The following is a 56583-nucleotide window of genomic DNA, read 5'->3' on the forward strand; positions in this document are numbered from 1 at the left end:
AGGAGAAAAAACGAGCGGTAATCACTCGATCCCTCGGCCCCGTATTGCCGCCAAGCGCAATTAGCTGCGCAGCGAGCGTTTCAGGGCCGTGAGGTTCTTTGCCCTTGCCCTGCCGCTGTCATCGGCGCTGGCGCCAAGCGCACAGAGGGTGAATTCCAGCAGGGAGACCAGTTGCAGCAGGCCCTGGCCGCCATTCTGCGCCTGCGGCATGGCAAGGCAGAGATCTGCGCTTTCCGGTCCCCATTCATAAAAACGTGTAGTGATCAGCAATGTCCTGTAGCCGCTCTTGCGCGCCATTGCCGACAGGCGTTGCAGCGGCGATAGGGCGCCGCCGCAATCCATGATGACGAGCAGCGCCTGCGCGGGGTCGAAATCCCACAGGGCGACATAGGCCGCGCTGTCGCTGCCGAGATAATGGATATGGCCCCGGCTCTCCAGAAGCCGCCCGTAAAAATGCCGCCCGGCATCGAGACCTTCCGGAGAGGTTGCCAGAAAAACATTGCCCGCCGTGGCGATCTCGTTCATGGCAACCCGCCAGATCGATTGGGTGGTCATGTCGAAAGCGGTCTGGATGGCCTGAATCTGCTGCGACAGAAGCTGTGAAAACGGGTTGGAATGGCGTTCGCCGCCTTCGGTCATGGCGGGTTGGTCCGCGCCGGCCGTTTCTTCGGCATGGCGCAGATCGGCGCGGATATCGCTGAATTGCCGGTATCCCAGCGAGCGCAGGAAACGGCCGACCGTCATCGGACTGAGGCTGAGCTTGGCGGCGAGCGTCTGGGCCGTCTCGAACGGCAATTCGTCCAGATGTTCGATCAGATATTTGGCGATCTTGCGCTCTGAAGGGGTGCCTGCCTTCATGGCGCGCGTAAGGTTCAACAGCAGCTTTTCCACCAACGCCTCATTCTTTTATCTTTATTGAACGATGATGCATGCGCGCGCGCAAACGAGCGTGCGAACCGCAATTTGACGGTGGGGGATAGCTTTTCCGGCCTTGTCCTCCACCGGACCGGAATGCGAAATGTAATAGGTATATTATTATATTTTAGAGATACCTTTTATTCAAGAGAAATTCCATCTGCGGTTTAAATCCAGCCATTTGGCATCTTTCCGTCCGTCTTGCAGAGCGGGCGGGCAGCGCTTATCTCTCGTTTGGTAAGTGTGTTTCAACGCGAAAGGCGTCGAGGAGTTCCGGATGATTTTTGATGCGGCGAGGCTTGCCTTCCACAATCTCTTTGCCGCCGAAACCCGGTCGGTCTTCTGGAAGGTTCTGGGGCTCACGCTTCTCGTGCTTGCGGCGCTGTGGTTCGCCATCCGCTCGATCTTCATTTATTTCGCCCTGCCGTGGGTGGATACGCTTATCCCCGGCGTGCCGGACTGGGCGGGCTGGCTGACCTTCGTTTTCGCCATTTTCGCCGGCATCGGACTTGCACTGGCGCTCGCGCTGCTCATTTCGCCGGTCACCGCCGTCATTGCCGGTCTGTTTCTCGACGATGTCGCCGAAGTGGTTGAGAAAAAGAGCTACCCGAACGATCCGCCGGGCAGGGCGATGCCGGTCGGCGAGGCTGTCCTGTCGTCCATCAAGTTCTTCGGTGTCGTCATTGCCGGCAACCTTGTTGCGCTGTTGCTGCTTCTGGTGCCCGGTATCAATCTCATCGCGTTTTTTTTGGTGAACGGTTATCTGCTCGGCCGGGAATTCTTCGAATTCGCGGCGATGCGTTTCCGCTCGCCCGCCGAAGCGAGGTTGTTTCGCTCAAAACACCGCACCACCGTCTTCATGGCTGGGCTGGTGATAGCGGCCTTCCTGGCGGTGCCGTTCCTCAACCTGCTGACGCCGCTTTTTGCCGCCTCGATGATGGTGCATCTGCACAAGGCCGTCAGCCGGCGTGATCCCTCATTCGGCGCCGGCCACACCGAACAGCTGCGCGGGTAACTCCACCAGCGGCGCTGGAATATCGAAGGTCTTTTCCGGTGATTTGCAGATATCGGCAATCACGCAGCGTTCGCATTCCGGCTTGCGCGCCTTGCAGCAGTAACGCCCGTGCAGGATCAGCCAGTGATGGGCGTGGAACAGATATTGTTCGGGAATGATGCGGATAAGCCGGTCTTCAACCTCGTCAGGGGTTTTGCCCGGCGCAAGACAGAGCCGGTTGGCGATGCGGAACACATGTGTATCCACCGCAAGCGTGGGCACGCCGAAGGCCATGGACATCACCACATTGGCCGTCTTGCGGCCCACACCCGGCAGCGTCACCAGCTCCTCGCGGGTTTTCGGCACCTCGCCGCCGAAATTGTCGATCAGCATCTGGGACAGGGCAATGACGTTTTTCGCCTTGTTGCGGTAAAGCCCGATGGTCTTGATATAACCGATCAGTTCTTCCTCGCCGAGCGCCAGCATCTTTTCCGGCGTATCGGCCACCTTGAACAGCGCGCGTGTGGCCCGGTTCACGCCCACATCGGTCGCCTGCGCGGAAAGCGCCACGGCCACCAGCAGGGTAAAGGGATTGGTATGTTCCAGCTCGCCTTTCGGCTCCGGTCGCTGAATGGAAAAGCGGCGGAAGATCTCGGTGAGCTCGTCCTTGGAATAGGCCGTTTTCACCCGCGCCGGCTTGCGCGCGGATGCCGGATTTGACTTTTTCAATGTTTGGGTGCTGGATCGTTTTTTGGCGACTGTCATGGACTATCTATAGCCAGCCCGCCCTGAGGAAAGCAACGTGGATACGCTCAACGACCAGCCGATTTTCGCGGCGGAACTCGTTCCGCACCGTTCGCTTGGCAGAAGGGGTTTCCGGCTGCTCCTGCTTTTCTCCGGCCTGGCCTGCCTTGTCTATGGCGGCTTTTTCCTCGCCACCGGGGCATGGCCGGTCGGCCTGTTCTTCGGGCTGGATTTCCTGCTGCTTTATGCCGCCTTCCGCGCCAATTACCGGGCGGCGAAGGCGCGGGAAGAGGTCAGCGTCTCGCGCACCAGCCTGTCTATCCGCAAATTTTCTCCCGCCGGGCGGATGGTGGAACATCGCTTCAATCCCTTCTGGGCGCGCTTCAGGGTGAGGCGGCACGACGAGATCGGCATCGTCTCCATGCATGTGACGGGTGAAGGCCGGGCGACCGATATCGGTTCGTTTCTCAATCCGGATGACCGGGAAAGTTTCGCGAAGGCGTTTGGCGGTGCGCTGGCGACTGTGCGGCGGCGGATGTGAACGGATCAGAGGGTTGTCGTGGCGCTGTAGTCTCTTTCCCTCATCCCTGTGCTTGTCACAGGGATCAAGCCAGCCCAAGTCTTTGGGCTGAAAAGAGTCCCTCGCCACGCGGACGCGCGTCGGCTGGATTCCTGTGACAAGCACAGGAATGAGGGTGCGTGGGTGTTCCGGCTAACGAACATTCCTTGCGTATCGTGATGCCGCGCAAGAAACGGGTGGAGACGAAGTCGCTTTAGTGATTTTCTCTTACCCGTTAGGAGATTTGCGATGAACGCCAATATTACGCTGAACGAAGACATCACCCCCATCGGAACGGATTACGACACGGTGCGCGGGGTTATCGAGCTTTTGACGCTGGATTATCGCGAGCAGCCCTCCCTCGAAGCCATTGCCGCAGAGCTTGGCCAGTCGCCGACGCAATTGCAGAAGACCTTCACCCGTTGGGCCGGCCTTTCGCCCAAGGCATTCCTGCAGGCCGTAACGCTCGATCATGCCAAGCGGCTGTTGCGCGAAGAGGATTTGCCGCTGCTGGAAACCTCGATCGAGGTCGGCATGTCTGGCCCCGGACGCCTGCACGATCTGTTCGTTACCCATGAGGCCATGTCGCCCGGCGAATGGAAGGCCAAGGGCGGCGGGCTGACGATCCGTTACGGTTTCCACACCTCGCCCTTCGGTCTTGCGCTGGTCATGGTGACCGATCGTGGCCTTGCCGGCTGCGCCTTTGCCGATCCGGGTGAGGAAAGGGCCTGTTTCGAGGACATGGCCGGCCGCTGGCCGAATGCCGGTTATGTCGAGGATCGCGAAGCGACCGCGCCCTACGCCGCCCGCATCTTCGATCCGTCCATGTGGTCGGCGGACAGGCCGCTGCGTGTCGTGCTGCTTGGCACGGATTTTCAGGTGCGGGTCTGGGAAAGCCTCCTGAAAATCCCGATGGGCCGCGCGGTTACCTATTCGCACATCGCCTGCGATATCGGCCAGCCCACCGCGTCGCGTGCGGTTGGTGCGGCGGTCGGCGCCAACCCGGTGTCCTTCGTCGTTCCCTGCCATCGCGCCGTCGGCAAAAGCGGGGCTCTGACGGGGTATCACTGGGGCCTGACCCGCAAGCGGGCTATGCTCGGCTGGGAAACGGGGAAGGTGTGACGCCGGTTTCCCTCTTCCCTGTGCTTGTCACAGGGATCCAGCCAACCCAAGTCCTTGGGTTGAAAAGACTCTTCCCGTCGCGCCGACGCGCGCCGACTGGATTCCTGTGACAAGCACAGGAATGAGGGCGGGCCTAAATTGACTGACGAAGCCTAAACCAGCTCCATTAACGCCCGCGCCGCCGCCTCATCTGTTATCAGCGTATTGCACCCGATCCGCTTGATCGTGGCGCGGATGGCGATGGCGCGGTGGGCGCCGCCGGAGGCCAGTACGATGTGTTTGGCCTTGCGCAGCGTATCGAGATCGATTGCCATGGCGCGCTGGTTGATCGGGTGATCGACCGAGCGGCCCTCGGCATCGATGAAATTGAACATGGTGTCGCAGACGCAGCCGGCATCGATGAGTTCCTGCAGCGTCGCCTTGGAAATGAAACCCTCCGACAGCGAGGTCGAATGCGGGCCGATATCGCCGCAGGAGACGATGGCGAGATCGAGCGTTTCGGCGAGATCGTAAAGCGTCGCTAGCCCGCATTTTTCGATCAGCGCCCGTTTGGTCTCAACCGAATCCACCAGGAGCGGCGCAAGGAACATGTAACATTCCGCCCCGAGCGCGCTCGCCAGCCGCCAGGTGTAATCGAGCGGGTTGGTCTGGTGCACGGCAACGATACCGCCGAGCAGCGAGACGACCTTGCAATTTTCCCGGCGCGGCGGACGAAAGCTGGAAAGCGAGGCGGTCATGGTGCGGCCCCAGCCGACGCCGATGGTGGCCTCGTTCGGCACCGCTTCGGAGAGGAATTGCCCGAGCGCCAGCCCGACCGCCTTGGCCGTGCCTTCGGCGTTCGCCTTATCCGGGGATGGGCCGGGGGAAGGGATGATCACCGCCTCATCCAGCCCGTAAGCCGCCTCCAGCTGGCCGGCCAGCTCGACGAAATCCTCGATGCCCTCGTTGATCCATATCTGCACTTCGGAGCGCTTCATCGCCTCGTCCAGAAGGCGGATGACGGTGGAGCGGCTGATGCCGAGTTTTTCCGCGACGTCTTTCTGCGTCATGCCCTGATTATAATAGAGCCATGCGGCGCGCAGCCTCAGCGAAGCCGCTTCCGAATAGGCCGTATGGGTTTCTCTTCTCAGTTTCGCCACGGTTTCCGCCATTCTTTATGTTTGGGGAGTATCGCAGGCGTGAAACTTATGTCAATTGCGATGCGCAAATGTCTTGACTTTCGACCGTACCGCTTGCGATAGTCGGAGCCGGACAAACCGCGATTTCGGCCTTGGGCGCACCCATGGTGCGGGAACGAAATGACGGCAGAGCAAGTTTTCAAGAGATCATGAAGGATCATTCGATATGACGTCCAAACTCGAACAACTTCGCGCCATCACTACGGTCGTTGCCGATACCGGCGATATCGAGGCGGTTGCGCGCCTGAAGCCGGTGGATTGCACCACCAACCCGACCATCGTTCTGAAGGCGCTCGGCACACCGGCCTTTGCCGATGCGGTGAAGGAAGCCGTCGCATGGGGCAAGAAGCAGGGCGGCCAGTCCGACGCCGTGGTTGCCGCCGTTGCCGACCGTCTTGCCATTTCCGTGGGCGCAGCCCTTGCCGGCCTCGTTCCCGGCCGTGTGTCGACCGAAGTCGATGCCGACCTTTCCTTCGATACGCAAGCCTCCATCACCAAGGCGCGCCACATCATTGCCGCCTATAAAGAGCGCGGCATCGAGCGTGAACGCATCCTCATCAAGCTCGCCTCCACCTGGGAAGGCATCAAGGCTGCCGAGGTTCTCCAGTCCGAAGGCATCGATTGCAACCTGACCCTGCTCTTCTCGCAGGCCCAGGCGATTGCCTGCGCCGAAGCCAAGGTCTTCCTCATCTCGCCCTTCGTCGGCCGTATTCTCGACTGGTACAAGAAGTCCACCGGTGAGACCTACACCGCCGAAACCGATCCGGGCGTCGTTTCGGTGCGCAGCATCTACAATTACTACAAGGCCAATGGCATCAGCACCGTCGTCATGGGCGCGTCCTTCCGCAATGTCGGCGAAATCGAAGCGCTGGCCGGTTGCGACCGCCTGACGATCAGCCCGGCGCTGCTGGAAGAGCTGGACAAGGACAGCGGCAAGCTGGAGCGCAAGCTTTCGCCCGACAATATCAAGGCAGAGCCGCTGCAGTCGCTCGACGAGAAGGCCTTCCGCTGGGCGCTCAACGAAGATGCGATGGCGACCGAGAAGCTCTCGGAAGGCATCCGCCTCTTCGCCAAGGATCTGGTGACGCTGCGCGAAATGGTCCGCAAGGAACTGACGCTGGCTGCGGCCTGATACAAAAAGGGGGAACCATCCACGTTCCCCCACGTTTAAGAGATATAAATCTCCAGTCACTCAAAACGCGATCGGGTCCCTGCCGGTCGCGTTTTTTTGTGCGTTTCAGGAATTTCCGTTTCCTGTCGCCACTTCGGAAATCCGCTTTGCCGCCTCGCGGATCAGCGCTTCACAGGCCTCGCGTGTCGGGGCCTTGCCGCCAAGCGGCGTGATATAGGGGCAGGTGATGACGGCAAGTGCCGTGCCGTCCAGCGTCAGCACCGGGGCGGAAATATTGCGCACGCCGGCGGTCTGAAGGCTGTCCATGGATTCGAAACCGTTTTTGCGCACCTCCGCCAGCCGTCCCGCAAGGTCCGGCGGCACGGTTTCGCCGCTGCCGCGCACCTGTTCGGTTATCATGATCTGGCGCTGCGCCTCGGTCTGGAAGGCCAGAAGCACATGGCCGGAGCCGGTGTGGAACAGGCTCATCTGCGCGCCGACCCGCATGGACATGGCCCAATAGGTGGACGATTCCTGCTGGGCGATGACGACGACGCTGCCGCGATCATAAATTGCCAGATGGCAAGCCTGCTCGGCACTTGCCGAAAAATCGCGCATGACAGGTGCGGCAAAGGAGACGAGGCGGCGGATCGGCGCATGGAAATGCGCCAGCCCGAACATCTTCAGCGTCAATGAGAAGCGGTCGCCGTCAAGCCGCTGCACATAGCCGCGGCGCACCAGCCGGTCCAGCATGCGATAAAGCTCGTTCGGGCTTTTGCCGATAGACTTGGCGATCTCGATCTGGGTCAGCCCGCCATCGGTGCGGGCCAGAAGTTCGAGAATGTCCAGACCCTTGTCGAGGGCGGGAGCGCGATATCTTTCGCTGTCGTCGTCGGTCATCTGGCCTCGATGGTGTTTTGCGCGGTCGCCGGGTGGGCAGCCTGAAAATATGGTTGCCCGATAGCCGACATCGACGCAAGTTTGCTTGACGCCATATGAATACCGCGTTTACATATGAATTGTCGATCCATATTTGAGATCATCGAAATTCAGCGGTCCGGTGCCTGAAGGGCGGGCGGGCCTTAGCGGGAGGCTATTCATGGTGCAGGATTTTAACGGCCGGACAGTGGTGATCACCGCCGCCGGCCAGGGTATCGGTCGGGCGACGGCGGAGCGGTTCATATCGCTCGGCGCGCGCGTCATCGCCACCGATATCAACGAACAGGCGCTTTCGACGCTTAAAGGTGCGGAAACCCGGGTTCTGAACGTGCTGGATGGCGATGGCGTCAAGGATTTCGCCGCCGATATCGGCCATGCGGATGTGCTGTTCAACTGCGCCGGTTTCGTTCATTCCGGCACCATTCTCGAATGCGAAGAGAAGGACTGGGATTTTTCCTTCGATCTCAACGCCAAGGCCATGTACCGCACCTGCCGCGCCTTCCTGCCCGGCATGCTGGAAAAGGGCAAGGGCGCAATCGTCAACATGTCCTCCGTCGCTTCCAGTGTGAAGGGCGTGCCGAACCGTTTCGCCTATACCGCCTCCAAGGCGGCCGTGGTGGGTCTGACCAAGGCGATTGCGGCCGATTTCGTCACCAGGGGCATTCGCTGCAACGCCATCTGCCCCGGTACGGTCGATAGCCCGTCCCTGCATGACCGCCTGCGCGCCACCGGCAATTACGAACAGGCGCTGGCCGATTTCATCGCCCGCCAGCCGATGGGCCGCATCGCCACGCCGGAAGAAATCGCGGCACTCGTGACGTATCTCGCTTCTGATGAGGCAGGCTTCACCACCGGCCAGATTCACGTCATTGACGGCGGCTGGACGGGCTGAATCTTTTTAAGGGAGAGAGGAGAGGCGACCGGCGTAAAAACCGGTCGCCTTTTTCGTTCAGACGACGGCGCTTCCGGCCATCAGTGCAAGCACGAGGAAGACCAGGAAGATCACCACGGCGATGAAGAACAGGATTCGGGCCACGCCCGCTGCGGCTGCCGAAATGCCGGTAAAGCCGAATACGCCCGCGATCAAAGAGATAACAAAGAAAATAAGAGCCCACTTCAGCATGGCGCTTCCCCTTTTGCATAATTTTCCCGAGCCCGCCGCCCCGCGACAGGCTCGGTAAAATGACGCGCAAAAGGCGAAAATGTTCCATACGCCCGCAAAAATCGTTGTTTTAGAGTGTTTTCGCTTTGCTTCGAATGGCGAAAACACTCTAACTCTTTGTTTTGGCGCATTTCCGGACGGAAAACCGGGCTCCACTTTTCCTGGAAATGCTCTAGAAACCCGTTTCACGCGCCGCGTCGATCCTGCGGGCGTTCCAGGTGGTGCGGATGAAGGTTGCGACGAAAGCAAGGCTCATGAACATGACGATGGTGGGAGCCGGCGCGCTGTCGATGAGGAAGCTCAGCCATATGCCTGCCAGCGATGAGGTTATCGCCACCGCAATGGCCACCAGCAGCATGGCGGAAAAACGCCGGGTCAGCAGGAAGGCGATTGCGCCCGGCGCGACCAGCATGGCGACCGAGAGGATGATACCCACCGCTTTCAGCGCTCCAACCACGGTGAGCGACAGAACCATCAACAGGCCATAATGCAGGACACGCACCGGCAGGCCGATGGCTTTCGCATGCTGCGCGTCGAAGGCGTTGACCAGCAGATCCTTGCGCAGAATGCCGAGAAACAGCGTGGCGAAAAGCGCGATCAGGCCCGTCTCCAGCATGTCGGACGGCGCAATGCCCAGCATGTCGCCGAAGAGAATGTGGTCGAGATGCACATCGCTCTGCACCTTCACATAAAGCACCAGCCCCAGCCCGAACATGCCGGAAAAGACGATGCCGAGCACCGTGTCTTCCTTGATGCGGCTGTTTTCCTTGATGAAACCGGTGCCGAGCGCGCAGATCATGCCGGCGATGAAGGCGCCGATGGAAAGCGGGATGTTGACGATATAGGCCAGCACCACGCCGGGCAGCACGGCGTGCGAAACCGCATCGCCCATCAGCGACCAGCCCTTCAGCACCAGAAGACAGGAGAGCATCGCCATCGGCACCGCGATCATCAGCGTGATCACGAAGGCATATTGCATGAAGGGCAGCTGAAACGGCAGGATGGCGAGTTCGAGATATTCGCTCATGGCGTTTCCCCCAGCGCCTTGCGGGCCTTGGCCCGGGAGGCGAGAAGCCCGTGCTTGGGCGCAAAGACGAAGGCGGCAAGGAAGATCGCGGTCTGCAGCACGACGATGACGCCGCCGGTCGCGCCATCGAGGAAATAGCTGAGATAGGCGCCGACGAAGCTGGTGGCCGCGCCGATGATGAGGCTCATCAGGATCAGCCGCTCGAAACGGTCGGTCAGGAGATAGGCGGTGGCGCCGGGCGTCACCACCATGGCGACGACGAGGAAGGCCCCGACGGTCTGAAGGGCGGCAACCGTGGAAGCAGCAAGCAGGGTGAAGAAGATCACCTTCAGCACTTCCGGCTTCAGCCCCACGGTACGGGCGTGGTTCTCATCGAAGAACACCACCATGAAGTCACGCCATTTCAGTGCCAGCACGATGAGGCTGATGCCGCCGATCAAAGCGAGCTGGATGGTGTCTTCGGCGGTGATCGCCAGAATATTGCCGAGCACGATGGTCTGGATATTCACCGAGGTGGGCGAGAGCGACACCATGAACAGCCCCAGCCCGAAAAACGAGGTGAAGATCAGCCCGATGATCGCGTCTTCCTTCAGCCGCGTCTTCTGGTTCAGGAACAGCATGGAACCGGCCGCAAGCCCGCCGGAAAGGAACGCGCCGAGCGAAAAGGGCAGGCCCAGCATATAGGCGCCCGCCACGCCCGGAACGATGGCATGGGAAAGCGCATCGCCGATCAGCGACCAGCCCTTCAGCATCAGATAGGCCGAGAGAAAGCCGCAGACGCCGCCCACCAGTGCGCTGACCCAGATGGCGTTCAGCATATAACCGTAAGTGAAGGGCTCAAGAAGGCTGTTTATCATCGACTTTTTCTTTCGGAGCCTCAGGATCGCGTCCGTTCTGGCCATTCTTGCCGTAGATCACGAAAGGCCGCTCGTCATCGGTGATGACCTTCACCCGGCGCGGATCGGCGTCGTTATGCAGGTCTGCCCCGCCCAGCACGAAGTGGCGCAGGCTGCCGCCGAAGGCTTTTTGCAGGTTCTCCTCGTTGAAGGTATCCGCCGTCTTGCCCGATGCCAGCACCGTGCCCTTGACGAAGACGGCGCGGTCACAGAATTCCGGCACGCTGCCGAGATTATGGGTGGAGACCAGCATGACGCGGCCCTCGTCGCGCAGCGCCTTCAAAAGTGCGACGATCTGCTCTTCCGTTGTTACGTCGACACCGGTGAAAGGCTCGTCCAGAAGGATCACCTGACCCTCCTGCGCCAGCGCGCGGGCCAGAAACACCCGCTTCTTCTGCCCGCCGGAGAGTTCGCCGATCTGGCGCTTGCGATAATCGAGCATATTGACGCGTTTCAGCGCCTCTTCGACCATGTGATGATCGCGTTTCGAGGGGATGCGCAGGAAATTCATGTGGCCGTAACGACCCATCATCACCACATCCTCCACCAGCACCGGAAAGCTCCAGTCCACCTCCTCGGCCTGCGGCACATAAGCGACGAGGTTTTTCCGGAGCGCTTCCTTCACCGGCAGGTCGAAAATAGAGACTGAACCGGCGGCCAGCGGCACGAAACCCATGATCGCCTTGAAAATCGTGGACTTGCCGGCGCCATTGACGCCGACAAGTGCAGTGATCGTTCCGCGGGGGATGGAAAAGCTGGCATTTCTTAATGCGGTGTGGCCGTTTCGATAGGTCACTGTCGCATTTTGAACCGTCAGGCCGCCGCCTGATTTTTTACTGCCCATTCTCATGAAGACAGCCCCTTGGCGATGGTTTCGCTGGTCACGCGCAAAAGGTCGAGATAGGTCGGAACCGGGCCGTCCGCCTCGCTCAGCGAGTCCACATAGAGGATGCCGCCATAGGCTGCGCCGGTTTCCTTGGCCACCTGCTGGGCGGGATCGGCGGAAACCGTGCTTTCGCTGAAGATGACGTGGATATTGTGCTCGCGCATGGCGTCGATCACGCCGCGCACCTGCTGCGGTGTGCCCTGGCTGTCGGCATTGACCGGCCACAGGAACAGTTCCTTCAGGCCGAAATCGCGGGCGAGATAAGAAAACGCGCCTTCGCTCGTTACCAACCAGCGCTTGTTTTCAGGCAGAACGGAAAGCGTGTCGCGGATCGGCTGCACGGTGGCTCTGATCTTGTCCGAATAGGCCTTGGCATTGGCGGCATAGACATCGCCATGGGCGGGGTCGATCTCGGTCAGGCCCTTGCGGATATTTTCCACGTAGATCAAGGCGTTATCGGGGGACATCCAGGCGTGCGGATTGGGTTTGCCCTGATAGGCGCCGCCGCTGATCGCCATGGGTTCCACGCCTTCGCTCACCGTCACGCTCGGCACGCCGGAAAGGTTGGCCAGGAACTTTTCGAACCACAATTCCAGATTGAGGCCATTGCGAAGCACCAGATCGGCCTTGCGGGCTTTAAGAATATCGCGCGGTGTCGGCTGGTAGTTGTGAATTTCAGCGCCCGGCTTGGTAATGCTTTCCACCTCGGCCGCATCGCCCGCCACATTGCGCGCCATGTCGGCGATGATGGTGAAGGTCGTCACGACGGTCGGTTTTTCCTGAGCGAGGGCAGCGCCGGGGAGAAAAAGCGAAAAAGCGAAAATGGCGTGGCGGATTTTATGGAAGTTCACGGGGCTCACCAGATTTTGTTGCGATTAATTCGCAATACCATCTGTTATAAAATCACGCTTGTCAACGCTATTGCAAATCATTCGCAAATTAGCGCATTTCGCAAATGTCCGAAAATGGTGCGTTTTTGCCGGTGTTGCGCCGGCGGGATTAAACTTTTTTCAATGAGAAAGCGGCACTATCGCAAGGCTCGGACAGCGTGGTCCGGAGCTTGTCCCGCGTGTGTTCCTCATCCTTCGAGCCACGTGTTGGGGTGAGGGCGTAAGACGGGGTACTTGATGTCAGGATGTTGCGGGTGAAAGCTGTATTCGGACGAATGCGGTTTTCGCGCAAGCTCGTTATGATTGGAGGCGGGATCCTGCTTTTGGCGGGTGCGACCGGCTCTGCTGCCGTGTTTATCGGCAGCGAGCGGCTGCTCGGCCCATCCTATGCCTCCACCAACGGGCTTTCCTGCGACGCGGTCCAGACGGTTAATATCCGCAAGAACGGTTCCTTATGGGTCCGCAAATTCATTCGCACCCAGGGCGGTGACGGCACAGAGCGGCTGAAGACTGCGCTTCGTGTCGCAAGGGCGGTTTACGACAAGCAGAAACCCGATCTGGTTCAGGTCTCCGTGCTCGACAAGAACGGTCCGCAGCTGCGCTCGGAAATGCGTGGCCGTGCCATTGCCGCACAGGTGGTTTTCATTCCCGATCCGGCAAAAATTCCCGAAGGCGCGGATGCCCATCGTTATTCGGCCTTTTATTACGATGGCGCCGCCAATGCCAGCGGCCAGTTTTACGGGTTGCGTATCGATCTGCCGCTGGAAGATGCCGAGGCGCTGGCGACAGGCCTCAGCGATTCGGCCGATTGTGCGACCCCGGCTCTGGATGGCGGTTCTGAAGGCCATGAAGCAAAACCCGCGAAAACTGCGACGGGACACGGCGAAACCAAAGATGACGGCGCGGGCGGCCACGGCGGCGCGCCGGCGGAAGCCAAAGACGGCGGGGCCGCCCACGGCGAAACCCCGTCTCCCGAAGCGCATGGCGAACCCGCTGCCGACGAACTTCTGACCTCGACGCCGGAAGCCGATGGCGGCAGCATCTTCAGCCTGTCCTATCTGAAATCGCTGATCTTCGGCAAAGGCTCGACGACCGCACAGGCGGCGGAAGAAAAGCCGGCTGCCGAAAATGCGACGGCGGAAGAACCCGGTGCGGAGAAAAAGGCCGCGAGCCACTAAGCGGGCGAGGGCGGTTTCTCTCCCCGAATCCTTCCGGGGCTCGCATCTGACGTGTCAGATATCCGGCCCGATCCGCAGGCGGCCAGCCGGATTTGGAAATTTCTTCCGTTTGTTGACGATTGCCGGAGAGAAACTCTGCGACAGGGCGGCAAAGGCGGCAATGCGGGCGATCAGCTTTTCCCGATCACCTTTTGTCACGGCTTCGTAGCTCTTTATCTCGTCGATATAGCCCGTCAGCCAGTCTTGATATTTGCCTTCGTTCCACAGCCGCTCAGTCGCAAACACCGTGTCTTCCAGCCGATCATAGGCAACGAGCGTCCGTCGCCAGCGATGCTCGTCGAAATCCAGCGCGCCGTTGGCGAAGAGCGATCCGACCTCGAGGCCGTAGCTCATCAGCTTCGCAGAGCGTTCCGGCGGCATGGTGAGGTTCAGCCCGCCTTCCTCCTCGTTGAGGAAAACGCGGGCGATGCGTTCTCTCTGGCCCGGCATGGTGGCGAGCGACTGATCCTGCCAGTCCTTCGCCGAACTGAGGATGCTGCCGAGAAAGCCGCTCATTTTTTCCATCTTGTGAACGGGCACGCCGATCCCTTCGCCCGCCGCCTGCGGGATCGTGACGCGCTTGCCGCTACTTGCGATGGATTTCGGCAATTCATCGAGGCTAAGCGCGAAAGTGGGGCGCGACGGAAGCAGGGCATCGAAAAGATGAATGGGGAAGTTGCTGCTGATGCCGCCATCGGAGAACCAGATTTTCGCCTTCATGACGGGCCGCGCTTTGCCGCCGAGACGCTGCACGATATCCAGCGTGCCGCGATCGTTGGTATAGGCCGGAATGGCCTTGAACAGCACCGGGAAGCTCAGGCTCATGCGCGTTGCGATGATGACCGGCAACTGGGCGGGCTCCGGAAAAGCCTTGAGTTCGGGAAAGGGGCCGCCCGGTGTTGCGATCTGCTTCAGCCAGTTCATCACGGCCGCGGGAAAGAGCTGGCTCCATTCCGTCGGGTCGTAAGCCACCATGAGACTGGTGGTCGGAAGCGTGTGCGGCCGCCGCATCGACAGGTTCGTCGTGACCATCTTCAGGTTGATGACCGGTTTCTCCGGCTCCGCACCGATGAGGTCGCCGAAGGTCAGCGGTGGCGCGGTTGCGGCATCGCTGCCGAAAGCGATGTCCTGGATCGATGCATGAAGCCATTCCGTCAGGCCCGGAACCTCGGCATCGGAAACCGTTAGTCCCGAGCAGAAACCGAAGCCGTCCCTTGGCAACCGGTAGAAAACCAGCCACAGGATCTGGCCGAGGATGCCGGCCAGCATTCCCACCAATCCGCCGAGAACCGACCCGGCCCAACCGCCGCCCAGAACCCACAAGGCGCCGGCGCCGATGACAATGCCGGCTATGGCTGCCAGCGGAAAAGCCAGGAGCAAGCCCAAAACCTTGCCCGGCCAGCCGCCGGCCTGCGCCCACAGCAGGTAACGCATCAGCGGGCGAAAACGGCGCTGCGGCTGGAAAAGCCTGTCCAGAATGGTGGGTATCGTGTCGCAATGAGCCTGCAGGCGGGTGAAACCATCCGGATCGTTTCTGACCGTGCGGGAATATTCCGCCGCCGCCGCAAAGGCGGCGGCAATCGCCCCGGCCGATGTGCCGCCTATCGAGCGGAAGCGATACCGGCGCGCCAGTTCCAGAACGGCATAGGGATAAACGACACCGGAGGTGATGCCACCTTTCATCACCACGTCGCATTCCTTTTCAGGTGCGGCGAACATATCGGGCTGGTATTTGGGAAGCTCATTCTCGGGCATGCGTATCTCCCCCGGCGGCTCCTGATCGAAAGCCGTCAAACACAATGCGAATGATGGAGAATGGGTATCACAAGTTGAGGCGATATCGCCAGTATATTCTACTGAAAGTTAAATAAACCGACGCGATCCGTTCGCTGAGAGCCGGATAGTTACTTGCGAGCGTCTATCTATGGAGGGGAAAACCGACAGACAAACGGGGCGAAACCTCGCCACACTCTCCGACGTCAAGAAAATATGCCCCTTCGCCACTAACGAGAAAGTTGGGGCGCGGAAGGCGGCCGTGAGGCCGCCCCAGGTTTCGTCCGATCAGTCCGCCTTGTTGCGGCGGGCCGGAAAGAGAATGACGTCGCGGATCGACGGGGCGTTGGTCAGAAGCATGATCAGGCGATCGACGCCGATGCCGAGGCCGCCGGCGGGCGGCATGCCCTGGTCGATGGCGTCGAGGAATTCGTCGTCCAGCTGCTTGTCCTTTTCGCCGCGGGCGTGCGCCTGCTCCAGCTGCTCCACCATGCGGCGGCGCTGTTCTTCCGGATCGTTGAGTTCGGAGAAGGCGTTGCCTACTTCCCAGGCGTTGCAATAGCTTTCGAAACGCTCGACGAGGCGCGGCTCGCCCGGCACTTCCTTGGCGAAGGGCGAGATGTCCTTCGGGAAATGCGTCACGTGGCTCGGTTGGATCAGCGTGCCTTCCACCTTTTCTTCGAAGATGAAGGCAAGGCATTCGCCCCAGGTCCAGTCCTTCTCGACAGCAAAACCGGCAGCCTTGGCGGCGGTGCGGGCTTCTTCGTCGGTCTTGAGGCCAAGGAAATCGATACCGGTCGCTTCCTTCACCGCGTCGGGCATCGGCACGCGCTTGAACGGACCCTTGAAGGAGATCGTCTGGCCCTGGAATTCAACTTCGGTCGTGCCGTGCAGGGCAATCGCCAGCGTCTCGAACAGCCGCTCCACGAGACCCATGATGTCTTCGTAGTCGGCATAGGCCCAATAGCACTCCATCATGGTGAATTCAGGATTGTGCCTTGTGGAAACGCCTTCGTTGCGGAAGTTGCGGTTGATTTCGAAGACCTTGTCGGTGAGGCCCGAAACCAGCGTGCGCTTCAGGAACAGTTCCGGCGCGATGCGCAGATACATGTCCATCTTCAGCGTGTTGTGGAAGGTCTTGAACGGATCGGCCGTCGCGCCGCCATAGATGGTCTGCAGCATCGGCGTTTCCACTTCGAGGAAGCCTTCGGCCTCCATGAAGCGGCGGATGCCGGAGAGGATCTTCGAACGCTGCAGGAAGCGCAGCTTGGATTCCTCGTTGGAGAGGATATCCAGATGGCGCTTGCGGTAACGCAGCTCGATGTCGGAGACGCCATGCCACTTTTCGGGCATCGGCAGCAGCGACTTGGTCAGCATGGTGATTTCTTCGGCGTTGATCGTCAGCTCGCCGCGCTTGGTGCGGCGCACCTTGCCGGTCACGCCGATGATGTCGCCGATATCGATCATCGGCAAAAGGTTGCGCGCTGCTTCCGGCGTCGTATCCTTGTGGGAGAAGATCTGCACCTTGCCCGAGGCGTCATGGATATCCATGAACATGCCGGAATTGCGCGAGGAATAAACGCGGCCGGCCACCGTCACCGTATCGCCGGTTTCGACGTCGGCTTCGATATCGGCGTATTTTTCCGCCAGCTCCGCATTGGTCAGCGTGCGGTGGAAATGCGCCGGATAGACATCGCCGATCTGCTCGCGCAGCAGCGCAAGTTTCTGGCGGCGCACTTCGGTGGCGTCGGAGGAGAGGGCGGTGGTTTCGGTCGTCTTGTCGTTCATCGTATTCGCCTTCAGCGGCCTTGTTCGTTGCGGTTACCCTGTGCGCTCCGGGCTTACCCCCCTCTGTCCTGCCGGACATCTCCCCCTCAAAGGGGGAGATCAGATGCCGCGCCCGCCCGTTCCATGGGCAAGGTGTCAGCCGCTTGTCGATCTCCCCCTTGAGGGGGAGATGCCCGGCAGGGCAGAGGGGGTAAGCCCCAAGCAAAGGGGTATATTCAGTATGCCGGCGTCACCGCCAGCACGTAAACTATCAGCTTCCGCTGCCCACCATCGTGGCCACGACAGCAATCGCCATCTTCAAACGCTGGCGCACCACGGAGCGGCCAAGCAGCGCCATCGAGTCAAACAACGGCAGCGAGCGCGAGGAACCGGACATGGCCACAAACAGCGGCGGCGTCACGACGCGCAGCTTCTTGCCGGTGCGTTCGGCGACATCGCGCAGTTCGGCCTCGATCGCTTCCACATTCCAGTCCGGCATCTTCTCGAGGTCGGCGGCAACCGTGGTGAGGATTTCGTGGATTTCTTCCGGTTTGCTCTTCAGCCCGGCGAAGGAAGCCGGCGTCAGGCCAACATCGCTCGCCAGCAGGAAGCCGGCGAGGTTCGGCAATTCTCCGAGTCTTGAAATGCGGCTCTGGGCAAGCTTCAGGCCTTCGGTGAGGCGGGCATTTTCCATCGCCCATTCCAGCGTGCGGGAAATGAACTCCTCCGGCGAAAGCTTCTCGCGCAGCCAGCGGCCGTTCAGCCAGTCCAGCTTCTGAATGTCGAAGATGGCGCCGGCCTTGGACAGCGCTTCCGGATCGAATTTCGCCGCCAGCTCGTCCATGGTCAGAAGCTCTTCGCCTTCGGCGATCTGGATGAAGAACAGGCCAAGGAAGTTCATCAGCGCTTCCGGCAGGTAGCCGAGCGCGGAATAATAGGAGATCGAGGTCGGGTTCTTGCGCTTGGAAAGCTTCGACTTGTCGGCGTTGCGCATCAGCGAAAGATGCATGAACGTGGGCTGGTCCCAGCCGAAATAACGGTAAAGCAGAATGTGCTTGGGCACGGATGCCAGCCATTCTTCGCCGCGCGCCACATGGGTGATCTTCATCAGATGGTCGTCGATGACGTTGGCCATGTGATAGGTCGGCATGCCGTCGGCCTTGATCAGCACCTGCATATCGACCGAATCCCACGGGATCGAGACATCGCCATAAACGCCGTCATGGAAATCGCACGAGCCTTCTGTCGGGATTTTCATGCGCACGACGTTGGCCTCGCCGGCGGCGACGCGGGCGGTGACTTCCTCGGCCTTCAGGTTAAGGCAGTGGCCGTCATATTTCGGCGGCTTGCCGGCGGCGCGCTGGGCTTCGCGCATTTCTTCCAACCGCTCGGGCGTGCAGAAACAGCGGAAGGCATGGCCTTTTTCCAGCAGCTCTTCGGCATAGGGCCAGTACATGGCCTTGCGCTCGGACTGGCGGTAGGGACCGTAGGGGCCGCCGACATCCGGGCCTTCCGACCAGGTGAGGCCGGTCCAGCGCAGGGCTTCCAGCACTTTCTGCTCATATTCAAGGGTCGAGCGGGTGGCGTCGGTATCCTCGATGCGCAGGATGAACTCGCCGCCGTGTTTCTTGGCGAAGAGATAGTTGAACAGCGCGATATAGGCAGTGCCGACATGCGGCTCGCCGGTGGGGGAAGGTGCGATGCGGACGCGAACGCCGGAAGTGGTCATGAAATTCACTCGTCGTGACGTGGCAGTGACATCGGGGCGGTTTCACCCGTCTGTCACGATGTTTTCGTTTGGATGCGGCAGGAAATCATGTTGGAAGACGCAATGAAAGCGCCTTTTGCACATTCCCGTTCGGCTTCGGCTTAGGCCATATTCTGCCGCAGGCGTCAAGGAAATACGAAGCCCGCGCTGGTTCAGCGTCCCAGCTGAGAGCCCTAGCTCACTGGCCAGACGTAAAGCAGCATGGGAATGCTGGCGATGACGATCATGATCGATAGCGGCAGGCCAAGGCGCGGATAGTCGCTGAAGCGATAACCGCCCGGACCCATGACCAGCGTATTGCACTGGTGGCCGATGGGGGTGAGGAAATCGCAGCCTGCGCCGATCGCCACCGCCATCAGGAAGGCCTCCGGCCGGAACCAGAGCGTGGTGGCGAAACCGGCGGCGATGGGGGCCATGACCAGCACGGTCGCGGCATTGTTGAGAAAGGGCGTTACCGCCATGGCGGTGAGCAGGATCATGCCGAGCGCCGCAAAAGGCGGCAATCCCTGCGCGGCATGACCGAGCCAGGCGGCGATCAGTTCGCTCGCCCCGCTGGTGCGCAGGCTGTCGCTGACGGGAATGAGGGCGGCGAGCATGACGAGGATCGGCCCGTCGATGGATTTATAGACTTCGGTGAGCGGTATTGCGCCGACCACGATCATCATGAAGGCGGCGGCGAAAAAGGCGACCGAGACCGGTACCAACCCGCTGCCGGCGGCGATCATGGCGGCGGCGAGCACGATGACGGGCAGAAGCGCGCGGCGCTGCACGCCCAGCAGGATTTCCCGCTGCGCCAGCGGCAAGAGCGAAAATTCCTGCAATACCTGCGGCAGGTTCTTGCGGCTGCCCTGCAGAAGAATGACGTCGCCCGCCTGCAATGTCAGCTCGGAGAGCCGCTGGCTGACACGCTGGCCGCGCCGGCTGACGGCGATCAGATTGACGCCGCGCGTATAGGACAAAGAAAGCTCACGCGCGGAAATGCCGCTCAGCACCGATTCATTGCTGATGACCGCTTCCATGGAGATGAGATCGGCGGTTTTCTGGCCGTTTTCGGTGAGCGGCTTGCCGGAAAGCAAAAGCTTCGCCTGCGAGACGATGCGGTCCAGCCCCTCCGGGCTGCCTTCAAGAAGAATCGTGTCGCCCGCCTTCAGCGTCACGTCGGGGAAGGGGGAGATGCGCCGGGGGCCGCGCAGGATGGTGCTGGCGATCACATCGCCATCGGCCTGTTTCAGCAATTCGCGCAGCGGCTTCTCCGCATGGGTGCTGTCGGCGGGCAGGGTGGCTTCGGCGGTATAGGCGGACTGGTCGAGAATATCCTCCACCGATGCCTGCTGGCGGTTGCGCACCGGCAGCAGCCGGTAACCGAAAGTCAGGAAGACGATGCCGATGACGGTCAGCCCCGCGCCGACGGGGGTGAAGTCGAACATCGAAAAACTCTGCCCGGTCATTTCCTCGCGCAGCCGCGAGACGACGATGTTGGGCGAGGTGCCGATCTGCGTCATCAGACCGCCGAGCAGGGCGGCAAAAGCCATGGGCATCAGATAATAGGAGACCGGGCTGCCGGATTTGCGGGCGAACTGGAAGGCGACCGGCATCATGATGGCGAGCGCGCCGATATTCTTGATGAAGGCCGACATGACGGCGACGACGATCATCAGGAAGGCGAGCTGCAGGCTCTTGGAGTGCATTTCGGGGAAATATTTCTTGATCGTCATATCGACGATGCCCGACCGCGCTACCGCCGAACTGACCACCAGCGCACTGCCGACGATGATGACGATATCGTCGGAAAAACCGGAAAAAGCTTTTTCGAAAGGCACGACGCCGAGCGCGACGGCCACGAGCAGTGCACTGCAGGCCACGACATCGTACCGCAGCCTGTCCCAGATGAACGCGACCATCATGCCGGCGATGACGGTGAAGGCGAGGATCTGGTCTGTCGTCATGCTGGCTTATGCTTTCGAAGGAGAGGCGGCGGGAATGACTCTATCGATGAGGATATCGAAGAACGCAAGCCGGGGTGAAGCGGTTCCGGGCTGGTGATGTCACTCCTATCTCTTCGTCATACCGGCCGTGAGCGGGCATCCAACCGACGCGGCCTCACGCGGCGAGAAGAGTCTTTTCAGCCCAAGGACTTGGGCTGGCTGGATGCCGGATCAATTCCGGCATGACGGAGCGGAGGCATCGTCAGAGAAGAAAATGGGCAATGTCGTCCCAGGCTGGATTGAGATCTTCAATCAACTTGATCTTCCATGCCCGCGGCCAGTTTTTTATCGTCTTTTCTCTCGCAATTGCGTCCGTGACGAGATCGTATGTTTCGAACCACACAAGCGTCTTAACGCCATAACGGGTTGTGAATCCGGGCGTCCGGTTGTTCTGATGTTCATATAAACGGTGAGAAAGGTCGCTTGTTACGCCAGTATAGAGCGTACCGTTTCTTTTGGATGTAAGAATATAAACGTAACCTTGGCGCATGAGAAAAGCATGCGCAAAGGTCATTGTTTTGGCAAGAGACGAAGTTATTTCCGTCATACCGGACTTGATCCGGTATCCAGCCGCCGCGCGTCTGCGCGGCGAGAAGAGTTTTTTCAGCCAAGGACTTGGGCTGACTGGATGCCGGATCAAGTCCGGCATGACGGAAGTGCGGTCAATGCGCCTCTTCCGCACTCGCCTTCTTCCGACGCCTCGCATTGCGGGCCAGCATGTTGAGCAGTTCCACCAGCGCCGAGAACGCCATGGCGGCATAGACGTAGCCCTTCGGAACATGGAAGCCCATGCCTTCGGCGATCAGCGTCGTGCCGATCATCATCAGGAAGGCGAGCGCCAGCATGACGATGGTGGGGTTGCGCTCGATGAAGTTGGCGAGCGGCGTTGCGGCCAGCAGCATTACGGTGACGGCCACGATGACCGCGACGATCATGATCGGCAGATGCGGCGTCATACCGACGGCAGTGATGATGCTGTCCACCGAGAAGACGAGGTCGAGCAGCAGGATCTGGCCGATGGCGGCGCCGAAATTCATGCCCACGGGGCCGCCCACCATGTCTTCCTTGTGGTCTTCCGGGTCGACATTGTGGTGGATTTCCTTGGTGGCCTTCCACATCAGGAAGAGACCGCCGGCGATCAGGATCATGTCCTTCCAGGAGAAGGCGTGGCCGAAGAGTTCGAAGACCGGCGTGGTGAGCTGCACGATCCATGCGACGGTGCCGAGCAGGCCGAGACGCATGACGAGCGCAAGGCCTATACCGATCTTGCGGGCTTTTTCGCGCTGTTCGGGCGGCAGCTTGTTGGTGAGGATGGAGATGAAGATCAGGTTGTCGATGCCGAGCACGACCTCCATGACGATCAGCGTGACGAGCGCCACCCAGGCGGCGGGGTCAGATAGAAGAGGGAGAATGGACTCCATCAGGTAGGTTTTCCTTTCAGCAACAAGGCCAGCCGAAACATTCGGTGGGTGGAATTTATAGCGCAATACGCGAGAAACAAGGAGTTGATGGCTCCGGGGCGCAAGATTTCATCGAAATTTCGCGCAGACCGCGTATTGGCGTTCATGCCGTTGCGAGTGCATTTCCAGGAAAAGTGGCCCCCGGTTTTCCGTCCGGGAATGCGCCAGAACAAAGAGTTAGAGTGTTTTCGCGATTCGGAGAAAAGCGAAAAAACTCTAAATGATTTCAGGCCTTGTCGGTTCCGTAGGCGGCCATGAATACCTTGATGGCGCTGGCGATCACCCGGTCCAGTTCTTCTTCCGGAACCGGGCCTTCGATCTCTCCGAACAGGCGCAGCTTGAAGAAGGTGCCGGTGGAAAGCTCGATATATTGCCGGGCGGCCAGTTCCACGTCATCGACCTTCAAATGGCCGAGCGCGACATGGTGCTCGATGAAATCCTGAAGCACGGTGCGGACATTGTTGGGTGCGGCGATGAAGAAGCGCTGCGCCAGCTTCGGCATGCGGTCGATGACGCCGATGACCGAGCGCATGGCCGGGATCATCTCCGAGCAGATCATCTTGTTGGCGAAGGCCTTGCCGAATTGTCTCAGCCCGTCGCGCACCTCTTCGGTGCCGGCCAGAATATTGCGCATGGAGGTGGCGAATTCCTGCCGGTGGTGATCGACCAGCGCCGCGAACAGATCCTCCTTGTTGGAGAAATAGACATAGATCGTGCCCTTGGAAACGCCCGCCTCGCGCGTGATGTCGTTCATGCTGGCCGCATCGAAACCCTTGCGCTTGAACACACGCCAGGCGCCCGCCAGAATCTGCTCGCGTTTGGCCGGGTCTTCACCCGCCGCAAAACGCCCGGCGGCATTGCCCGAACAGCCCGTTTCCGTTTCCGTCTCCATATCCCTGTCTTCACCTGCCATCGCTACCGTCTCTTAGCATCGCAATGGCGTAAAAAAAATTAACCGAACGTCGAACCAATCGGTTCGATAACACTTGATATGTGTCAGGAAAGAGATTATGTCAATCGAACCGAACGGTTCAGTTCGAAAAACTTTCTTCAATTTATCACGGTAAGCTCCCATGTCGGCCCAGAAGAATAGCGCGGTTCGCGCCGTCAACGATGCGGAAGAGGCGGATATCTCCGCCAAGGCCGAGACCTCTCCGGCAAAGCCGGCTGAGGCCGCGCCGCCGCAGCAGCCCCAGACCATTGCGGCGCCAAAGCAGAAGAAGCGTTCCAAGCTTCTGCCGGTCATCGCCGTTGCCCTTCTCGCCGGCGCCGGCTGGTACGGTTACAACTGGTGGGTCGACGGCCGCTTCATGGTGTCGACGGACGACGCCTATATAGAAGGCGATATCGCCGTCATCGCACCGAAGGTTTCGGGCTATGTCGCCAAGGTCAACGTGGTCGAGAACCAGGAAGTCAAGGCGGGCGATCCGCTGGTGACGCTGGACGACGGCGATTATCGCATCGCGCTCGATCAGGCCGAAGCCCAGATCCGCACCGAAGAACTGTCGCTGAAGCGCATCGATGCGCAGATCGTCGGCGGCGAAGCTTCGCTGGAACAGGCCGTCGCCCAGAAGGGTGCGCTGGATGCCGCCCTTCGCGGTGCCGAAATCACCCAGAAGCGCGCCAGTGAGCTGCAGGCGAAGGATGTCGGCACGGTTGCCGCTTCCGACAATGCGCAGGTCGCGCTCGATCAGGCCAGGGCGAATGTCGTGGCCGGCGATGCCGCCATCTCCTCGGCCAAGGCCAATGTGGAACTCCTGCGCGCCCAGCGCGAGGAGGCCGAAAGCACGGTGCGTTCGCTGCAGCTTTCCCGCGACAAGGCCGCCCGCGATCTTTCCTTCACGGTTCTGAAGGCGCCCTATGACGGCGTCATCGGCAATCTGGCGGTTCAGAACGGCGATCTGGTTTCGGTCGGCAAGCGTCTGGCTTCGCTGGTGCCGATGAACGAGCTTTATATCGACGCCAATTTCAAGGAAACGCAGCTTGCCCGCGTCGTGCCCGGTTCGAAGGTGCGCGTGCATGTCGACGCCTTTGACGACGCGACCATTGAAGGCACGGTGCAGTCGATTTCGCCCGGCTCGGGCTCGGTCTTCTCCATGCTGCCGCCGGAAAATGCGACCGGCAACTTCACCAAGGTCATCCAGCGCGTGCCGGTGCGCATCGTCTTCTCCAGGGAAGACCTCGCCAGGCACAATCTGCGCGCCGGCCTCAGCGTCGTTGTCGATGTCGATACCCGCACGGCGCCGGAAACCACGAAAACGGCGCAAGTTAACCCGGAAGCCAAGTAAGGCGCATCGCTGATGCGCCGTTGAGGTCAAGATCATGGCGGCTACGGTTGTCGGTACGGGCGGGGCGTCCATCCCCGCCGATCCCCCGATGGACAGGCGCAGGCTCATCGCGTTCTTTGCGATGGTCTTCGGCATGTTCATGTCCATCCTCGACATTCAGATCGTCTCCGCCTCGCTGGCGGAAATCCAGGCGGGTCTCGGCGCGGGTTCCGATGAGATCGCCTGGGTGCAGACCTCCTATCTGATCGCCGAAGTCATCATGATCCCGCTGTCGGGCACGCTGGCGCGCATTCTCTCCACGCGCGTTCTCTTCGCCACCTGCGCGGCCGGTTTCACCATATCGAGCGCGCTCTGCGCCACAGCCACCAATATCGACCAGATGATCGTCTATCGCGCGATCCAGGGCTTTATCGGCGGCGGCATGATCCCCTCCGTCTTCGCCGCCGCCTTCACGATCTTCCCGCCTTCGAAGCGTTCGGTCGTGTCACCGATCATCGGTCTCGTCGCCACGCTTGCGCCCACCATCGGCCCGACGGTCGGCGGTTATCTCTCCAATGCCTTTTCCTGGCACTGGCTGTTCCTCGTCAACATCATCCCCGGCATCATCGTCACCATCCTCACCTGGAGCCTGATCGATTTCGACAAGCCGGAAAAGTCGCTCTGGAAGAAGTTCGACTGGTGGGGGTTGATCTCCATGGCGGTCTTCCTCGGCTCGCTGGAATATGTGCTTGAAGAGGGCAACAACAAGGACTGGTTCAACGACGAGCATATCGTCATGGGAACGGTCGCCATGGTCATCGGCGCGGTCGTGTTCTTCTGGCGCGCCTTCAAGGTGGAATTCCCTGTCGTCGATATCCGCGCCTTCGCCGACCGCAACTTCTCCATCGGCTCGCTGTTTTCCTTCGTCATGGGCATCGGGCTTTACGGGCTGACCTATCTTTACCCGCTCTATCTCGGCCGGGTGCGCGGTTACGATGCGCTGATGATCGGCGAGACCATGTTCGTCTCCGGTCTTGCCATGTTCTTCACCGCGCCGATTGCCGGCAAGGTCTCCACCAAGCTCGACCCGCGGGCGATGATGGCCATCGGCTTCATCAGCTTCGGCTGCGGCACATGGATCATGACGCATGTGACGACCGACTGGGATTTCTACGAGCTGCTGATCCCGCAGATCCTGCGCGGTTTCGGCCTGATGATGTGCATGGTGCCGATCAACAACATCGCGCTCGGCACCCTGCCGCCGGCCCGCATCCGCAATGCGTCCGGCCTGTTCAACCTTACCCGTAACCTCGGCGGCGCGGTCGGTCTTGCCATCATCAACACCATGCTGTCGCAGCGCACGGACGACCATTATGTGCGGCTGGCCGAACATGTGAGCTATTCCAATCCGCAGGCGCTGGAATGGTTGAACAGTGTCGGCGCCAACTACGATTCCTACGGGCTGGACGGCGCGTCCGTCGCCGTCAAGAAACTGGTCGGCATGGTCTCGCAGCAGGCATGGATATTGGCCTTCGCGGATGTGTTCTTCGCGCTGACGCTGTTGTTCTCGAGCCTGATCTTCATGACCGTGCTGATCCAGAAACCCAAGGCAGCGCCGCCGCCAGACGCGGCGCACTAACAAGAATCCCCTCCCATCCACCGCAGAGCTGGGGCCGTCGGAAATGACGGCCCCTTTTTTGTTTTGAATATGGAGCGAGCGAGGGCGGCATATTTCTTCTCCCCGCCGGGGAGAAGTCCGCACCCAATTCATGATCCCGGCTTTCCGTGAAATATGAGGTACGTACATCATTTTTCAGTTTACCTCGACCGCAAAGCTGGATATGCAAAGGGGAGGGAGGAGCCATGAAGCCGACAGTTCACGATATCGCCGAGCGGGCGGGCGTCAGTCTCGCCACCATCGACCGGGTGCTGAACATGCGCCCCGGCGTGCATGCGGCAACGCGGGCACGGGTGGAGGCGGCCATTGCCGAGCTTGGTTACGTGCGCGATATCGCGGCCGCCAATCTGGCCAAGGGCCGCAATTATTCGCTGGTCTTCATCCTGCCGGGCAATGACAATTCCTTCATGGCGACGCTGCGCGCCGAAGTGCGGGCCGCAGCGGCACGGGCGCATCTGGAGCGCACGGCGATCCGCGTCATCGAGGTGCCGCCGTTCAATGCCACGGCGCTGACGGAGGCTCTGGAAGTCGCGCGGCGGGAAAAGCCCTCGGGCGTCGCCTTCGTCGCCACCGATTCCGAGGATGTGGCGGAAGCCGCCGACCGGCTGGCCGAAGACGGCATCGCCACGGTGACGCTGGTGTCCGATCTTTCCGGTTCGCGGCGGGATCATTATGCCGGCGTGGACAACGTCGCGGCCGGGCGCACGGCGGCGAGCCTGATGGGACGTTTTCTCTCCGGGCGCGGCGGCGATGTCGCGGTTGTGGCCGGCTCCATGCTGGTGCGCGACCATCGAGAACGTCTGGAAGGATTTCGCGCCGTCATCGAGACCGAATTTCCGCAATTGCGGCTGCTGCCGGTGCTGGAGGGCAGGGACGATCCGCTCACCGTCGAGACGCTGGTGCGCAAGGCGCTGGGCAATGCCGCGCTGTCAGGCATCTACAGCCTCGGCGCGGGCAATCGCGGCCTCATCCGGGCGCTTGGCGCGGCAGAGGGCGAAAGAGCGCTTTCGGTCATCGCCCATGAGCTGACGGAAAACACCGCCAATGCGCTGCGGGAAGGGCTGCTGGACGCCGTGCTCAACCAGGATGCCGGCCATGAGGTGCGCAGCGCCATCCGCGTGTTGAAGGCGCGGGCCGACGGCCTGCCCGTCATCGCCGCGCAGGAACGTATCCGTATCGACATATTCCTCAGGGACAATCTTCCCTGATGAGAGCATTTCCAGGAAAAGTGGCCGCCGGTTTTCCGTCCGGAAATGCGGTGACACTTAAAACCGCTGAAAGCGGCGCGTGGCGCGCCGGAATGGAGAAATACATGTATCTCGGTCTCGATCTTGGCACATCCGGCGTCAAAGCCCTGCTGATGGACGGCGATCAGAAAATCATCGGCTCGGCCAACGGCTCGCTGGACGTTTCGCGCCCGCATCACGGCTGGTCGGAACAGGATCCGGCCGACTGGATTGCCGCGACGAAAACCGCCGTTGCCGGCCTGAAGCAGAAGTTTCCGAAGGAGCTTGCCGCCGTCAAGGGCATCGGCCTTTCCGGCCAGATGCATGGCGCGACGCTGATCGATGCGGCCGGCAAGGTGCTGCGCCCCTGCATCCTGTGGAACGACACGCGCTCTTATGCCGAGGCCGCCGCGCTGGATGCCGATCCTCGTTTCCGCAAGATCACCGGCAACATCGTCTTCCCCGGCTTCACCGCGCCGAAACTTGCCTGGGTGGCGAAGAACGAACCTGAAATCTTCGCGAAAGTGGCCAAGGTGTTGCTGCCGAAGGATTATCTGCGTCTGTGGCTGACGGGCGAATACATCTCCGAAATGTCGGATTCCGCCGGCACCTCCTGGCTCGATACCGGCGCACGCAAATGGTCTTCCGAACTTCTTGCCGCCACCGGTCTGGATGAAAAACACATGCCCTCGCTGGTGGAAGGCACGGATGAGGCGGGCGTGCTGCGCGCCGAACTTGGCTCCGAATGGGGGATTTCCGGCCGCACCGTCGTTGCCGGCGGCGCGGGCGACAATGCCGCTTCCGCCTGCGGCATGGGAACGGTGAAGGAGGGCCATGCCTTCGTCTCGCTCGGCACATCCGGCGTGCTTTTCGCCGCCAATGTATCTTACCTGCCGAAGCCTGAAAGCGCCGTGCATGCCTTCTGCCATGCGCTGCCCAATACCTGGCACCAGATGGGCGTCATCCTTTCCGCCACCGATGCGCTGAACTGGTATTCGCGCCTCACCGGCCAATCCGCCGCCGATCTGACCGGCGAGTTGGGCGAAACGCTGCTTGCACCGACCGGTGTCACCTTTGCGCCCTATCTCTCTGGCGAGCGCACCCCGCATAACGACGCCGCCATTCGCGGCTCCTTCATCGGCCTTTCGCATGAAAGCGACCGCAAGGCGCTGACCCAGGCGGTGCTGGAAGGCGTGACTTTCGCGATCAGGGACAATCTTGAAGCGCTAAAGTCGGCCGGCACCTCGATTTCCCGCGTCACCGCCATCGGCGGCGGTTCGCGCTCGGCCTATTGGCTGGCCTCCATCGCCACCTCGCTCGGCGTGCCCGTCGATATTCCGGCCGAGGGCGATTTCGGCGCCGCCTTCGGTGCGGCCCGCCTCGGCCTCATTGCCGCGACCGGGGCCGATCCGGTGGCGGTTTGCGCGCAGCCGGAAACGGCGCGGACCATCGAGCCGGTGGCGGCTCTGGCCGGCGCCTATGAGGAGGCTTACTGGCGCTATCATGCGCTATATCCGGCTATTCGGGCGCTTTCGCATTGAGACACGGTGTGTGCGGCTTCACCCCCCTCTGCCCTGCCGGGCATCTCCCCCTCAAGGGGAGAGATCGACAAGCGGCTACATCTCGCTCTCATGCGAGGCTGAGTATGGAGCGATCGATAGCGTCCTGCTGATCTCCCCCCTTGAGGGGGAGATGTCCGGCAGGACAGAGGGGAGAGCGGCAAACGCCGACCCTGAAATTTCAGAACACCATCTAAACCCACCCCAAGAGGAGGATCACCATGAGCACAGGTTTCTTCGGCGATATTGCCAAGATCAAATATGAAGGCCCCGACAGCACCAACCCGCTGGCCTTCCGTCATTACAACCCCGACGAAATCGTCGCCGGCAAGCGCATGGAAGATCACCTGCGTTTTGCGGTGGCCTATTGGCACACCTTCACCTGGCCGGGCGGCGACCCCTTCGGCGGCCAGACCTTCCTGCGCCCATGGTTCGAAGATACGATGCAGGCGGCGAAACTGAAGGCGGATGTGGCTTTCGAATTCTTCTCGCTGCTCGGTTCGCCGTTCTACTGCTTCCACGACGCCGATGTGCGCCCGGAGGGCCGGAACTTCGCGGAGAATACCAAGAACCTCAACGAGATCGTTGATTATTTTGCCCAAAAGCAGGCCGATACCGGCGTGAAGCTTCTGTGGGGCACGGCGAACCTCTTCTCCAACCGCCGCTTCATGTCGGGTGCGGCCACCAATCCGGACCCGGACGTCTTCGCTTTCTCCGCAGCAACCGTGAAGACCTGCATGGACGCCACCAAGAAGCTCGGCGGTGCGAATTATGTTCTGTGGGGCGGCCGCGAAGGTTACGAGACCCTGCTCAACACCGATCTGTCGCGTGAACTCGACCAGCTCGGCCGCTTCCTCAATCTGGTGGTGGAATATAAATACAAGATCGGCTTCGAAGGCACGATCCTGATCGAGCCGAAGCCGCAGGAGCCGACCAAGCACCAGTATGACTACGACGTCGCCACCGTTTACGCCTTCCTGCAGAAGAACGGTCTGGAAAAGGAAGTGAAGGTCAATATCGAGCAGGGCCATGCCATCCTCGCCGGCCATTCCTTCGAGCATGAGCTCGCAATGGCCAATGCCTTCGGCATTTTCGGCTCCATCGACATGAACCGTAACGACTACCAGTCCGGCTGGGATACCGACCAGTTCCCCAACAACGTGCCGGAAATGGCTCTCGCTTATTACCATGTTCTAGCCGGTGGCGGTTTCAAGAATGGCGGCACCAACTTCGATTCCAAGCTGCGTCGTCAGTCGCTCGATCCGCAGGACCTGCTGATCGGCCATATCGGCGGCATGGATTGCTGCGCCCGCGGCCTGAAGGCGGCGGCGAAGATGATCGAGGACGGCGCGCTGTCGAAGCCGCTTGCGGAGCGTTACGCCAGGTGGGATTCGGCTGAAGCCCAGAAGATGCTGCGCGGCGAGTTGAAGCTGGAAGAGATTGCCGCCCTGGTGGAGCGCGAGGATATCAATCCCGAGCCGAAGTCCGGCCGTCAGGAATATCTCGAAAACGTGGTCAATCGTTACGTTTGACGCGGGCAATAGGGGGCAACGGGAGCGTCGCCCCCTCATCGCCTCGCTTCGCTCCGGCACTTCTCCCCGGCGGGGAGAAGAACAAGCGGGGTGCTCTTTGCCCAAAGCGACCTCTCCTGAGAATATGCTGCGGTCACTGCACATTTCTTCTCCCCGCCGGGGAGAAGGTGGCCCGAAGGGCCGGATGAGGGGGCCCGCTCGCCATCTCTTCCCAAAGGCGAGGACAATTCCACACCGCCACTCCTTCCTTTTCAGTCACTTCCCAAAAAATACGTCCCCACTCATCCCCATCAGCTGATTTAGCCGCATCATTCCTCTCGCAACCGGAACGGAAGGGCGATACGCGCGGCGCCCTTCGCGAACCGGAGGCCGGCATCGACAAGCATGGTTCTGGCAGATCGTGTTTCGGAAAGGCATTCCGCCGGGCCAGAGGCGGGAAGGACCGATCCGATAGGTGCCGTGAAAAGGCTGTGACCGATGGGCTGCCGTGGCGGCCCTGATGATGCGGCCCTGATGATACGGCCCGGTGAATGCAACGACTTCCACCACCTCCCATATTCCACCCGCATTCTCCGGGTCGATGCCTTGTGCCGCCGGCAAACCGCTGCGGTGGCACTCCCCCATACAAAGCGCTTTGGACTTGTTAACTGCGCATCCTGAAACGTTGTAGATTCCTGCCGCCCACGACTGTACCTGCCGGCCGACATGGTCTAAACCGCTGCTGATCTTTTCACGCTCGATGGACAGAGAAGGGCCTCGTAGATGACCGATCCCAAAACGCTAGCCGCCCGTTTCCCCGGCGATTTCCTGTTCGGCGTCGCGACCGCCTCTTTCCAGATCGAAGGCTCCACGAAGGCGGATGGCCGCAAGCCCTCCATCTGGGACGCCTTCTGCAACATGCCGGGCCATGTCTTCGAGCGTCACAATGGCGATATTGCCTGCGATCACTACAATCGCTGGGAGCAGGATCTCGATCTCATCAAGGACATGGGTGTCGAGGCCTATCGTTTCTCCATCGCCTGGCCGCGCATCATTCCGGATGGTTTCGGGCCGATCAACGAGAAGGGGCTGGATTTCTACGACCGCCTCGTCGATGGCTGCAAGGCGCGCGGCATCAAGACCTATGCGACGCTTTACCATTGGGACCTGCCGCTGACGCTGATGGGCGATGGCGGCTGGGCCTCGCGCTCCACTGCGCACGCCTTCCAGCGATACGCCAAGACCGTGATGGCTCGCCTGGGCGACCGGCTGGATGCGGTGGCGACCTTCAACGAACCCTGGTGCGCGGTGTGGCTCAGCCATCTCTATGGCATTCATGCGCCGGGCGAGCGCAACATGGAGGCAGCCCTTGCCGCCATGCATCACATCAATCTCGCCCATGGTTTCGGCGTGGAAGCCTCCCGCCATGTCGCGCCGAAGGTGCCGGTGGGGCTGGTGCTGAACGCCCACTCCGTCATCCCGGCTTCCGATAACGAGGCCGATCTCAAGGCCGCCGAACGGGCCTTCCAGTTCCACAACGGCGCGTTTTTCGATCCGGTCTTCAAGGGTGAATATCCGGCCGAGATGATGGAGGCGTTGGGAAGCCGCATGCCGGTGGTGGAGGCGGAAGACCTTTCCATCATCAGCCAGAAACTCGACTGGTGGGGCCTGAATTATTACACGCCGATGCGTGTCGCCGACGATGCGACACCGGGCGCGGAATTCCCCGCCACGACACCGGCCCCGGCCGTCAGCGATGTGAAGACCGATATCGGCTGGGAGGTCTATGCCCCGGCGCTCCAGTCGCTGGTGGAAACGCTCTATAAACGTTACGACCTGCCGGAATGCTACATCACCGAAAACGGCGCCTGCTATAATATGGGCGTGGAAAACGGCGAGGTGGATGACCAGCCGCGTCTCGACTATTACGCCGAACATCTCGGCATCGTCGCCGATCTCATCCGCGACGGCTATCCGATGCGCGGTTATTTCGCCTGGAGCCTGATGGATAATTTCGAATGGGCCGAGGGCTATCGCATGCGTTTCGGTCTCGTGCATGTGGATTACGACACGCAGGTGCGGACGCTGAAGAACAGCGGCAAATGGTATAGTGCGCTGGCTTCGGCTTTCCGAAGGGGAACCATGGTCTGGCGAAGCCGTAACGGTCACCTCCCTCATCCCTGTGCTTGTCACAGGGATCCAGCCAGCCCAAGTCCTTGGGCTGAAAAGAGTCTTTCCGCCACGCAGACGCGTGTCGGCTGGATTCCTGTGACGAGCACAGGAATGAGGGTTGGGGGACGGCCGTGCATGAACTTTACGCGCCGCATCCGGTAGCAGGCGACGTGTCAGCGCCCGCCGCAATAAAGTTCTCTCCCCTTATTATCAGTTTTCCAAACTTTTTTATCGGTTACCCCGCGGTGCCTGCTTGCGCGCGCCGTCCCGCCTCCTATGTCAGACGGGCTACGAAGGCGTAGCACCCGTTCTGGCGTCCAAGGGGCAGGGCGGGTTGGTCCTCCCAGGGAAAACGAAGATGCTTATCGAAAAACTCAACTGGCGTTACGCCACCAAGAAAATGGATCCTTCCAAGGCCGTGTCGGAAGACAAGGTCGAGCGCATTGTCGAGGCGGCGCGGCTCGCTCCCACCTCCAGCGGTCTTCAGCCCTTCGAGGTGATCGTCGTCACCGATCCCGAAGTGCGCGCCAAGATCCGCGAGATCGCCTGGAGCCAGGCGCAGGTCACCGACGGTTCGCATCTGCTGGTCTTTGCGGCATGGGACAATTACACCGAAGAGCGGATCAACCGCATGTTCGATCTGGTCAATGAAGAACGCGGCATCAAGAATGAAGGCTGGGAAGCCTATCGCCAGATGCTGCTTTCCACTTATCCGCAGCGCGATCAGCAGGTGAATTTCGAACACGCCGCCCGTCAGGCCTATATCGGCTTCGGCATGGCCGTGGCGCAGGCCGCTTTCGAGGGCGTGGATTCCACCCCGATGGAAGGCTTCGACCCGGCGAAGCTCGATGAAATCCTCGGCCTGCGCGAGAAGGGCCTGCGCTCCGTCACCATCCTGCCGCTCGGTTATCGCCAGCCGGAAGGCGACTGGCTGGTGAACCTGAAGAAGGTGCGCCGCCCGGCCGATGAATTCGTCAGCCGCGTCTGATTCAGGGTACTCGCAAAATCTTGACTGCCGCAGGGCTGCCGAGGCGGCTTTGCGGTAGATTTTTTCTCTCTTTTCAGATAATTGAAAAAACATCCCTGTTAAAAGGTGGCGTGTGCGGGCAAGTATGCGCCATCGAATTGCCGATCCCCGGCATTTCTGAGTGAAAGCCTGACGAAATGACCCGGAAAATCAGCTGTCATCGAATGTGCCAGAAGGCTGCATGAAGAGAGCGGTTCAGCACCGCAACAGGATTTTTTGAGACCCGATCCGTCACGCATTCCCAGAGTTTACAATGAGTTTTCCATCCAGCGCGGCATCCCCCGCGCGCCAAGAACAGGCGGTCCCTGAAGGGTCGGCAAAGGAGCCTATGGTCACGTTTGAAGGCGTGACCAAGACCTTTGGCGGCGCCGGCGGCAAGCCGGGCTTCGCAGCCCTTGCCGGTATCGACTACGTCGTGCCGAAAGGCTCCATCACCGGCATCATCGGCCGCTCCGGTGCCGGCAAGTCCACGCTCATCCGCCTCGCCAACGGCCTTGAAAAGCCCTCGACCGGCCGCGTGGTCGTCGATGGCGTCGATGTCGCGGCGCTCGATGAAAAGAGCCTGCGCACGCTGCGCCGTTCCGTCGGCATGATCTTCCAGCATTTCAACCTTTTGTCCTCGCGCACCGCTTTCGACAATGTGGCCCTGCCGCTCGAAATCGCCGGCATGGGCAAGAAGGAGATCGAAACGCGCGTTGCGCCGCTGCTCGATCTCGTCGGCCTTTCCGACAAGGCGAAGCGTTATCCGGCGGAACTCTCCGGCGGCCAGAAGCAGCGTGTCGGCATTGCCCGTGCGCTCGCTACCCAGCCGAAGCTGCTCCTTTCCGACGAGGCGACATCGGCGCTCGATCCGGAAACGACGCAATCCATTCTCGAACTGCTGAAGCGCATCAATGCCGAGCTGGGGCTCACCGTGCTGCTCATCACCCACGAGATGGAGGTGGTGAAGACCATCGCCTCGCAGGTGGCGGTCATCGACAGGGGCCTGATCGTTGAGCAAGGCACGACCTTCGATATCTTCACCGCACCGAAACATGAGACCACCCGCAGCCTGCTGTCGTCCTCGGTCGGCGTGAAGCTGCCGCATTGGGTCACTTCGGGCCTGAAACCGCAGGCGGCGGAAGGCGACCGTGTTCTGGTGCGCCTCGTGTTCTTCGGCGAGACGGCCTTCCAGCCGCTGACGGCGCGCCTCGTCGCCGAAATCGGCCCTGATGTGAACATCCTTGCCGGCACCATCGAGGAAATTTCCGGCCAGCCCTTCGGCTCGCTGGTCGTCTCCTATCCGGCCTCGGCGGATGTCACCGCCCGCACCAATCGCTTTTATGCTGAGACCGGTCTTCACACGGAGGTGCTCGGTTATGTCGCCTGATATGCTGTTCAGCCTTCTTTCCAAGGGCCTGTTGCAAACGCTGCACATGGTCGCCGTTGCCGGCATCGTCGGCTCGCTGATCGGCGTGCCCATGGGCGTTTTCCTTGCCACCAGCGGCAAGGGCGAGCTGTTTCCGGCGCCGATGACCAACCGCATCCTCGGCCTCGTCGTGAACGCCGCGCGCTCCACGCCCTTCATCATTCTGGTGGTGGCGATCATTCCGTTCACCCGTCTCGTCGCCGGCACCTCCATCGGAACCAGCGCGGCCATCGTGCCGCTGACGGTCGCAACCGTGCCCTTCATCGCAAGGCTGGTGGAAGCGGCGATCCGCGAAGTGGACAAGGGCCTGATCGAGGCCGCCCGCGCCATGGGCGCCACGCCGCTGCAGATCGTCACCAAGGTTCTGCTCGCCGAAGCCAAGCCCGGCATCACGCTGGCGCTTACGCTCACGCTGGTCAGCCTCATCGGTTATTCGGCCATGGTCGGCGCGGTCGGCGGCGGCGGGCTGGGCGATCTCGGCATCCGCTACGGTTACCAGCGCTTCATGCCGGATGTGATGCTGGTCGTGGTTCTGGTGCTCATCGTGCTGGTGCAGCTGGTGCAGAGCGCCGGCGACAGGCTGGCCCGCAGCTTCGACAAGCGGACCCGGAAGAATTAACTGCGTTTATAATAACAACCCAAGGAGACACCCATGAAGAAACTCATTCTCGCGGCCTCGCTCGCCGCTCTCTTCACCGCCGGTCAGGCGCTGGCCGAGACCATCAAGATCGGCGTAACCCCCGCCGAGCACGCGCAGATCATGGAGCAGGTGAAGAAGATCGCGGCCGCCAAGGGTCTCGATATCGATATCGTCGAATTCTCCGACTATGTCGTGCCGAACCAGGCGCTGGCCGATGGCGAGCTGCAGGCCAACTCCTTCCAGCACCAGCCTTACCTCGACAACCAGATCGCTGACCGCAAGTTCGATCTCGTCAGCGTCGGCACCACCATCACCACCCCGATGGGCGTTTATTCGAAGAAGGTGAAGAACCTCGACGAGCTGAAGGACGGCGCAACCGTCGGCATTCCGAACGACCCGACCAATGGCGGCCGCGCGCTGCTGGTTCTCGCTTCCAAGGGCGTGCTCAAGGTCAAGGAAGAAGCCGGCCTCAAGGTAACGCCTGCCGACATCACCGAAAACCCGAAGAACATCCAGATCGTCGAACTCGACGCCGCCCAGCTGCCGCGCTCGCTTGACGATACCGACGCTTCGGTCATCAACACCAACTATGCCACTGCTGCCGGCCTGAACCCGAAGAAGGACGCCATCGCCATCGAAAGCGAAAAGTCCCCTTACGCGAACGTCATCGCCGTTCGTGCGCAGGACAAGGACAAGCCGTGGGTGAAGACGCTGGTTGAATCCTACCAGAGCCCGGAAGTGAAGGCATTCATTCTGGAAAAGTACAACGGCACGGTCATCCCGTCCTGGTAAGCCGCTCCAGCACGAGAGCAGGATGAGACCGGGATTTAAGGCGAAAACCGCTTACACTTTTCGCCATCCCGGTCTAAAAAAATCACGACCTCTCCCGTTCGCGGGGGAGGTTTTTTCTTTTCCGGACGGACGCAAATCCGCCTTCCATGAAAAACCCGGGGCATTTCAGGGAAGGATTTTTCAGCGCCTCTGCCAGACTGTCGTTTTATACCCGTAGTTTTTTGGGGCGGGGCCACAATGCGGCTTAACCGCTTTTGAATGTTTCCTTCGGAAGATGATGCTTTCGAAGGGGATTTTATGCGGATTGCGCCGCGCAACATTGGGGACTATTTGCCGGTCGGGCGCAGAACCGCCGTGGGCGTCGTATTGTCCACCTTCGCGCTGGTGCTTATCATCGTCACCGCGCTGGTTTTATCCGCCTTGAGCCAGGTCCGGGAAAAGGCCAACCTGCTCGACAATGCCCGTTCGCGCGAGACGACGGCGGGCGCCCTCGTCACTTTTCGCGAACAGCTCGGCGCGACGCTGAACGACTACGCCGCCTGGGACGATGCCGCCGAATATGTCTATGCCCCTGATCGGTTCGACTGGGTGGCAAGCAATTATGGCGAGATGACGGTCAATAACGATCTCTTCGATACGGCCGTGGTCATCGATGAGGACGGCAAGGTCCGCATGGCCTATCAGGACGGCAAGCCGGTGGCATGGAAGCCGGACGCCTATTTTGCCGGCGGCCTCCGGGAAATGATCGAGCGCGTGCGTTCCATGCGTCCGGGTATCACCTCGCAGGTGACCGGTTTCGTCAAGACCCGCGACGGTATCGCCGCCGCGGGTGTCGCGCTCGTGCGGCTGAAGTCCGGGGCGCTGCCGCCGGTCGGTGCGGAGCGGCGTTACCTGGTTTTCGCCCGTCATCTCAAGCAGGCGACGGTGGACAAGCTTGCCCGCAATTACGTCATCGACGGTCTGGAACTGCAATATGGCGACGGGCCCGCCGCCAACCATGTGGATATCGTCAATCCGCTGGGGGAGGTGCTGGCCCGGCTCGTCTGGCGGTCGCACCTGCCGGGAGATGTCAGCTTTCATGAGGCGCGTCCGGTCGTCTTTACCGCGCTTGGCATTGCCGGCACGTTTTTTCTGGTGCTGCTCATCATCGGTTCGGCCACGCTCGACCGCCTGAAGGCGGATGAGGCGGCGGCGCGGGAGGAGGCGCTGCGCGACCGGCTGAGCGGGCTCAGCAACCGCGCCGGGCTCTTCGCCAGGCTGAACCGCATGGTCGACAGGGGCCGCCATGACAAGACGGATATCAAGCTGCTCTATCTCGATCTCGACGGTTTCAAGGAAATCAACGATTCCTACGGCCATGCCGCCGGCGACCGGCTGATCAAGGGCGTGGCGGCGGCGCTGAGAGTGCTGGTGCCGGAAGGCGCGGTGCTGGCGCGGCTCGGCGGCGACGAATTCGCCATCGCCATTCAGGGCAACGATGTCTGGGCCGAAGGTCGCAAACTGTGTCTGGCGCTTCTCGAACTCTTTACCGAGCCTTTCAGCATCGGTGAAAGGGTGGCGAGCATCGGCTGCAGCATCGGCACCTCGGTTTCCCGCGCCGGCGATATCAATGGCGAGGAGTTGCTGCGGCGTGCCGATATGGCCATGTATCAGGCCAAGGAGAACGGACGCGGGCGTTACGTTTCCTATGAGCTGAAGATGGATGCGCTGCGCGAGGAAAAGCTGCAGCTCGAAGCCGATCTTCGCTCCGCCATTCTGAACGACGAGATACAGGTGGTCTATCAGCCGGTCGTCAGCGCCGCCACGCGCTGTATTACCGGGGTGGAGGCGCTGGCCCGCTGGCAGCGGCCGGGATATGGCTTCGTGCCGCCGGATATCTTCATTGCGGCTGCCGAAACCAGCGGCCTTATTGACCGGCTCGGCCTTCTCGTCCTGCACAAGGCCTGCGAGACGGCGCAGCAATGGCCGTCCATCAAGCTCTCGGTGAATATCTCTCCCGTGCAGTTCCGCAATCCGGCCTTCTCCGGCCATGTGGCCGATATTCTCGACGCGACGCAGACGCCGCCCGAAAGGCTGCGGCTGGAAATGACGGAAGGTTATTTCATCCAGCATCCGGAACGGGCGAGTGCCGCCATCGACAAGCTGAAACAGCTTGGCCTGCATATAGCGCTCGACGATTTCGGCGCCGGCTTCGCCAGTGTCGGTTATCTGCGCCGCTTCGGTTTCGACCGGATGAAGATCGACCGTTCGCTGATCATGGCGCTCGACAAGGGCGGCCGGTCGCTGGAAATGCTGCAGGCCACCGTGGCGCTGGCAAAGTCGCTCGATATTCCGGTGACGGCCGAAGGCGTGGAAACGGAAGAGCAGGCGGCCATCCTGCATCTGTGCGGCTGCGATGAGTTGCAGGGTTACCTGTTCTCGAAACCGGTCGCGGCGGAAGAGATCACCGCCATGCTGGACGGGCAGGACGCGCCGCTCTTTGCGTTGCGGGCAGGGGCGTGAGGCTGATTACTTCCACCCATTCTTGATCACCTGAAGGTGCGGCCCATTTCTTCTCCCCGTCGGGGAGAAGGTGGCCCGAAGGGTCGGATGAGGGGGCGACGTCGCCGGATTTCGGAGAGCTTGCCCCCTCATCCCGCTGCCGCGGACTTCTCCCCGACGGCGAGAAGAAACACGCGGCGCCCGCTCAAACAAACCCCAACCGTTATGCAGTCCGATAGCCGACGGGGATTACCGCCCCAGATGCCGCTCGCCGCGCTTCTTTGCCAGTTCGATCTGCTGCTGCCGGTCGCGGAAACGCTGGCGATCCTCTTCGCTGCGGTCATCGTAGCAGCTCGGGCAGGACACGCCTTCCTCGAATTTGGGGGATAGGCGCACTTCCGGCGTAATCGGGTTGCGGCAGGCGTGGCAAAGCTGGTGGTCGCCTTCGGCAAGGCCGTGCACCACCGACACGCGCTCGTCGAAGACGAAGCAGGCGCCTTCCCACAGGCTTTCTTCTTCCGGCACTTCTTCCAGATATTTCAGGATGCCGCCCTTGAGGTGATAGACCTCATCGAAACCCTGTTCCTTCATGAAGGCGGTGGCCTTTTCGCAGCGAATGCCGCCGGTGCAATACATGGCGATCTTCGGCTTGTTGTGCAGGCCGGGATTGTTCTTCACCCAGTCGGGAAATTCGCGGAAAGTTTTCGTCTGCGGATCGACCGCGCCCTTGAAGACGCCGATGGCGGTCTCGTAATCGTTGCGGGTGTCGATGACGATTGTATCCGGATCGGAGATCAGCTCGTTCCAGTCGCGCGGGTCGACATAGGTGCCGACGATGCGGTTCGGATCGATATCCGGCACGCCCATGGTGACGATCTCTTTCTTGAGCTTCACCTTCAGCCGCACGAAAGGCATGTGCGAGGCGCGGCTTTCCTTGTGCTCCAGCGCGGCGAATTCCGGCTGGGCACGCAGGAAGGAGAGCACGGTGTGAATGCCCGCATCCGGCCCGGCAATGGTGCCGTTGATACCTTCGGCGGCAAGCAGCAGCGTGCCCTTGACGCCGTTTTCCTGGCAGAGCGCAAACAACGGCTCGCGCAGGTTCTCGAACCGCGGCAGGCGGGCGAAATGATAAAGCGCGGCCACAAGGAAATCACCAGAGACTTCCGGGCGGGGGAGAATGGTCGTGTCGGTCATGGGCGCTGAAATACAGCGACGGCGGCCGCAAAGCAATATTTATCGGCGGGTTCGGGTATTTTGAAAATCGTCAAATATCTGCCGGAGTGGGGCAAATGGGAGGCGCTTCGTGCCTCAAATCCGACATCGGTGAAAGCGCAAGACCTGTCTTCCGTCATCCTTGGGCCTGTCCCAAGGATCTAATCACGTCGCGCAAAATCGAAACGTTGCAGATCCTCGGGACAGGCCCGAGGATGACGCCGAGCCCGGCGGGACGTTTTCACGCTGTCTCCAGCCTATTTCGCCGCCTGCCGCCACAACAGGCCGACGATGCGGCTTTCGGTGCGGGCGGATTCGGAAAACACCTCGTTCGCCAGCGCAAGACCTTCCGTGCGCAGCGCCTGCTGCCTCTCGATGATGGCATCGAGCAGCAGGGCCAGCCGCTCGCCATTGCCGAAACGCTCCGGCTCGCGGTCTGCGACGGCGGCGAGAACCGAGAGATCGTGCTCGTGGCCAAGAAGATCCACCAGCCGCTTGGTATCGGCCCGCTTGGCGCGCATGGCGGAAGGCCAGAGCCGGCGCATCAGGCCAAGATGCATCCAATAGGCCTGCCCGGACTTGCGCAATTCATGGAAATGCTCGACGTCGGCCTGCTCGTGACAATCGGTGAGCGCCTTGCGCGCCGTTTTCCTCTGTTTCGCCCAGGCGCTCCTGAGCAGCCGGGCGGTGTCTTTCAACTCATCCGGCAACGACAGGTCCTCGAGCTTCTGGCGCGCTTCCCCGCAGCCGGCGATGGCGGCGGCAATGGCCTCGTCGAGACCGGCCTCATGTTCTATGGCGTCGTCGCGGCGCGCGCGCAGCATCGCGGTGATCGAGCGCAGCGCTTCGCCCTGCGCATCGGAACGCGCGAAGGCCTCGAGATATTCCGCCGTCTCCACCAGCGCCGTTGCATCGCGCGCAAAGGCGAGGGAGCGGGCGATATCGCGAATACGGGCGTTTTCCTCACGGCCGAAATCCGGAGCCGCCTTGCGGATGAGGCGATAGAGGGCGCGCAGCCGCTTGAACCGCTTGCGGGCGTCGTGCACGGCCTCGTGCGATCCGGACGGCTGGTCGCGAAGGATCGTGACCGTGTCGTCGATCAGCTCCAGCCCGGCCCGGCGGATTTCATTGTCGAAGGGCTTTTTCGGATCAATTCTGAAGGGCATCCGGCAAGTCTCCGTTCGGACAGTCCATGGCGAGCGACTGGTTGGAGAAGCGCTTGTCTCCGGTGACTTCCCTGCCCAGCCAGGACGGCAGATCGGGATCGGCATTCTCGTCGTTCATTTCCACTTCCGCCACCACCAGCCCGTGATATTTCCCTTCGAAAACATCCACTTCCCAGGTGAAGCCGCCGTGGTCGACAGTGTGGCGGGTTTTTTCGATCACCACGCCCGGCGCGCTTGCCATCAGCTCTTCGGCGTCCTTGAGGGGTATGGAATATTCATATTCGTCGCGGACCAGCGCGCTTGCGCCGATCTTGATGGTCAGGGTCGCATCGCGCCGGTCGACGATCCTGACCCGGACCGAGCGGTTTTCCATCGAGGCGACATATGCCTGCCGGAAAGCCATGCTATGCGTGACCTCATTGCGCCATTCACCGCCTGCAACAAGAAACTTCCGTTCAATTTCCTTGGCCATGCTGTCTCCGCGAACTGGGGCGCCAGATTATCGCAATATGATAGTGCGATGAAGCGAATTGATTGAAGTATCTGGATAAAAATGCGGCTGGCGCGCCTCGACATGAAAGCCGAGGCAGGCTAATCGGTAGACGGAATTTCAATCGTTTCAATTGCGCAAGGGAGGCTCATCTTGGCCCAGGACTCCGAAAAACTGCTCTCCATCCTCAAGCTCCAGCCGGTCGTGCCGGTGCTGATCGTGGATGACGCCGCTTCCGCCGTGCCGCTTGCGCGCGCTTTGGTCGCAGGCGGCCTGAAGGCGATCGAGATCACCATGCGCACGCCGGCAGCGCTCGATGCCATCCGCGCGGTTGCGGCGGAAGTGGAGGGCGCGAATGTCGGCGCCGGCACCATTCTCAATGCCCGGGATTTCGAAGCGGCGGCGGAAGCCGGCTCCACCTTCATCGTCAGCCCCGGCATCAATAAAAGCGTGCTGGAAGCCGCGCGCGGTTCCAAAGTGCCGTTGCTTCCGGGTGCTGCCACGGCCAGCGAAGTCATGGCGCTGCGCGACGAGGGTTACAAGGTGCTGAAGTTCTTCCCCGCCGAACAGGCCGGCGGCGCACCCTACCTCAAGGCGCTGTCCTCGCCGCTCGCCGGCACCGTCTTCTGCCCGACCGGCAGTGTGTCGCTCAAGAACGCCAATGACTATCTCTCCCTGCCGAACGTCGTCTGCGTCGGCGGCTCCTGGGTTGCCCCGCGCGAACTGGTGGCGACGGGTGACTGGGCGGGCATCACCAAGCTTGCCGCCGAAGCCGCCGCACTGCGCGCCTGATTTGCATCCTGTCAAACCCGTTCACGAAGGCGTGAGCGGGTTTGACATTTGTATTCGGCCCTCGGCTTCCTATCTCCCCTGTAGATTTGACCTTTACAGGAGATTTTGATGTTCGACGCCAAGAAGCTTCTTGAACAATTCCTCGGCTCGCAGGTGCCGGGCCTTTCGGGAAGCGTCCGTGACAGAGCCGGGCAGGCCGCCGATATCGCCAAGAACAATCCGCTCAAGGCCGGCGCGCTCGCCGCCGCCATTCTGGGCACCAAGACCGGCCGCAAGCTTGCCGGCAATGTCGCCACCATTGGCGGTGTCGCCGCCATCGCAGGCCTCGGTTACCTCGCCTACAAGAATTACAAGTCCGGCCAGGCGCCTGAAGCCGCGCCGAAACCCGAGCCGGAGCTTCTCGCCCCGCCTGCCGATTCCGCCTTCCATCCACAATCGCCAGCCCTTTCCAATGATTTTGCGCTGAAGCTCATCCAGGCGATGATCGCCGCCGCCAAGGCGGACGGCCATATCGATGAGAAGGAGCGCGCCAACATCATGGACAAGGTGCAGGTCTCCGGCCTCGATAGCGAAGCCGAGCGGTTCCTCGAAAAGGAACTGGCCGATCCGCTCGACATCGACGCGCTGGTGGCTGCTGCCCGCACGGAAGAGCAGAAGGTGGAGCTTTACACCGCCTCGCGGCTTGCCATCGAGGCCGATACACGGGCGGAGCGGGGGTATCTCGATCTTCTGGCCGGGCGGCTTGGGCTGCCGGATGCGCTGGTCGACCATATCGAGGCGACGGTGGTGGCGGCGAAGGTTTGAGGATAGCCTCGGAGGCTGTGGCTCACCCCCCCTCTGCCCTGCCGGGCATCTCCCCCTCAAGGGGGGAGATCAGCCAGAAGGAAACACTCGCTCACTCGCAACGTTGAAGATGGCCGAGAGGTCGCCGCAGGCCGATCTCCCCCCTTGAGGGGGAGATGCCCGGCAGGGCAGAGGGGGGTGAGCCACCCCCACCACGGCCACCGCATCTCACCCCACATGCACTGTTGTCATCCCGCCCCGCTTGCCCTAATCCTTCTCCCAGCAAATGGGGAAGAGAATGCGCGATCTGAGTGATTTCAAGGGATGTCCGCCGCCGCAGCCGGTGGTGTTGAAGGGCCGTTACGTGACGGCGGAGCCGTTCGATCTCGAAAAACATCTCGCAAGGCTCTGGGCCGCACTTGGCGGCGAGGGCGTGAATGCGCTGCTCAAATATTTCCCGCAAAGCGCCTTTCCCGATGCCGACGCTTTCGGCGACTGGCTCGTCGGCGCGGGGCAGAAGCTCAACTGGGTCACACTGGTCTTCGTTGAAAACGCCACCGGCGATATCGTCGGCATGGCGAGCTATATGCGGCCCGATCCCGCCAATGGCGTGGTCGAGGTGGGCTCTGTCGCCCATGGCGCGAAGATGAAGCGCTCTCCTCTTTCCACCGAGGCGCATTACCTGATGGCGAAACATGTTTTCGAGGATCTGGGGTATCGCCGTTACGAGTGGAAATGCCACAATGAAAACGAGCCCTCCAAGATAACGGCGAAGCGTTATGGCTTCACCTTCGAGGGCGTCTTCCGCCAGCATATGATCTCGAAGGGGCAGAACCGCGATACGGCGTGGTTTTCCATGATCGACGGCGAATGGCCGCTGATCGGCAAGGCCTTCGAAGCCTGGCTTGCGCCGGAGAATTTTGCGGCCGACGGCGCGCAGAAGCGCAAGCTTGAGGATATCCGTGCGGAGTTTGCCGATGCCATTGCCTGAAAATCCGGCGCCTGAAAACCCGGCGCCTGAAAAGCCGAGCCCCGGCAAGAAGGATTGGTCGCCGGCCATCGCCGCCGCCCTAATCATCGTCGGTTTCGGGCTGGTCTTCTTTGTGATGCCGAAGATCATGCTGTGGCTTGGCGATTATTCGCCCTGGCTCGCCGCTGCCTTCGGCACGGTGGCGGTGCTGTGTTTCTTCCTGCTGTTCTGGCTGCGCGCGCGTTACCAGCGTCGCCGTGACGGTTAGAGCTTAAGCGACGCGCCGAGCAGCAACAGCCCCATGATGAGCACGAACAACGCACCGGCGATCTCGATCGCATGGCTGATGCCGGCTGCCCTGCGGCTGCCGGGGCCGGCGAAACGCACGGCGAGGCCTTTTGCCGAGACCGCCATGATGGCGAGCAGCGATACCGTTATGGCGGTGCCGAGCGACATGGCGAGGACGGAGAGCACGCCGCCGAGATAAAGCCCGTTCAGAAGCGCAAAGCTCATGACGATGATCGCGCCCGAGCAGGGCCTGAGCCCCACGGCGATGATGGCGGACCATGCCTCGTGCAGGCTGAAGTTCTTGCCCTTCAGCAGCATTGGATCGGGCGCGTGGGATTTTCCGCAGGCGGTGCAGAGATCGCCGGTGCCGTCATGGTCGTGATCTGCAAAGACCGGCTTGCCCTGGAACCGCAGCCCTGTGCCCATGCCGCTGGTTCGGGCCACCGATGCCTCGCCCGTCGTGGCGAATACGGGAACGGGTTCCCGCCGGGTGCGCAGTGACCAGAGTTTTCGCACCAGCAGCCAGGCGCCGAACAGCGCCACCATGGCGAAGCTGGCGATCTCCATCGCCTGCGTGGCTTTCGTCATGGTGATGGAGGTGCCGCGCAGCACCAGCCAGGCCGCGCCGACGAGGCCGATGGCGACCGCACCCTGAATGAGCGCCGAGACGAAGGAAATGAGAATGCCGCGTTTCAGCTGTGTCTCGTTAGCGATCATGTAGGACGAAATGACCGCCTTGCCATGACCGGGGCCGGCGGCGTGGAAAACGCCATAAGCAAAGGAGAGGCCGATCAGCGAGCTGAGCGCCCAGCCATCCTCGCGCATGGCCTTCAACGCGCCGGTCAGCGCACGGTAGAACATCTGCTGGTGCACATTGATCCATTGCATCAGCGGCGCGAAGGGGCCGCTGACGGAAAAGGAAGGTTCGGCCGAGCCGATGCCGAGCGGCGATTGCGCATGGGCCGCACCGGCCACGGCAATGAGGCCGATGGCGACGGCGAAGAGGCCGGCCCTGCGGCTCAGCATGAGACCTCCAGCCGGGTGGCGAAGAGCTTGGTCATGTCGGTGCCGGTCGGATCGTTGAAGAAGGCGTCGGTGAGCGTGCCCTGGTTCTGTGAGATCACCTCGTCGGGATCGGGACGGACGACATGATGCTTGCAGGCATTCAGATCCTTACCCTGCGTGGCGATATCGCCGTCCTTGGCGAAGTCGATCGCCGTATACATGGTCGGATCCCAGGCGCCGAAGCTGAGCTTGCCCTTGACGGCCAGAGGCTTGGTCGGCTTCACGGAGAAGAACATCAGGATTTGCTGATCCTTATAGTCCACGTGAATGGCCTCGGGCTTGGAAAATTCCACCGGTTTTCCATTGGCGGTGATGAAGGTGTAGTAGGAATATTCGGCGAGCGATTCCAGGACGGTATTGCCGATTTCGGCCAGCTCGTCCTTGTCGAGCTTCAGATCGCTATTCTTGTCGTAATCCATCACCACGCTTGCCGAGAACATCTCGTCGAAACGCCAGATATTGCGCACTTCCTGAACGGTGCCGTTCGGCCCCTCGACGATTTCCATGCGGGCTTCGGCAAAGATATGCGGATGGGCCGCCGCGGCGACGGGAACGCAGGCAAGGCCGGCCGCGAGGAGCAAAAAGCGTCTGTTCATTATCCGGTCTGTCCTGCCTTCGAATCTGGAAGGCCCGACTCTAGCAGAAATTGGGACCGAATTTCGACCTGATGCGGCTGATCCTTCGCGCGGGCTGACGTTAAATTTCAGAAGGTGCCGCTGAAACACGAGGTGATGCTGGAGCCGCTATAGGCAAGATCGGTATCGCGCTCGCCATGCAGCAGGCGGTTGAACTCCACCTCCAGCTTGCTGTTCTTGCCGGTATCGAAGGAAAGCGTCGCGACCAGCCGGCGCTCGCTGGTATCGTAATTATAATAGATCCAGTCCTTGTGGACCCGGTGCAGCGCAAGATCGAGCCCCACCTTTTCGGTGAGCCTGCTTTTGATGACGAATTGAAAGCGGCGATGGAATTCGGCAATCGGGTCATCCGGGTCGAAAAGCGCATAGTCCTGCGAAAAGCCCGCGCCGAAGGCGATGCGCTCGGTGGCTTTCACCTCGGCCTCAGCCCGCAGGTAGGGGCGGGTGCGTTTTACCTTGTCGCTGATTTCATCGCCGGAAATGGAGGTGAAGCCCGCTTCGGCCAGAACCGCGAAACGGTCGGAGAACCTGTAACCATAGGCCAGAGAACCTCGCAGCGTGTTGGCCGGGAAACGTTCATATTTTTCCTGCTGCCCCTCAGGCACGGCGATACGGTCGTAAGCAAGCGTCAGCCCGGCCTCGCCGCCGCCGAGCGATCGTGCATGTTCGGCCTTCAGCGATAAAAGCGCCTCGTTCGCTTCCAGTCGGGTGGGCAGGAAATAGGCCGGGCGGAACCGCGCCTTGCCTTTCATCAGGCTGGCGAGGCTTGCCGTCAGCGTGTTCTTGCCGCCAAGGGCGAGGATGCCGAGCTGGGAAGACGCCTCCAGCTTGTGATCCAGCTGCCGGTAACCAATGTCTTCCTCCGGCAGGTGCAGGAAGATATCGCCGGCATCGCTGCGGGTGCCGCGCAGCTCAAGGGCCCATTCCAGCTTTTCGGAAAATCGTTTCGTCAGCCCCAGGGCCGCGATGGTGTTATGTTCATTGGCGAAACGATAACGGGGCAGGCGAACCTCTTCCTGCTCGAGCGAATAACGCAACTCCGCCCCCTCCAGCGCGATCTTGCCATTGAGCCCGAAGCCGGCGCGCAGCGAAATCGCGCTCAGCCGGTTGGTATCGGCGAAATAATTGCTGTCATAAGCAATGCCGGATTTATAGGTGACATTGTGCTCATCGGCCTTTTCCCCCGCCCGCGCGCCGCAGGCGCAGGCAAGCCCGAGAACAAGCGCGATATATCCCCCCACCCGCATGCGCATCTCCGGTCCCTAATTAAGCAATATCTTATATTTGGATGGTTAATAAAGTTTCCCGCGCCGCTTTACTGTTGCGGCACAGGTGCTGACCGACATTGTTTGAGCAAGGGGCGGGAGCGCGAAGTCGCGATATGTAAAATTTGATTAAAATGACAAGTATTAGTGTTAATCGTTTATTGTAATATTAGCCTTTGCTTGAATTAGAATCCTCTAAATATACAGTTCAGTTACGCCAGATGGCGTGATCAAACAAAAGAGGAGAGAGAAATGATTGCAAAGTTCGCTTGTGTAGCCGCTATTCTTACTGTCGCTTCCGTTGGTCAGGCCAATGCGGGCGGTCTTCTGGGAGGCATCCTGTCCGGCAACAGCAACAAGGGCGGCGCCCTTGTCGTCGTCTCGCCGAGCATCGATCTCGGTGTCAGCGGCATCCTGTCCAATAACGGGATTCTGAACGGCAACAAGACCGGCATCCTGAACGGTGTGCTGAACGGCAACAAGACGTCCGTCGATGTAATCGACAACAAGAATGACGGCGGCAAAAAGCGCCGCCACTAACCGAAACGTGGAACGGGATGGCGAAACCATCGGGCTTTTCTCCATCCCGCTCCAACGCAACAGCTCGAAAATCATCAGGGATTTTCGACGCAGACGATGCGCGCAGCGCATAAGCCGGCAATGACCCTCGAGTTGCGTGTGTTTGACGCATGGCGTTTCCGGCAAGAACAAACGGCGCATCGCATGACTGGAAGAGGGCCTCGCGGCCCTCTTTTTTTTGTCCGCGTCGCCGATGTGAACGACGCGCACAGAAGTGCGGGATGGCCACTACTCGTGGTGGTCTTTGTGATGCGGTTGGAGCCGTTTTTACGTTGCGGCGGCCGACTTGTGAATATCCGCGTTAATTCTAATTTATATTTGGTAAATATTGCAGATATTAATCGAAATACGTTTCATGACGGCTATTTTATCTGCGCTATTTACGCGATTTTAACCACGATGTTCTTCAATCTACGGGTGCGTTAACCCCGTCACGACACTGCGCTTCTGGTCGCGAAATACTCGCAGCCCGCAGGTGACGGGATGTTATTTTCAAGGAGCTATCGCATGTTGAAACAATCACTTCTCGCGCTCGGCCTGCTCGGTGTTTTCTCCGGTGTGGCGGCTGCCGCCGATGCCGTCAGCGACATTCCGTCCGCGCCGGTCGTCAACGACGTTGCGCCTGCCTTTTCCTGGGATGGTGTTTATGTCGGTGCGTCTGCGGGTTACGGCTGGAACCGGGTTAAGTCGACGACTTTTGGCGTCACCACGAAGCATGAATTTGACGGCGGCCGTTTTTCCGGTTTCGCGGGCTATAATTTCGAAGTTGCCCCTTCCGTCATTCTCGGCGTCGAGGGCGATCTCGGTTACGCCTGGGGCGACAAGACCATTGTCACCAGCGAGGTTTCCGCAGGCCTGAATGGTTCTGCACGCCTGCGCGCCGGCTACGCCGTCGACCGTGCGCTGATCTATACCGCCGCCGGCTACACCGCGACGGATAGCGAAGTCAAAGCGCCGTTCGGTGAGGACAGCAAGGTTCTGCACGGCTGGACGGTCGGTGCGGGTATCGATTATGCCTTCACCAACAACCTGTTTGGACGCGTCGAATATCGTTACAACGACTTCGGCAAGGCAACCTACCGTACCGGTCCGATCACCTCGACCGGCGATGTCAGCGAACACGTCGTCAAGGTTGGCCTCGGCGTGAAGTTCTGACAGTTATTCCGTTTTCGACAGGGGGCGGCGCAACCTTGCGACGCCCCACGCGCTCGATGCGGCGATCCTGGCATCGATCCAGCGAACGTTCCGCCGAAGATGAAAACGCGCATTGCTTTTCAGGCAGGCTTGAACAGCAGGCCGTTTTGGTGTGATGGTGGTCGCCGTCATCCCGTCCCGCCTCCCAGCCTTCAGTCGATTCCCATGCTACAGAAAAGCACTTTGCCGGGCGCTTTCGATCGTCAGGCCTATTTGATCGCCCTGCTGGTTTTTATTGCCGGCAGCACCAATGCGGCCGTCGTGCCGTTTATCGGTTTTTACATCATCCAGGTGCTTGGCCATCCGCCGGCGACCGTCGGTTTTTACAGCGTGACGGCGGCGCTGGCTTCGATTGTCGCCAGCCGTGTTTATGGCGAGCGTGTCGATGCCGGGGTGCGGGTGAGGCCGCTGTTGATGCTTTCCGTGTGCGGCGCTTTTGTCGCGGCGGCTGCGGCGAGTTTCGGGCATCTGGCGTTGCTGGTGGCGATAACGGCGATCGGCATGGGGCTTTCCAATGCCGCCAGCACGCTCATTTTCAGTTACGGCCGGTATCATGGCCGGGTGAAGGCGCTGGATACGGCCGCCTATAATGCCTTCCTGCGGACGATGGTGTCGCTGGCATGGATGCTGCTTCCCGCCGCCGCCTATCTGATCTTCGATCTTGCCGGCGCGAAGGCCGTGTTCATGAATGCCATGCTGATGGCGGTCATCTGGGGCGGGCTTGCCCTTGCGGTCGTGCCGCGCGACCAGACCAGCCCGATGGAGCGGCGACAGGCGGGTGACGACGATACAGGGCGCAACCTGCCGCTGCTTCTGGCGGCGGCCGCCAGTTTCTGCATGTCTTTCGCCCATGCTCTCTGCGCCTCGGCCCTGCCGGTGTTTCTGGTGCGGGAGGTCGGCCTGCCGGATTACGTGCCGGGCCTGTCGCTCAGCGTCAAATGCGCCATGGAGGTTCTGTTCATCCTGCTTGCGCCGCGGATGATGCGCCGCTTCAGCGCCCGCCTGCTGCTGGGCGTCTCGGCGGTGATGGCCATCGTCGCTTTCAATGTCATCGCCTCGGTCACCACATTGCCGGCCATGATCGCGGGCGCGGCGCTGGAAGGCGCCTATTACGGCCTTTGCGCCGGCACTTGCCTTACCTTCGTGCAGGGCTTTGCGCACGGCCGCACGGCCCGTGCGACGGCGCTCTACATGAACTCCATCTTTCTCGCCGCGCTTTTTGCGGTGCCGCTGATGGGGTTCGTATCGCAATATGCGAGTTTCGGCGTCTCGATCCGGCTCGCTTCGGTTGGTGCGGGCGCGGCCTTGCTGCTCCTGTTTCTGACGCGGCGGCAGGTGGGGGAGTAGGGCGTTCCGGCGGAAGTGCGGAGAGTTTCATTTGCCCTTGCAGCTCGAACCCTCATTCCTGTTCCCCGGAACCAGCCCGAGGATGTCACAGGAATCCAGTCAGCCCAAGTCCTTGGGCTGAAAAGACTCCCTTCGCCGCGCAGACGCGCGTCGGCTGGATTCCTGTGACATCCTCGGGCTGGTTCCGGGGAACAGGAATGAGGGGAGTGCGGGGGCGGCCTGTTACGCCCGCGACCATCCCTCAAGCCGAAATATCGATAATCCCGCAATCCCCCGCTTCCGAAGCAAAGGCGAGCAATTTGCCGGTGGCGCTCCAGTCCATGCCGGTGATGGCGCCCTTGCCGGGGCGGCGCAGCAGGGCTTCCTTGCCGTCGGCAAGGCGCACGCCGAGGATCATGCCGTCGATGAAGCCGATGGCGAGCACATCTTCCACCGGGTGGAAGGCGACATTGGTGACCATGATGTTGGCGCGGCTGCCGAGTTCTTCCGGGGCCTTGCCCATCGGGCCGTCCTTGCCGGCAAACGGCCAGACGATGGCGGCCGGGGCGCCGGAAGAGGCGAGCCATTTGCCCTTTGCCGACCAGGAGACGGATTTGACCTTGGCGGGATAACCCGTCATGCGCATGTGGCGGGCTTCCATGCCGCCCTTGGTGGCTTCCATCTTCCAGCCGTGCAGGGCATTTTCCTGCATGGTGGTGACGAGGAACTTGCCATCGGGCGAGAAGGTGACACCGGTATGCGCACCCTTCCATTCCAGATCGACGGGATCACCGGCGGTCGCCACCCAGTGCAATGTCACACCGTTATAACGGGCCACCGCAATGCGCAGGCCCTTAGGCGCGAAGGCGATGGCCTCCACCGTGCGCTCTTCCTTGAATTCCTTGACCGTGCCGTCCGACAGCCGGACGAAGCTGGATTTGCCGACGCCATAAGCGACAGCCTTCTGCGGTCCGCCGGCAACGACGCCCACCCATTTGCGCGGCACATTGGCGATTTCGCCGATGCTGCCGTCATGGCCGATGCGCAGCACGCGGCCGTCCTCGCCGCCGGAAAGCAGGGTGGCGCTATAGGGATCGCGCACGCAGGTCAGAAGCCCGTCATGTGCCTCAGTCACCTTCTCGCCGCCATCCAGCCGGTGAATGGTGCCGGCGGCGGTGGCAAACAGGGGAATGTCGCCGAGAAAATGGGTCGAGACCACGTGGCCTTCGATATCAAGCGGGGCAACAGTCGGCATGGGGCATCGGTCTTTCGTATCTGTGTCGGATTGGCGGGGGCGTTGCTCCCGCTCGCTGGCATGGTTCTAGAGCATTTCCGGCAAAAGCGGAACCGCTTTACATCCCTTCAACCTCATTCCTGTGCTTGTCACAGGAATCCAGCCGACGCGCGTCTGCGCGGCGAGAAAAGTTCCTTCAGCCCAAGGACTTGGGCTGGCTGGATCTCTGTGACAAGCACAGAGATGAGGGAAGGAAACGTGACACCCCGGCTCAGGGCCGGGGTGAAAGAGGGAGAGCGATCAGGCCGTCGCGAGGCAGGCGTTGAAGCTCTTTTCCAGCTTCTCGCGGTCCAGTTCGCGGCCGATGAAGACGAGGCGGCTTTCGCGTTTTTCGTCTTCCTTCCACGGGCGCTGGTGGTCGCCCTCGATGATCATGTGCACGCCCTGCACCACGTAACGTTCCGCATCGCCCTTGAAGGCGATGATGCCCTTGAGGCGCAGGATGTTCGGGCCGTCGGTCTGGGTGACCTTCTGGATCCACGGGAAGAACCGCTCGGGGTTCATCTCGCCGCCGCGCAGCGAGACCGACTGCACCGTCACGTCGTGGATCGGCGAAACCGCGCCATGGTGGTGATGATCGTGGCCATGGTCATGATCGTGGTGATGATGCCCGTGATCGTGGTCATGGTCGTGATGATGGTGGCCGTGATCGTGATTGTGGTCGCAATCAGGGCCGCAGACATGATCCTCATGGCCATGCTCGAGGAAATGGGGATCGTTTTCGAGCGCGCGTTCCAGATTGAAGGCGCCCTGGTCGAGAACCCGGGCGAGATCGACGCCTGAACGCGTCGTCTTGTAGATGCGGGCGGAAGGATTGATGGCGCGCACGATATCCTCGATGCGGGCAACTTCCTCCGGCGAAACGAGATCGGTCTTGTTGACGACGACGACATCGGCAAAGGCGATCTGGTCTTCGGCCTCGCGGCTGTCCTTCAGGCGCAGCGGCAGGTGCTTGGCGTCAACGAGGGCAACGACGGCGTCAAGCTCGGTCTTGGCGCGCACGTCGTCATCCATGAAGAAGGTCTGGGCGACGGGAACCGGGTCGGCAAGACCTGTCGTCTCGACAATGATGCCGTCAAAACGGCCGGGGCGGCGCATCAGGCCTTCCACGACGCGGATGAGGTCGCCGCGCACCGTGCAGCACACGCAGCCATTGTTCATTTCGTAGATTTCTTCATCGGACTCGACGATCAGATCGTTGTCGATGCCGATCTCGCCGAATTCATTGACGATGACAGCGTATTTCTTGCCGTGGTTCTCGGAGAGAATGCGGTTGAGAAGCGTCGTTTTGCCGGCGCCGAGATATCCCGTCAGGACGGTGACTGGAATGGGCTTGGCTATAGCTGTTTCGGTCATGGAAAACCCCGCGTGGAGAGAGGCTATCAAGCCTCAGGAAGATGTGTCGTCGTCCATATAGGCGCGACGTCCGGGCAGTTCAAAGAGATTTTGGCCGAATTCGGCCATGTCGCTCAAATTTTGTTATGAAATAACGTTATGTCAAAAGCGTGGATATCTTCAAGCAGTTCGACAAGGCCTTTTACGGCGTGGGAAATCAGCCTTTCGCCCTTTTCCGCTGTCGCGGCGGCGGCGTTTCCGGCAACGCCGTCAGGGTTCAGATCGCTCATCAGCCAGCCGAAGGCATGCGGGCCATAGGCGCGCAGGTGTTTGAAGCGGCTGGCGAAATCGCTCTGGCGGGAGGGGAAGTTTTCGGCCTTCTGCATCGCCACGCGTTCGGGGTGAAGCGCCAGCATGACCGATGTTTCGATATCGCCACCATGGATGTCGATTGCCTTGTCCTCGGGCTTTACAATATCCGCCGGTACGCCGAAACGGGTCCAGCTTGTGGCGACCGCCAGCATGCCGAAACGGGCGCGGGCCTCGGTGGCGACGACGGTCATCAGCGGTGAATTGCCGCCATGGGCGTTCAGCATCACGAATTTGCGCACGCCCTTTTTATATTCCGCCTCGGCGATGCCAAGCCAGCGCTCGATGGCCTCATCGTAACGCAGCGTTTTCGTGCCCGGCACATTCATGTGCTCGATGGAATAGCCGACCGGTTCCACCGGCAGGAAGGAGACGGGCAGGTGAGCGGCCAGGGCGGCGGCGAGACGGGCGGCGATGCCTTCGGCAATCAGCGTATCGGTCTCGAATGGCAGGTGTGGCCCATGCTGTTCATGCGCGCCGAGCGGCAGCACGGAAATTGCAGCTGTTGCGCGAAGATGCGGGTCTGTTACGTTTTCGTCGTGATAATGCGTGTATGAGTTTGGCATATGGCAGTCCGCGCGTGCATTCGTTAAGGATTTCCAGCAACATATATCGGTTCCGCCACAGGGTAAAAGGCACTCGCATATGAGCAAGGACAAAACCGGGCATAAGGACAAAAGCGCCAAGAAGGAAAAGGGCGGCAAGAAGGTAAAGGACGCCAAAAAACGGGATGAGAATTTCAACCCCGAGGAACTGGCGCAATCCATCACCCAGGCGGCCCGTTCCATGCGCACGGCGCTGAGCCACAGCCTTGCCGAAAGCGGGCTTTATGCGGGCCAAGACGGCGTTATTCTGGCGCTGGCGCAGGAAGGCAGTCTCACGCCGGGGCAGATCGCCCAGAAACTCGGTGTCAAGGCGCCGACCATGACGCGCACCATCGGCCGCATGGAAGCCCAGGGCTTCGTGGAACGCAGCGGCGACGACGAGGATGGCCGTGTGACGCTGGTGAAGCTGACGGAAGCGGGTTTGAAAAGCGTCGAACACATCAATGTTTCCATCGCCAATTGCGGCGCAAGAGCCGTCGAGGGGCTTTCGGCCAAGGATGTGCGCAACATCGTTAAACTCTTGAAGGCGATAGACGCCAATCTTCAATAATTTTTGCTGAAATTTTTAAAAGAACCATCTGTTTTGTGGGTATTCCTTAAACGGGTTGCGGATTTTGTTTAAATTGTTTAATTGCAATTTAAACGGAGCCATCCGTCACTGACACGCGTTTGGGGAGGAATGCCGTGGCCCAAAAGGTCAAACTGTCCACGATTGCCGAAAGCCTCGGTCTTTCGACCGCCACCATTTCTCTTGCATTGCGCGACAGCCCGCTGGTCGCTGCCGATACGCGGGACAAGATCAAGGAACAGGCGCGGGCGCTGGGTTATATCTATAACCGCCGCGCCGCCAGCCTGCGCACCTCGCGTTCCGGCATCGTCGGCGTGGTGTTCCACGATGTGATGAACCCGTTTTACGGGGAAATTCTGAAAGCCATCGAAAGCGAGCTGGACCGCAGCCGCCAGACCTTCATTCTTTCCAACCATTACGATTCGGTGGAAAAACAGCGCACCTTCATCGAAACGCTGCTGCAGCTCGGCTCGGACGGCATCATCATGTCGCCGGCCATCGGCACGCCGATCGAGGATATGACGCTGGCCGAGGAAAACGGCATGCCCGCCATTCTGGTGGCCCGTTCGATGGATGGCGTCGACATGCCGACCTATCGCGGCGACGACAGCTACGGCATTTCGCTTGCCACCAACCACCTGATCAGCCTCGGCCACCGCACCATCGCCATGGTTGGCGGCACGGACCAGACCTCGACCGGACGCGACCGTTATCAGGGTTACGTCAATGCGCTGCGCAAGGCCGGCATCGAGGTCGATCCGAACCTGCGCATTCCCGGCCCGCGCTCCAAACAGGGCGGTTTCGAGGCGGCCGTGCATTTCCTCTCCCTGCCGCAGAAGCCGACCGCCGCCGTCTGCTGGAACGATCTCGTCGCCATCGGTCTCATGAACGGCATTTCCCGTGCTGGTCTCGTGCCGGGCGTCGATATTTCGGTAACCGGCTACGACGATCTGGAAGAGGCGGCGATTGCCACACCAGCGCTGACCACCGTGTCCAACGGTCAGGCCGAGGTGGGGCGCTTGGCGGCCCGTGCGCTGCTGGACAGGCTGGCGGGCAGCCACGAGCCTGACGGCATTCACCTCATCAAGCCGGAAATGCGCATCCGGCAATCGACCGGGCCGGTGCGGCCGCGGGTGTGAGGCTTCAGACGATGGGAAATGGCGCGCGTTCTGTGCATTGCACCTTTCCGTCATTCCGGCCTTGAGCCGGAATCCGGCCACCGCGTGTCCACGCGGTGAAAAAGACCTTCTCAGCCCAAGGACTTGGGCTGGCTGGATGCCGGATCAAGTCCGGCATGACGGTGAGGGCGCTTAAAAAAATCGGCATGAAACTTCCGTCTGCCCCCATAGCATCCCCTTATTGCCCTTTTCACGGCCGCCGTTGTTTGAAAAGATCGCCGCCCAGAGGAGTGGGATGGCGAAAGGTTCGCCTGAAACCTGCTCCGGCTATCGGAATGTTATCAGGAGGAATATCCGCTCATGTCTGACAAAAAG

53 protein-coding genes and 1 pseudogene (1 of these 54 only partly in view) are annotated in these 56583 nt (G+C 60.8%); 28 read left to right on the top strand and 26 right to left on the bottom strand.

Annotated elements, in window-relative coordinates; all coding sequences use genetic code 11:
- Nucleotides 1-60 precede the first annotated feature (60 nt).
- Nucleotides 61-894: a MurR/RpiR family transcriptional regulator gene (locus L904_RS09635; RefSeq protein ID WP_051671842.1), complete on the bottom strand. Its 834-nt coding sequence runs from the start codon at nt 892-894 to the stop codon at nt 61-63.
- 298 nt (nt 895-1192) lie between these two features.
- Here L904_RS09635 and L904_RS09640 point away from each other — a divergent pair, with 298 nt between their 5' ends.
- Nucleotides 1193-1930 carry a sulfate transporter family protein gene (locus L904_RS09640; protein WP_035259895.1) on the top strand — a complete coding sequence of 246 codons (738 nt, stop codon included), beginning with the start codon at nt 1193-1195 and terminating at the stop codon, nt 1928-1930.
- Here L904_RS09640 and nth read toward each other — a convergent pair.
- Nucleotides 1892-2674, bottom strand: a complete 783-nt coding sequence (gene nth, locus L904_RS09645) for an endonuclease III (RefSeq protein WP_035259894.1) — start codon at nt 2672-2674, stop codon at nt 1892-1894. The two genes, L904_RS09640 and nth, sit on opposite strands and share 39 nt — an antisense overlap.
- Before the next feature lie 37 nt (nt 2675-2711).
- On the opposite strand from nth, the gene L904_RS09650 reads away from it, so the two are divergent.
- Complete coding sequence (locus L904_RS09650; protein WP_003523126.1) at nt 2712-3194, top strand: DUF2244 domain-containing protein; 483 nt, start codon at nt 2712-2714, stop codon at nt 3192-3194.
- Between the two features lie 267 nt (nt 3195-3461).
- On the top strand, nt 3462-4334 hold the full coding sequence (locus L904_RS09655) for a bifunctional helix-turn-helix domain-containing protein/methylated-DNA--[protein]-cysteine S-methyltransferase (RefSeq protein ID WP_035259893.1): 873 nt from the start codon (nt 3462-3464) through the stop codon (nt 4332-4334).
- Nucleotides 4335-4486: 152 nt separating this feature from the next.
- Here L904_RS09655 and L904_RS09660 read toward each other — a convergent pair whose 3' ends face one another.
- On the bottom strand, nt 4487-5473 hold the full coding sequence (locus L904_RS09660; RefSeq protein ID WP_035259694.1) for a sugar-binding transcriptional regulator: 987 nt from the start codon (nt 5471-5473) through the stop codon (nt 4487-4489).
- A gap of 205 nt (nt 5474-5678) precedes the next feature.
- Here L904_RS09660 and tal point away from each other — a divergent pair, with 205 nt between their 5' ends.
- Nucleotides 5679-6644, top strand: a complete 966-nt coding sequence (gene tal / locus L904_RS09665; RefSeq protein WP_003523123.1) for a transaldolase — start codon at nt 5679-5681, stop codon at nt 6642-6644.
- A gap of 105 nt (nt 6645-6749) precedes the next feature.
- On the opposite strand, the gene L904_RS09670 is transcribed toward tal, so the two are convergent.
- Nucleotides 6750-7523 carry an IclR family transcriptional regulator gene (locus L904_RS09670; protein ID WP_035259692.1) on the bottom strand — a complete coding sequence of 258 codons (774 nt, stop codon included), beginning with the start codon at nt 7521-7523 and terminating at the stop codon, nt 6750-6752.
- 199 nt (nt 7524-7722) lie between these two features.
- On the opposite strand from L904_RS09670, the gene L904_RS09675 reads away from it, so the two are divergent.
- Nucleotides 7723-8454: an SDR family oxidoreductase gene (locus L904_RS09675; RefSeq protein ID WP_059762511.1), complete on the top strand. Its 732-nt coding sequence runs from the start codon at nt 7723-7725 to the stop codon at nt 8452-8454.
- A gap of 57 nt (nt 8455-8511) precedes the next feature.
- Here L904_RS09675 and L904_RS26865 read toward each other — a convergent pair whose 3' ends face one another.
- The 5 genes from L904_RS26865 to L904_RS09695 form a co-directional block, all read right to left on the bottom strand.
- Nucleotides 8512-8685, bottom strand: a complete 174-nt coding sequence (locus L904_RS26865; RefSeq protein WP_003499086.1) for a DUF1328 domain-containing protein — start codon at nt 8683-8685, stop codon at nt 8512-8514.
- Between the two features lie 211 nt (nt 8686-8896).
- Nucleotides 8897-9751, bottom strand: a complete 855-nt coding sequence (locus L904_RS09680) for a metal ABC transporter permease (protein ID WP_035260057.1) — start codon at nt 9749-9751, stop codon at nt 8897-8899.
- Nucleotides 9748-10608: a metal ABC transporter permease gene (locus L904_RS09685; RefSeq protein WP_035260059.1), complete on the bottom strand. Its 861-nt coding sequence runs from the start codon at nt 10606-10608 to the stop codon at nt 9748-9750. Before L904_RS09685 ends, L904_RS09680 begins: the two co-directional genes overlap by 4 nt.
- Entirely contained in the window at nt 10589-11497 is a 909-nt protein-coding gene (locus tag L904_RS09690) for a manganese/iron ABC transporter ATP-binding protein (RefSeq protein ID WP_003523118.1), read from the bottom strand. The genes L904_RS09685 and L904_RS09690 overlap by 20 nt, the downstream gene beginning before the upstream one ends.
- Complete coding sequence (locus tag L904_RS09695; RefSeq protein ID WP_035260061.1) at nt 11494-12384, bottom strand: metal ABC transporter substrate-binding protein; 891 nt, start codon at nt 12382-12384, stop codon at nt 11494-11496. The genes L904_RS09690 and L904_RS09695 overlap by 4 nt, the downstream gene beginning before the upstream one ends.
- Before the next feature lie 314 nt (nt 12385-12698).
- Here L904_RS09695 and L904_RS09700 point away from each other — a divergent pair, with 314 nt between their 5' ends.
- Nucleotides 12699-13601 (top strand): hypothetical protein, encoded by a 903-nt coding sequence (locus L904_RS09700; protein WP_031234278.1) that lies wholly within the window; start codon nt 12699-12701, stop codon nt 13599-13601.
- Between the two features lie 54 nt (nt 13602-13655).
- On the opposite strand, the gene L904_RS09705 is transcribed toward L904_RS09700, so the two are convergent.
- The 7 genes from L904_RS09705 to L904_RS09735 form a co-directional block, all read right to left on the bottom strand.
- A complete protein-coding gene (locus L904_RS09705; RefSeq protein WP_020812137.1) occupies nt 13656-15395 on the bottom strand; it encodes a patatin-like phospholipase family protein in 1740 nt (579 codons plus the stop codon).
- 306 nt (nt 15396-15701) lie between these two features.
- Nucleotides 15702-17201 carry a lysine--tRNA ligase gene (gene lysS / locus L904_RS09710; protein ID WP_020812138.1) on the bottom strand — a complete coding sequence of 500 codons (1500 nt, stop codon included), beginning with the start codon at nt 17199-17201 and terminating at the stop codon, nt 15702-15704.
- A 250-nt stretch (nt 17202-17451) separates the two neighbouring features.
- Complete coding sequence (gene gltX / locus L904_RS09715) at nt 17452-18909, bottom strand: glutamate--tRNA ligase (RefSeq protein WP_031234279.1); 1458 nt, start codon at nt 18907-18909, stop codon at nt 17452-17454.
- A 212-nt stretch (nt 18910-19121) separates the two neighbouring features.
- Entirely contained in the window at nt 19122-20894 is a 1773-nt protein-coding gene (locus L904_RS09720; RefSeq protein ID WP_020812140.1) for an SLC13 family permease, read from the bottom strand.
- Nucleotides 20895-21135: 241 nt separating this feature from the next.
- Complete coding sequence (locus L904_RS09725; RefSeq protein WP_020812141.1) at nt 21136-21447, bottom strand: GIY-YIG nuclease family protein; 312 nt, start codon at nt 21445-21447, stop codon at nt 21136-21138.
- Between the two features lie 148 nt (nt 21448-21595).
- The gene (locus L904_RS09730; RefSeq protein WP_020812142.1) at nt 21596-22354 is read right to left on the bottom strand and encodes a TerC family protein; all 759 of its coding nucleotides are present in this window, start codon (nt 22352-22354) and stop codon (nt 21596-21598) included.
- 265 nt (nt 22355-22619) lie between these two features.
- Nucleotides 22620-23306, bottom strand: a complete 687-nt coding sequence (locus L904_RS09735; RefSeq protein WP_020812143.1) for a TetR/AcrR family transcriptional regulator — start codon at nt 23304-23306, stop codon at nt 22620-22622.
- Nucleotides 23307-23466: 160 nt separating this feature from the next.
- Here L904_RS09735 and L904_RS09740 point away from each other — a divergent pair, with 160 nt between their 5' ends.
- The 11 genes and pseudogenes from L904_RS09740 to L904_RS09790 all read left to right on the top strand — a co-directional run bounded on the left by L904_RS09740 (nt 23467) and on the right by L904_RS09790 (nt 39175).
- Nucleotides 23467-24681 (top strand): HlyD family secretion protein, encoded by a 1215-nt coding sequence (locus L904_RS09740; protein ID WP_031234280.1) that lies wholly within the window; start codon nt 23467-23469, stop codon nt 24679-24681.
- 34 nt (nt 24682-24715) lie between these two features.
- Nucleotides 24716-26299, top strand: a complete 1584-nt coding sequence (locus L904_RS09745) for a DHA2 family efflux MFS transporter permease subunit (RefSeq protein WP_003520997.1) — start codon at nt 24716-24718, stop codon at nt 26297-26299.
- 224 nt (nt 26300-26523) lie between these two features.
- Nucleotides 26524-27546, top strand: a complete 1023-nt coding sequence (locus tag L904_RS09750; protein ID WP_020812145.1) for a LacI family DNA-binding transcriptional regulator — start codon at nt 26524-26526, stop codon at nt 27544-27546.
- 104 nt (nt 27547-27650) lie between these two features.
- The gene (gene xylB / locus L904_RS09755; RefSeq protein WP_031234281.1) at nt 27651-29105 is read left to right on the top strand and encodes a xylulokinase; all 1455 of its coding nucleotides are present in this window, start codon (nt 27651-27653) and stop codon (nt 29103-29105) included.
- Between the two features lie 239 nt (nt 29106-29344).
- Nucleotides 29345-30655, top strand: coding sequence for a xylose isomerase (xylA, locus tag L904_RS09760; protein WP_004433392.1), 1311 nt, complete (start codon nt 29345-29347; stop codon nt 30653-30655).
- Nucleotides 30656-31417: 762 nt separating this feature from the next.
- Nucleotides 31418-32796, top strand: a pseudogene (locus L904_RS09765) (GH1 family beta-glucosidase).
- Between the two features lie 368 nt (nt 32797-33164).
- Nucleotides 33165-33794 carry an NAD(P)H-dependent oxidoreductase gene (locus L904_RS09770; protein WP_020812148.1) on the top strand — a complete coding sequence of 210 codons (630 nt, stop codon included), beginning with the start codon at nt 33165-33167 and terminating at the stop codon, nt 33792-33794.
- A 367-nt stretch (nt 33795-34161) separates the two neighbouring features.
- Complete coding sequence (locus L904_RS09775) at nt 34162-35202, top strand: methionine ABC transporter ATP-binding protein (protein WP_035262106.1); 1041 nt, start codon at nt 34162-34164, stop codon at nt 35200-35202.
- Nucleotides 35192-35860, top strand: a complete 669-nt coding sequence (locus L904_RS09780; RefSeq protein ID WP_004433403.1) for a methionine ABC transporter permease — start codon at nt 35192-35194, stop codon at nt 35858-35860. Before L904_RS09775 ends, L904_RS09780 begins: the two co-directional genes overlap by 11 nt.
- A 33-nt stretch (nt 35861-35893) precedes the next feature.
- Nucleotides 35894-36673 (top strand): MetQ/NlpA family ABC transporter substrate-binding protein, encoded by a 780-nt coding sequence (locus L904_RS09785; protein WP_004433407.1) that lies wholly within the window; start codon nt 35894-35896, stop codon nt 36671-36673.
- Between the two features lie 258 nt (nt 36674-36931).
- Nucleotides 36932-39175: a bifunctional diguanylate cyclase/phosphodiesterase gene (locus L904_RS09790; protein ID WP_020812150.1), complete on the top strand. Its 2244-nt coding sequence runs from the start codon at nt 36932-36934 to the stop codon at nt 39173-39175.
- 228 nt (nt 39176-39403) lie between these two features.
- On the opposite strand, the gene L904_RS09795 is transcribed toward L904_RS09790, so the two are convergent.
- The 3 genes from L904_RS09795 to L904_RS09805 all read right to left on the bottom strand — a co-directional run bounded on the left by L904_RS09795 (nt 39404) and on the right by L904_RS09805 (nt 42004).
- Nucleotides 39404-40348, bottom strand: coding sequence for a rhodanese-related sulfurtransferase (locus tag L904_RS09795; protein WP_020812151.1), 945 nt, complete (start codon nt 40346-40348; stop codon nt 39404-39406).
- A 275-nt stretch (nt 40349-40623) separates the two neighbouring features.
- The gene (locus L904_RS09800) at nt 40624-41532 is read right to left on the bottom strand and encodes a CHAD domain-containing protein (RefSeq protein WP_020812152.1); all 909 of its coding nucleotides are present in this window, start codon (nt 41530-41532) and stop codon (nt 40624-40626) included.
- A complete protein-coding gene (locus tag L904_RS09805) occupies nt 41516-42004 on the bottom strand; it encodes a CYTH domain-containing protein (RefSeq protein ID WP_004433417.1) in 489 nt (162 codons plus the stop codon). Before L904_RS09805 ends, L904_RS09800 begins: the two co-directional genes overlap by 17 nt.
- Nucleotides 42005-42175: 171 nt before the next feature.
- Here L904_RS09805 and L904_RS09810 point away from each other — a divergent pair, with 171 nt between their 5' ends.
- From L904_RS09810 to L904_RS09825, 4 genes are all read left to right on the top strand, one after another.
- Complete coding sequence (locus L904_RS09810; protein ID WP_004433419.1) at nt 42176-42814, top strand: 2-dehydro-3-deoxy-phosphogluconate aldolase; 639 nt, start codon at nt 42176-42178, stop codon at nt 42812-42814.
- A 108-nt stretch (nt 42815-42922) separates the two neighbouring features.
- The gene (locus tag L904_RS09815; protein WP_004445183.1) at nt 42923-43618 is read left to right on the top strand and encodes a tellurite resistance TerB family protein; all 696 of its coding nucleotides are present in this window, start codon (nt 42923-42925) and stop codon (nt 43616-43618) included.
- A 277-nt stretch (nt 43619-43895) separates the two neighbouring features.
- Nucleotides 43896-44588, top strand: a complete 693-nt coding sequence (locus L904_RS09820) for a GNAT family N-acetyltransferase (protein WP_035262102.1) — start codon at nt 43896-43898, stop codon at nt 44586-44588.
- On the top strand, nt 44575-44835 hold the full coding sequence (locus L904_RS09825) for a hypothetical protein (RefSeq protein WP_020812153.1): 261 nt from the start codon (nt 44575-44577) through the stop codon (nt 44833-44835). Before L904_RS09820 ends, L904_RS09825 begins: the two co-directional genes overlap by 14 nt.
- On the opposite strand, the gene L904_RS09830 is transcribed toward L904_RS09825, so the two are convergent.
- The 3 genes from L904_RS09830 to L904_RS09840 form a co-directional block, all read right to left on the bottom strand.
- Complete coding sequence (locus L904_RS09830; protein WP_020812154.1) at nt 44832-45881, bottom strand: nickel/cobalt transporter; 1050 nt, start codon at nt 45879-45881, stop codon at nt 44832-44834. The two genes, L904_RS09825 and L904_RS09830, sit on opposite strands and share 4 nt — an antisense overlap.
- Nucleotides 45875-46516, bottom strand: coding sequence for a DUF1007 family protein (locus L904_RS09835; RefSeq protein WP_004433429.1), 642 nt, complete (start codon nt 46514-46516; stop codon nt 45875-45877). The genes L904_RS09830 and L904_RS09835 overlap by 7 nt, the downstream gene beginning before the upstream one ends.
- A 107-nt stretch (nt 46517-46623) precedes the next feature.
- Complete coding sequence (locus L904_RS09840; RefSeq protein WP_020812155.1) at nt 46624-47802, bottom strand: hypothetical protein; 1179 nt, start codon at nt 47800-47802, stop codon at nt 46624-46626.
- A 270-nt stretch (nt 47803-48072) separates the two neighbouring features.
- On the opposite strand from L904_RS09840, the gene L904_RS09845 reads away from it, so the two are divergent.
- The 3 genes from L904_RS09845 to L904_RS09850 all read left to right on the top strand — a co-directional run bounded on the left by L904_RS09845 (nt 48073) and on the right by L904_RS09850 (nt 49554).
- Nucleotides 48073-48360 carry a hypothetical protein gene (locus L904_RS09845; protein ID WP_004433441.1) on the top strand — a complete coding sequence of 96 codons (288 nt, stop codon included), beginning with the start codon at nt 48073-48075 and terminating at the stop codon, nt 48358-48360.
- Nucleotides 48361-48480: 120 nt separating this feature from the next.
- Entirely contained in the window at nt 48481-48825 is a 345-nt protein-coding gene (locus tag L904_RS27710; RefSeq protein ID WP_155272866.1) for a hypothetical protein, read from the top strand.
- Nucleotides 48826-48906: 81 nt separating this feature from the next.
- Nucleotides 48907-49554, top strand: a complete 648-nt coding sequence (locus tag L904_RS09850) for an outer membrane protein (protein ID WP_059758498.1) — start codon at nt 48907-48909, stop codon at nt 49552-49554.
- Nucleotides 49555-49557: 3 nt separating this feature from the next.
- On the opposite strand, the gene L904_RS27715 is transcribed toward L904_RS09850, so the two are convergent.
- Nucleotides 49558-49725 (bottom strand): hypothetical protein, encoded by a 168-nt coding sequence (locus L904_RS27715; RefSeq protein WP_156428577.1) that lies wholly within the window; start codon nt 49723-49725, stop codon nt 49558-49560.
- Between the two features lie 33 nt (nt 49726-49758).
- Here L904_RS27715 and L904_RS09855 point away from each other — a divergent pair, with 33 nt between their 5' ends.
- Nucleotides 49759-50940: an MFS transporter gene (locus tag L904_RS09855; protein WP_035259627.1), complete on the top strand. Its 1182-nt coding sequence runs from the start codon at nt 49759-49761 to the stop codon at nt 50938-50940.
- Nucleotides 50941-51181: 241 nt separating this feature from the next.
- Here L904_RS09855 and L904_RS09860 read toward each other — a convergent pair whose 3' ends face one another.
- From L904_RS09860 to L904_RS09870, 3 genes are all read right to left on the bottom strand, one after another.
- A complete protein-coding gene (locus L904_RS09860; protein WP_004433450.1) occupies nt 51182-52174 on the bottom strand; it encodes a WD40 repeat domain-containing protein in 993 nt (330 codons plus the stop codon).
- 279 nt (nt 52175-52453) lie between these two features.
- A complete protein-coding gene (locus L904_RS09865) occupies nt 52454-53569 on the bottom strand; it encodes a GTP-binding protein (RefSeq protein WP_035263252.1) in 1116 nt (371 codons plus the stop codon).
- Nucleotides 53570-53682: 113 nt separating this feature from the next.
- Nucleotides 53683-54483 carry a creatininase family protein gene (locus tag L904_RS09870; RefSeq protein ID WP_035263253.1) on the bottom strand — a complete coding sequence of 267 codons (801 nt, stop codon included), beginning with the start codon at nt 54481-54483 and terminating at the stop codon, nt 53683-53685.
- A gap of 79 nt (nt 54484-54562) precedes the next feature.
- On the opposite strand from L904_RS09870, the gene L904_RS09875 reads away from it, so the two are divergent.
- From L904_RS09875 to L904_RS09885, 3 genes are all read left to right on the top strand, one after another.
- Nucleotides 54563-55072: a MarR family winged helix-turn-helix transcriptional regulator gene (locus L904_RS09875; RefSeq protein ID WP_035263256.1), complete on the top strand. Its 510-nt coding sequence runs from the start codon at nt 54563-54565 to the stop codon at nt 55070-55072.
- 134 nt (nt 55073-55206) lie between these two features.
- Nucleotides 55207-56229, top strand: coding sequence for a LacI family DNA-binding transcriptional regulator (locus tag L904_RS09880; RefSeq protein WP_003505469.1), 1023 nt, complete (start codon nt 55207-55209; stop codon nt 56227-56229).
- A gap of 339 nt (nt 56230-56568) precedes the next feature.
- Nucleotides 56569-56583, top strand: partial view of a 2-hydroxyacid dehydrogenase gene (locus tag L904_RS09885; RefSeq protein WP_035263257.1) — the 5' end (the start) only. 948 nt of this gene lie beyond the right edge of the window; 15 of the gene's 963 nt are visible here — the first part of the coding sequence; it begins with the start codon at nt 56569-56571; its stop codon lies beyond the right edge, outside the window.

This window comes from Agrobacterium sp. LY4, assembly GCF_001526585.1.
Taxonomy (GTDB): domain Bacteria; phylum Pseudomonadota; class Alphaproteobacteria; order Rhizobiales; family Rhizobiaceae; genus Agrobacterium; species Agrobacterium leguminum.

Bases quoted from the DNA above. Each gene is read 5' to 3' on its own strand.
- L904_RS09640 (WP_035259895.1), top strand. From the start codon at position 1,193: ATGATTTTTGATGCGGCGAGGCTTGCCTTCCACAATCTCTTTGCCGCC.
- nth (WP_035259894.1), bottom strand. From the start codon at position 2,674: ATGACAGTCGCCAAAAAACGATCCAGCACCCAAACATTGAAAAAGTCA.
- L904_RS09655 (WP_035259893.1), top strand. From the start codon at position 3,462: ATGAACGCCAATATTACGCTGAACGAAGACATCACCCCCATCGGAACG.
- tal (WP_003523123.1), top strand. From the start codon at position 5,679: ATGACGTCCAAACTCGAACAACTTCGCGCCATCACTACGGTCGTTGCC.
- L904_RS09670 (WP_035259692.1), bottom strand. From the start codon at position 7,523: ATGACCGACGACGACAGCGAAAGATATCGCGCTCCCGCCCTCGACAAG.
- L904_RS09675 (WP_059762511.1), top strand. From the start codon at position 7,723: ATGGTGCAGGATTTTAACGGCCGGACAGTGGTGATCACCGCCGCCGGC.
- L904_RS26865 (WP_003499086.1), bottom strand. From the start codon at position 8,685: ATGCTGAAGTGGGCTCTTATTTTCTTTGTTATCTCTTTGATCGCGGGC.
- L904_RS09680 (WP_035260057.1), bottom strand. From the start codon at position 9,751: ATGAGCGAATATCTCGAACTCGCCATCCTGCCGTTTCAGCTGCCCTTC.
- L904_RS09685 (WP_035260059.1), bottom strand. From the start codon at position 10,608: ATGATAAACAGCCTTCTTGAGCCCTTCACTTACGGTTATATGCTGAAC.
- L904_RS09690 (WP_003523118.1), bottom strand. From the start codon at position 11,497: ATGAGAATGGGCAGTAAAAAATCAGGCGGCGGCCTGACGGTTCAAAAT.
- L904_RS09700 (WP_031234278.1), top strand. From the start codon at position 12,699: ATGCGGTTTTCGCGCAAGCTCGTTATGATTGGAGGCGGGATCCTGCTT.
- L904_RS09705 (WP_020812137.1), bottom strand. From the start codon at position 15,395: ATGCCCGAGAATGAGCTTCCCAAATACCAGCCCGATATGTTCGCCGCA.
- lysS (WP_020812138.1), bottom strand. From the start codon at position 17,201: ATGAACGACAAGACGACCGAAACCACCGCCCTCTCCTCCGACGCCACC.
- gltX (WP_031234279.1), bottom strand. From the start codon at position 18,909: ATGACCACTTCCGGCGTTCGCGTCCGCATCGCACCTTCCCCCACCGGC.
- L904_RS09720 (WP_020812140.1), bottom strand. From the start codon at position 20,894: ATGACGACAGACCAGATCCTCGCCTTCACCGTCATCGCCGGCATGATG.
- L904_RS09725 (WP_020812141.1), bottom strand. From the start codon at position 21,447: ATGACCTTTGCGCATGCTTTTCTCATGCGCCAAGGTTACGTTTATATT.
- L904_RS09730 (WP_020812142.1), bottom strand. From the start codon at position 22,354: ATGGAGTCCATTCTCCCTCTTCTATCTGACCCCGCCGCCTGGGTGGCG.
- L904_RS09735 (WP_020812143.1), bottom strand. From the start codon at position 23,306: ATGGCAGGTGAAGACAGGGATATGGAGACGGAAACGGAAACGGGCTGT.
- L904_RS09740 (WP_031234280.1), top strand. From the start codon at position 23,467: ATGTCGGCCCAGAAGAATAGCGCGGTTCGCGCCGTCAACGATGCGGAA.
- L904_RS09745 (WP_003520997.1), top strand. From the start codon at position 24,716: ATGGCGGCTACGGTTGTCGGTACGGGCGGGGCGTCCATCCCCGCCGAT.
- L904_RS09750 (WP_020812145.1), top strand. From the start codon at position 26,524: ATGAAGCCGACAGTTCACGATATCGCCGAGCGGGCGGGCGTCAGTCTC.
- xylB (WP_031234281.1), top strand. From the start codon at position 27,651: ATGTATCTCGGTCTCGATCTTGGCACATCCGGCGTCAAAGCCCTGCTG.
- xylA (WP_004433392.1), top strand. From the start codon at position 29,345: ATGAGCACAGGTTTCTTCGGCGATATTGCCAAGATCAAATATGAAGGC.
- L904_RS09770 (WP_020812148.1), top strand. From the start codon at position 33,165: ATGCTTATCGAAAAACTCAACTGGCGTTACGCCACCAAGAAAATGGAT.
- L904_RS09775 (WP_035262106.1), top strand. From the start codon at position 34,162: ATGGTCACGTTTGAAGGCGTGACCAAGACCTTTGGCGGCGCCGGCGGC.
- L904_RS09780 (WP_004433403.1), top strand. From the start codon at position 35,192: ATGTCGCCTGATATGCTGTTCAGCCTTCTTTCCAAGGGCCTGTTGCAA.
- L904_RS09785 (WP_004433407.1), top strand. From the start codon at position 35,894: ATGAAGAAACTCATTCTCGCGGCCTCGCTCGCCGCTCTCTTCACCGCC.
- L904_RS09790 (WP_020812150.1), top strand. From the start codon at position 36,932: ATGTTTCCTTCGGAAGATGATGCTTTCGAAGGGGATTTTATGCGGATT.
- L904_RS09795 (WP_020812151.1), bottom strand. From the start codon at position 40,348: ATGACCGACACGACCATTCTCCCCCGCCCGGAAGTCTCTGGTGATTTC.
- L904_RS09800 (WP_020812152.1), bottom strand. From the start codon at position 41,532: ATGCCCTTCAGAATTGATCCGAAAAAGCCCTTCGACAATGAAATCCGC.
- L904_RS09805 (WP_004433417.1), bottom strand. From the start codon at position 42,004: ATGGCCAAGGAAATTGAACGGAAGTTTCTTGTTGCAGGCGGTGAATGG.
- L904_RS09815 (WP_004445183.1), top strand. From the start codon at position 42,923: ATGTTCGACGCCAAGAAGCTTCTTGAACAATTCCTCGGCTCGCAGGTG.
- L904_RS09820 (WP_035262102.1), top strand. From the start codon at position 43,896: ATGCGCGATCTGAGTGATTTCAAGGGATGTCCGCCGCCGCAGCCGGTG.
- L904_RS09825 (WP_020812153.1), top strand. From the start codon at position 44,575: ATGCCATTGCCTGAAAATCCGGCGCCTGAAAACCCGGCGCCTGAAAAG.
- L904_RS09830 (WP_020812154.1), bottom strand. From the start codon at position 45,881: ATGCTGAGCCGCAGGGCCGGCCTCTTCGCCGTCGCCATCGGCCTCATT.
- L904_RS09835 (WP_004433429.1), bottom strand. From the start codon at position 46,516: ATGAACAGACGCTTTTTGCTCCTCGCGGCCGGCCTTGCCTGCGTTCCC.
- L904_RS09840 (WP_020812155.1), bottom strand. From the start codon at position 47,802: ATGCGGGTGGGGGGATATATCGCGCTTGTTCTCGGGCTTGCCTGCGCC.
- L904_RS09845 (WP_004433441.1), top strand. From the start codon at position 48,073: ATGATTGCAAAGTTCGCTTGTGTAGCCGCTATTCTTACTGTCGCTTCC.
- L904_RS27710 (WP_155272866.1), top strand. From the start codon at position 48,481: ATGACCCTCGAGTTGCGTGTGTTTGACGCATGGCGTTTCCGGCAAGAA.
- L904_RS09850 (WP_059758498.1), top strand. From the start codon at position 48,907: ATGTTGAAACAATCACTTCTCGCGCTCGGCCTGCTCGGTGTTTTCTCC.
- L904_RS27715 (WP_156428577.1), bottom strand. From the start codon at position 49,725: ATGACGGCGACCACCATCACACCAAAACGGCCTGCTGTTCAAGCCTGC.
- L904_RS09855 (WP_035259627.1), top strand. From the start codon at position 49,759: ATGCTACAGAAAAGCACTTTGCCGGGCGCTTTCGATCGTCAGGCCTAT.
- L904_RS09860 (WP_004433450.1), bottom strand. From the start codon at position 52,174: ATGCCGACTGTTGCCCCGCTTGATATCGAAGGCCACGTGGTCTCGACC.
- L904_RS09865 (WP_035263252.1), bottom strand. From the start codon at position 53,569: ATGACCGAAACAGCTATAGCCAAGCCCATTCCAGTCACCGTCCTGACG.
- L904_RS09870 (WP_035263253.1), bottom strand. From the start codon at position 54,483: ATGCCAAACTCATACACGCATTATCACGACGAAAACGTAACAGACCCG.
- L904_RS09875 (WP_035263256.1), top strand. From the start codon at position 54,563: ATGAGCAAGGACAAAACCGGGCATAAGGACAAAAGCGCCAAGAAGGAA.